This window comes from Thiobacillus denitrificans DSM 12475 (assembly GCF_000376425.1).
Classification (GTDB): domain Bacteria; phylum Pseudomonadota; class Gammaproteobacteria; order Burkholderiales; family Thiobacillaceae; genus Thiobacillus; species Thiobacillus denitrificans.
This window is the reverse complement of the sequence record NZ_AQWL01000007.1, coordinates 56,612-112,152: the sequence shown is the minus strand read 5'-3', so window position 1 is coordinate 112,152 and position 55,541 is coordinate 56,612. Positions and strand designations below refer to the sequence as shown.

Annotated in this window: 59 protein-coding genes and 1 tRNA gene (1 of these 60 cut by a window edge); 31 read left to right on the top strand and 29 right to left on the bottom strand. The window is 64.8% G+C overall.

All coding sequences use genetic code 11. From position 1 onward, the window contains the following. From B059_RS0112470 to B059_RS19935, 6 genes are all read left to right on the top strand, one after another. Window positions 1–1,189, top strand: partial view of an ATP-grasp domain-containing protein gene (locus B059_RS0112470; protein ID WP_018078592.1) — the 3' portion only. The gene continues 14 nt to the left of window position 1, outside the view; only the last 1,189 of its 1,203 coding nucleotides appear in the window; its start codon lies off the left edge, out of view; it ends in the stop codon at window positions 1,187–1,189. Between the two features lie 5 nt (window positions 1,190–1,194). Next, the gene (gene mch, locus B059_RS0112465; RefSeq protein ID WP_018078591.1) at window positions 1,195–2,175 is read left to right on the top strand and encodes a methenyltetrahydromethanopterin cyclohydrolase; all 981 of its coding nucleotides are present in this window, start codon (window positions 1,195–1,197) and stop codon (window positions 2,173–2,175) included. After that, window positions 2,172–3,086: an ATP-grasp domain-containing protein gene (locus B059_RS0112460; RefSeq protein WP_018078590.1), complete on the top strand. Its 915-nt coding sequence runs from the start codon at window positions 2,172–2,174 to the stop codon at window positions 3,084–3,086. Before mch ends, B059_RS0112460 begins: the two co-directional genes overlap by 4 nt. After that, window positions 3,083–3,997 carry a triphosphoribosyl-dephospho-CoA synthase gene (locus tag B059_RS0112455; RefSeq protein ID WP_018078589.1) on the top strand — a complete coding sequence of 305 codons (915 nt, stop codon included), beginning with the start codon at window positions 3,083–3,085 and terminating at the stop codon, window positions 3,995–3,997. Before B059_RS0112460 ends, B059_RS0112455 begins: the two co-directional genes overlap by 4 nt. 111 nt (window positions 3,998–4,108) lie before the next feature. After that, window positions 4,109–4,621: a formaldehyde-activating enzyme gene (gene fae / locus B059_RS0112450; RefSeq protein ID WP_026177503.1), complete on the top strand. Its 513-nt coding sequence runs from the start codon at window positions 4,109–4,111 to the stop codon at window positions 4,619–4,621. Between the two features lie 43 nt (window positions 4,622–4,664). Beyond that, the gene (locus tag B059_RS19935; RefSeq protein ID WP_018078587.1) at window positions 4,665–5,867 is read left to right on the top strand and encodes a 6-pyruvoyl trahydropterin synthase family protein; all 1,203 of its coding nucleotides are present in this window, start codon (window positions 4,665–4,667) and stop codon (window positions 5,865–5,867) included. On the opposite strand, the gene B059_RS19010 is transcribed toward B059_RS19935, so the two are convergent. Further along, a complete protein-coding gene (locus B059_RS19010; RefSeq protein WP_018078586.1) occupies window positions 5,776–6,537 on the bottom strand; it encodes a HisA/HisF-related TIM barrel protein in 762 nt (253 codons plus the stop codon). The genes B059_RS19935 and B059_RS19010 overlap by 92 nt on opposite strands. On the opposite strand from B059_RS19010, the gene B059_RS0112430 reads away from it, so the two are divergent. The 6 genes from B059_RS0112430 (at window position 6,536) to hflX (ending at window position 13,904) form a co-directional block, all read left to right on the top strand. Next, the gene (locus tag B059_RS0112430; protein ID WP_018078585.1) at window positions 6,536–7,501 is read left to right on the top strand and encodes an ATP-grasp domain-containing protein; all 966 of its coding nucleotides are present in this window, start codon (window positions 6,536–6,538) and stop codon (window positions 7,499–7,501) included. The genes B059_RS19010 and B059_RS0112430 overlap by 2 nt on opposite strands. Then, a complete protein-coding gene (locus B059_RS0112425) occupies window positions 7,494–8,558 on the top strand; it encodes a hydantoinase/oxoprolinase family protein (protein WP_018078584.1) in 1,065 nt (354 codons plus the stop codon). Before B059_RS0112430 ends, B059_RS0112425 begins: the two co-directional genes overlap by 8 nt. After that, window positions 8,549–9,973 (top strand): aminodeoxychorismate synthase component I, encoded by a 1,425-nt coding sequence (gene pabB, locus B059_RS0112420; protein WP_018078583.1) that lies wholly within the window; start codon window positions 8,549–8,551, stop codon window positions 9,971–9,973. The genes B059_RS0112425 and pabB overlap by 10 nt, the downstream gene beginning before the upstream one ends. Then, window positions 9,958–10,659, top strand: a complete 702-nt coding sequence (locus B059_RS19005) for an amino acid kinase family protein (protein ID WP_018078582.1) — start codon at window positions 9,958–9,960, stop codon at window positions 10,657–10,659. Before pabB ends, B059_RS19005 begins: the two co-directional genes overlap by 16 nt. 437 nt (window positions 10,660–11,096) lie before the next feature. After that, complete coding sequence (locus tag B059_RS0112405) at window positions 11,097–12,476, top strand: pyridoxal phosphate-dependent decarboxylase family protein (protein WP_018078580.1); 1,380 nt, start codon at window positions 11,097–11,099, stop codon at window positions 12,474–12,476. 36 nt (window positions 12,477–12,512) lie between these two features. Further along, a complete protein-coding gene (gene hflX, locus B059_RS0112400) occupies window positions 12,513–13,904 on the top strand; it encodes a GTPase HflX (RefSeq protein WP_018078579.1) in 1,392 nt (463 codons plus the stop codon). A 72-nt stretch (window positions 13,905–13,976) separates the two neighbouring features. Here the strand turns inward: hflX and B059_RS0112395 are convergent, their stop codons facing one another. Genes B059_RS0112395 through B059_RS0112370 form a run of 6 tightly spaced genes read right to left on the bottom strand, consistent with a single transcriptional unit; the run spans window position 13,977 to window position 19,600 of the window. After that, window positions 13,977–14,672, bottom strand: coding sequence for a (5-formylfuran-3-yl)methyl phosphate synthase (locus B059_RS0112395; RefSeq protein ID WP_018078578.1), 696 nt, complete (start codon window positions 14,670–14,672; stop codon window positions 13,977–13,979). After that, entirely contained in the window at window positions 14,669–15,226 is a 558-nt protein-coding gene (locus tag B059_RS0112390) for a DUF447 domain-containing protein (RefSeq protein WP_026177501.1), read from the bottom strand. Before B059_RS0112390 ends, B059_RS0112395 begins: the two co-directional genes overlap by 4 nt. 2 nt (window positions 15,227–15,228) lie before the next feature. Continuing rightward, window positions 15,229–16,629 (bottom strand): DUF6513 domain-containing protein, encoded by a 1,401-nt coding sequence (locus B059_RS0112385; RefSeq protein WP_018078576.1) that lies wholly within the window; start codon window positions 16,627–16,629, stop codon window positions 15,229–15,231. After that, window positions 16,605–17,162 carry a flavoprotein gene (locus B059_RS0112380; protein WP_018078575.1) on the bottom strand — a complete coding sequence of 186 codons (558 nt, stop codon included), beginning with the start codon at window positions 17,160–17,162 and terminating at the stop codon, window positions 16,605–16,607. The genes B059_RS0112385 and B059_RS0112380 overlap by 25 nt, the downstream gene beginning before the upstream one ends. Beyond that, window positions 17,155–17,655: a 6-pyruvoyl trahydropterin synthase family protein gene (locus B059_RS0112375; RefSeq protein WP_018078574.1), complete on the bottom strand. Its 501-nt coding sequence runs from the start codon at window positions 17,653–17,655 to the stop codon at window positions 17,155–17,157. Before B059_RS0112375 ends, B059_RS0112380 begins: the two co-directional genes overlap by 8 nt. Window position 17,656: 1 nt before the next feature. After that, the gene (locus B059_RS0112370) at window positions 17,657–19,600 is read right to left on the bottom strand and encodes a sigma-54-dependent Fis family transcriptional regulator (protein WP_245538792.1); all 1,944 of its coding nucleotides are present in this window, start codon (window positions 19,598–19,600) and stop codon (window positions 17,657–17,659) included. A gap of 326 nt (window positions 19,601–19,926) precedes the next feature. On the opposite strand from B059_RS0112370, the gene B059_RS0112360 reads away from it, so the two are divergent. Beyond that, a complete protein-coding gene (locus B059_RS0112360; protein WP_018078572.1) occupies window positions 19,927–20,475 on the top strand; it encodes an SCO family protein in 549 nt (182 codons plus the stop codon). 25 nt (window positions 20,476–20,500) lie between these two features. After that, window positions 20,501–21,355, top strand: a complete 855-nt coding sequence (gene folE2, locus B059_RS0112355) for a GTP cyclohydrolase FolE2 (RefSeq protein WP_018078571.1) — start codon at window positions 20,501–20,503, stop codon at window positions 21,353–21,355. Between the two features lie 190 nt (window positions 21,356–21,545). Here folE2 and B059_RS0112350 read toward each other — a convergent pair. Further along, window positions 21,546–21,636 (bottom strand) — tRNA-Ser (locus B059_RS0112350). Between the two features lie 149 nt (window positions 21,637–21,785). Here B059_RS0112350 and grpE point away from each other — a divergent pair. The 3 genes from grpE (at window position 21,786) to dnaJ (ending at window position 25,558) form a co-directional block, all read left to right on the top strand. After that, window positions 21,786–22,307: a nucleotide exchange factor GrpE gene (gene grpE / locus B059_RS0112345; RefSeq protein ID WP_018078570.1), complete on the top strand. Its 522-nt coding sequence runs from the start codon at window positions 21,786–21,788 to the stop codon at window positions 22,305–22,307. 85 nt (window positions 22,308–22,392) lie between these two features. Next, window positions 22,393–24,309, top strand: a complete 1,917-nt coding sequence (gene dnaK / locus B059_RS0112340; protein WP_018078569.1) for a molecular chaperone DnaK — start codon at window positions 22,393–22,395, stop codon at window positions 24,307–24,309. Window positions 24,310–24,433: 124 nt separating this feature from the next. After that, window positions 24,434–25,558, top strand: a complete 1,125-nt coding sequence (dnaJ, locus tag B059_RS0112335; protein WP_018078568.1) for a molecular chaperone DnaJ — start codon at window positions 24,434–24,436, stop codon at window positions 25,556–25,558. Window positions 25,559–25,575: 17 nt separating this feature from the next. On the opposite strand, the gene B059_RS0112330 is transcribed toward dnaJ, so the two are convergent. The 15 genes from B059_RS0112330 to B059_RS0112260 all read right to left on the bottom strand — a co-directional run bounded on the left by B059_RS0112330 (window position 25,576) and on the right by B059_RS0112260 (window position 37,563). Beyond that, window positions 25,576–26,349 (bottom strand): TatD family hydrolase, encoded by a 774-nt coding sequence (locus tag B059_RS0112330; RefSeq protein WP_018078567.1) that lies wholly within the window; start codon window positions 26,347–26,349, stop codon window positions 25,576–25,578. Window positions 26,350–26,460: 111 nt separating this feature from the next. After that, window positions 26,461–26,832 (bottom strand): PilZ domain-containing protein, encoded by a 372-nt coding sequence (locus tag B059_RS0112325; protein WP_018078566.1) that lies wholly within the window; start codon window positions 26,830–26,832, stop codon window positions 26,461–26,463. Window positions 26,833–26,844: 12 nt separating this feature from the next. Continuing rightward, entirely contained in the window at window positions 26,845–27,828 is a 984-nt protein-coding gene (gene holB, locus B059_RS0112320; RefSeq protein WP_018078565.1) for a DNA polymerase III subunit delta', read from the bottom strand. Continuing rightward, complete coding sequence (gene tmk / locus B059_RS0112315) at window positions 27,825–28,439, bottom strand: dTMP kinase (RefSeq protein ID WP_018078564.1); 615 nt, start codon at window positions 28,437–28,439, stop codon at window positions 27,825–27,827. The genes holB and tmk overlap by 4 nt, the downstream gene beginning before the upstream one ends. Then, complete coding sequence (gene mltG / locus B059_RS0112310) at window positions 28,436–29,425, bottom strand: endolytic transglycosylase MltG (RefSeq protein ID WP_026177498.1); 990 nt, start codon at window positions 29,423–29,425, stop codon at window positions 28,436–28,438. Before mltG ends, tmk begins: the two co-directional genes overlap by 4 nt. Next, the gene (gene pabC, locus B059_RS0112305) at window positions 29,409–30,218 is read right to left on the bottom strand and encodes an aminodeoxychorismate lyase (protein ID WP_018078562.1); all 810 of its coding nucleotides are present in this window, start codon (window positions 30,216–30,218) and stop codon (window positions 29,409–29,411) included. Before pabC ends, mltG begins: the two co-directional genes overlap by 17 nt. Then, the gene (locus tag B059_RS0112300; RefSeq protein ID WP_018078561.1) at window positions 30,215–31,552 is read right to left on the bottom strand and encodes an aminodeoxychorismate synthase component I; all 1,338 of its coding nucleotides are present in this window, start codon (window positions 31,550–31,552) and stop codon (window positions 30,215–30,217) included. The genes pabC and B059_RS0112300 overlap by 4 nt, the downstream gene beginning before the upstream one ends. Further along, window positions 31,549–32,781, bottom strand: coding sequence for a beta-ketoacyl-ACP synthase II (gene fabF / locus B059_RS0112295; protein WP_018078560.1), 1,233 nt, complete (start codon window positions 32,779–32,781; stop codon window positions 31,549–31,551). The genes B059_RS0112300 and fabF overlap by 4 nt, the downstream gene beginning before the upstream one ends. A gap of 166 nt (window positions 32,782–32,947) precedes the next feature. Further along, window positions 32,948–33,181 (bottom strand): acyl carrier protein, encoded by a 234-nt coding sequence (gene acpP / locus B059_RS0112290; RefSeq protein ID WP_018078559.1) that lies wholly within the window; start codon window positions 33,179–33,181, stop codon window positions 32,948–32,950. Window positions 33,182–33,268: 87 nt separating this feature from the next. Continuing rightward, the gene (fabG, locus tag B059_RS0112285; RefSeq protein WP_018078558.1) at window positions 33,269–34,009 is read right to left on the bottom strand and encodes a 3-oxoacyl-ACP reductase FabG; all 741 of its coding nucleotides are present in this window, start codon (window positions 34,007–34,009) and stop codon (window positions 33,269–33,271) included. Window positions 34,010–34,018: 9 nt separating this feature from the next. Beyond that, window positions 34,019–34,942 carry an ACP S-malonyltransferase gene (gene fabD / locus B059_RS0112280; protein WP_018078557.1) on the bottom strand — a complete coding sequence of 308 codons (924 nt, stop codon included), beginning with the start codon at window positions 34,940–34,942 and terminating at the stop codon, window positions 34,019–34,021. 14 nt (window positions 34,943–34,956) lie between these two features. Further along, window positions 34,957–35,916 (bottom strand): beta-ketoacyl-ACP synthase III, encoded by a 960-nt coding sequence (locus B059_RS0112275; RefSeq protein WP_018078556.1) that lies wholly within the window; start codon window positions 35,914–35,916, stop codon window positions 34,957–34,959. Next, window positions 35,913–36,932 (bottom strand): phosphate acyltransferase PlsX, encoded by a 1,020-nt coding sequence (gene plsX, locus B059_RS0112270; protein WP_018078555.1) that lies wholly within the window; start codon window positions 36,930–36,932, stop codon window positions 35,913–35,915. The genes B059_RS0112275 and plsX overlap by 4 nt, the downstream gene beginning before the upstream one ends. Window positions 36,933–37,005: 73 nt before the next feature. Next, entirely contained in the window at window positions 37,006–37,185 is a 180-nt protein-coding gene (gene rpmF, locus B059_RS0112265) for a 50S ribosomal protein L32 (RefSeq protein WP_018078554.1), read from the bottom strand. A gap of 30 nt (window positions 37,186–37,215) precedes the next feature. Continuing rightward, window positions 37,216–37,563 carry a YceD family protein gene (locus B059_RS0112260; RefSeq protein WP_245538791.1) on the bottom strand — a complete coding sequence of 116 codons (348 nt, stop codon included), beginning with the start codon at window positions 37,561–37,563 and terminating at the stop codon, window positions 37,216–37,218. A gap of 191 nt (window positions 37,564–37,754) precedes the next feature. On the opposite strand from B059_RS0112260, the gene B059_RS0112255 reads away from it, so the two are divergent. From B059_RS0112255 to B059_RS0112240, 4 genes are read left to right on the top strand one after another with little or no spacing between them, the layout of a single operon-like run. Then, window positions 37,755–39,173, top strand: coding sequence for an acetyl-CoA carboxylase biotin carboxylase subunit (locus B059_RS0112255; RefSeq protein WP_026177496.1), 1,419 nt, complete (start codon window positions 37,755–37,757; stop codon window positions 39,171–39,173). A gap of 2 nt (window positions 39,174–39,175) precedes the next feature. Continuing rightward, window positions 39,176–41,020, top strand: a complete 1,845-nt coding sequence (oadA, locus tag B059_RS0112250) for a sodium-extruding oxaloacetate decarboxylase subunit alpha (protein ID WP_018078551.1) — start codon at window positions 39,176–39,178, stop codon at window positions 41,018–41,020. Then, a complete protein-coding gene (locus B059_RS0112245; RefSeq protein WP_018078550.1) occupies window positions 41,017–41,595 on the top strand; it encodes a Maf family nucleotide pyrophosphatase in 579 nt (192 codons plus the stop codon). The genes oadA and B059_RS0112245 overlap by 4 nt, the downstream gene beginning before the upstream one ends. Beyond that, on the top strand, window positions 41,592–42,299 hold the full coding sequence (locus B059_RS0112240; protein ID WP_018078549.1) for an SAM-dependent methyltransferase: 708 nt from the start codon (window positions 41,592–41,594) through the stop codon (window positions 42,297–42,299). The genes B059_RS0112245 and B059_RS0112240 overlap by 4 nt, the downstream gene beginning before the upstream one ends. A gap of 10 nt (window positions 42,300–42,309) precedes the next feature. Here the strand turns inward: B059_RS0112240 and B059_RS0112235 are convergent, their stop codons facing one another. The 5 genes from B059_RS0112235 to B059_RS0112215 are packed head-to-tail and all read right to left on the bottom strand — an operon-like array spanning window position 42,310 to window position 45,391. After that, window positions 42,310–42,522 (bottom strand): hypothetical protein, encoded by a 213-nt coding sequence (locus B059_RS0112235; protein WP_018078548.1) that lies wholly within the window; start codon window positions 42,520–42,522, stop codon window positions 42,310–42,312. Next, a complete protein-coding gene (locus tag B059_RS0112230; RefSeq protein ID WP_018078547.1) occupies window positions 42,519–43,457 on the bottom strand; it encodes a S49 family peptidase in 939 nt (312 codons plus the stop codon). Before B059_RS0112230 ends, B059_RS0112235 begins: the two co-directional genes overlap by 4 nt. After that, window positions 43,454–43,807, bottom strand: a complete 354-nt coding sequence (locus B059_RS0112225; protein ID WP_018078546.1) for a Rieske (2Fe-2S) protein — start codon at window positions 43,805–43,807, stop codon at window positions 43,454–43,456. The genes B059_RS0112230 and B059_RS0112225 overlap by 4 nt, the downstream gene beginning before the upstream one ends. Next, window positions 43,786–44,442, bottom strand: coding sequence for an HAD-IIIA family hydrolase (locus B059_RS0112220; protein ID WP_018078545.1), 657 nt, complete (start codon window positions 44,440–44,442; stop codon window positions 43,786–43,788). Before B059_RS0112220 ends, B059_RS0112225 begins: the two co-directional genes overlap by 22 nt. Further along, window positions 44,426–45,391, bottom strand: coding sequence for an RluA family pseudouridine synthase (locus B059_RS0112215; RefSeq protein WP_018078544.1), 966 nt, complete (start codon window positions 45,389–45,391; stop codon window positions 44,426–44,428). Before B059_RS0112215 ends, B059_RS0112220 begins: the two co-directional genes overlap by 17 nt. A 420-nt stretch (window positions 45,392–45,811) precedes the next feature. Between B059_RS0112215 and B059_RS0112205 the strand changes: the two genes are divergently transcribed. Then, window positions 45,812–48,376 (top strand): Rne/Rng family ribonuclease, encoded by a 2,565-nt coding sequence (locus B059_RS0112205; RefSeq protein ID WP_018078542.1) that lies wholly within the window; start codon window positions 45,812–45,814, stop codon window positions 48,374–48,376. 72 nt (window positions 48,377–48,448) lie between these two features. Here the strand turns inward: B059_RS0112205 and B059_RS0112200 are convergent, their stop codons facing one another. Further along, on the bottom strand, window positions 48,449–48,946 hold the full coding sequence (locus B059_RS0112200; RefSeq protein ID WP_018078541.1) for a low molecular weight protein-tyrosine-phosphatase: 498 nt from the start codon (window positions 48,944–48,946) through the stop codon (window positions 48,449–48,451). Window positions 48,947–49,043: 97 nt separating this feature from the next. On the opposite strand from B059_RS0112200, the gene B059_RS0112195 reads away from it, so the two are divergent. The 9 genes from B059_RS0112195 to B059_RS0112155 all read left to right on the top strand — a co-directional run bounded on the left by B059_RS0112195 (window position 49,044) and on the right by B059_RS0112155 (window position 55,526). Continuing rightward, entirely contained in the window at window positions 49,044–50,090 is a 1,047-nt protein-coding gene (locus tag B059_RS0112195; RefSeq protein WP_018078540.1) for a tyrosine-type recombinase/integrase, read from the top strand. Continuing rightward, window positions 50,087–50,743 carry a hypothetical protein gene (locus B059_RS0112190; protein ID WP_018078539.1) on the top strand — a complete coding sequence of 219 codons (657 nt, stop codon included), beginning with the start codon at window positions 50,087–50,089 and terminating at the stop codon, window positions 50,741–50,743. Before B059_RS0112195 ends, B059_RS0112190 begins: the two co-directional genes overlap by 4 nt. A gap of 95 nt (window positions 50,744–50,838) precedes the next feature. Further along, entirely contained in the window at window positions 50,839–51,111 is a 273-nt protein-coding gene (locus B059_RS0112185; protein ID WP_018078538.1) for a hypothetical protein, read from the top strand. Between the two features lie 160 nt (window positions 51,112–51,271). After that, window positions 51,272–51,523, top strand: coding sequence for a hypothetical protein (locus B059_RS20805; protein ID WP_157273692.1), 252 nt, complete (start codon window positions 51,272–51,274; stop codon window positions 51,521–51,523). Further along, a complete protein-coding gene (locus B059_RS0112175; protein ID WP_018078536.1) occupies window positions 51,507–51,878 on the top strand; it encodes a hypothetical protein in 372 nt (123 codons plus the stop codon). The genes B059_RS20805 and B059_RS0112175 overlap by 17 nt, the downstream gene beginning before the upstream one ends. After that, on the top strand, window positions 51,868–53,775 hold the full coding sequence (locus tag B059_RS19000) for a DUF927 domain-containing protein (protein WP_018078535.1): 1,908 nt from the start codon (window positions 51,868–51,870) through the stop codon (window positions 53,773–53,775). Before B059_RS0112175 ends, B059_RS19000 begins: the two co-directional genes overlap by 11 nt. Further along, window positions 53,768–54,358, top strand: coding sequence for a hypothetical protein (locus tag B059_RS0112165; protein ID WP_018078534.1), 591 nt, complete (start codon window positions 53,768–53,770; stop codon window positions 54,356–54,358). Before B059_RS19000 ends, B059_RS0112165 begins: the two co-directional genes overlap by 8 nt. A gap of 149 nt (window positions 54,359–54,507) precedes the next feature. Beyond that, on the top strand, window positions 54,508–55,080 hold the full coding sequence (locus tag B059_RS19930) for a hypothetical protein (protein WP_157273691.1): 573 nt from the start codon (window positions 54,508–54,510) through the stop codon (window positions 55,078–55,080). Next, window positions 55,077–55,526: a hypothetical protein gene (locus B059_RS0112155; protein WP_018078532.1), complete on the top strand. Its 450-nt coding sequence runs from the start codon at window positions 55,077–55,079 to the stop codon at window positions 55,524–55,526. The genes B059_RS19930 and B059_RS0112155 overlap by 4 nt, the downstream gene beginning before the upstream one ends. Window positions 55,527–55,541: the final 15 nt, after the last annotated feature.

Here is a 55,541-nt window from a genome sequence, read left to right as displayed (position 1 = left end):
CCGCCCAGAGGCTTTTCTCCTGGTTTCCCTGAGCGGCCGCGGCCTGGCGCAGGCAGCGGCACGCGCCGGCCGGATCGCGGTAGGCATGGACGGCTTCGCCGACCGCGATACCTGCGACCTGGCTCCGCTCTGGCAGCGGCTGCCGCTGGACGAAAACGGGGATCTGGCGCCCCTGGGCCTGGTCGAAGCCGCCGCGCGCCTCAGCCCGGTGGAGCATTGCCTCGGCCTGGTGTACGGCTCCGGCTTCGAGGCTCAGCCAGAGTTGCTGAAGCGGCTGGCCTGCGGTCGCCAGCTCCTGGGCAATCCCGCGGAAGTCCTGGCCGAGAGCGCTAATCCCATACGTTTCGCCAGCCTGGCGCGCCGCCTCGAACTGCCCTTCCCCGAGGTGCAGTCCGCCCCGCCCGCGGACCCTGCCGGCTGGCTGGCCAAACGCGCCGGCGGATGTGGCGGACGCCACGTGCGCGAAGCGGCGGGTATGGCGGCTCGTCCCGGCATCTATTTCCAGCGCCGCGTGGACGGCACGCCCTGCTCCCTGCTGTTTCTCGCCGATGGCCGGGAAATCCGGGCGATCGGTTTCAACCGTCTCCTGCCGGCGCCGGCCGAAGCGCCCGGACGCTGGACCTATGCTGGCGCCGTGGCGCTGGACAATGCGCCTGGCGGTGTCGGCCCGGCCGTGCAGGCAGCGGCCCGCGCGCTCACCGGTGCCCTCGGCCTCAGGGGTTTGAATGGCATCGATTTCGTGGTGAACGGCAGCGACTGGAGCCTGCTGGAACTCAACCCCCGCCCCACCGCCACCCTGGAACTCTGGGATGTGAATCCGATGCCGGCCCTGTTCGACCTGCATGTCCAGTCCTGTCTCGGACACCTGCCGGTCGCGCTGCCCAAACCGGAGGCGAGCCGCGCCGTCGCCGTGGCCTACGCCGGCGAAACCCTGCGCGTGCCCGCCGGTTTTCCCTGGCCGGACTGGAGTGCCGACCTGCCTCGCATGGACACCCTGCTGGAACCGGGCGACCCGGTCTGCACGGTGCATGCGACGGCTGCCGATGCCAACGCGGCGGAACAACAGGCCTTGAGTTTCCGCCAGCGTATTCTCGAACGTCTGTCACGGCATGGCGAGGTCGAAACCGGCCGCGCACGCCCCCCCACCCAACGCGTTTCACCTCTCCTTTCCACCACCGGGCGGAACTGAAGCACATGACCCTTAACGCCACCCCTGCCTTGCCCAGCCTCAACCAACTCGCCGCTCCCCTGGTGGAGCAACTGGTGCGTGAGGCGCAAGCACTGCGTCTGTCCATTTCGCACCAGGCCAACGGCACCCGCATCGTCGACGCAGGAATCCAGGTGCCGGGCGGGATCGAGGCAGGCCGGCGCATCGCCGAGATCTGCCTGGGCGGCCTGGGCCAGGTCACTCTCGGTCCATCAGGCGGCTTTGCCGGATGGCCCTGGGAGCTCGCCGTATCGACCGCGCAACCGGTGCTGGCCTGCCTGGGCAGCCAGTACGCCGGCTGGAGCCTGTCGCATGGCGAAGGCAAGGAAGGATTTTTCGCCCTGGGCTCCGGCCCTGGCCGCGCCCTGGCCGGCAAGGAAACGCTGTTCCAGGAACTGGGCTACCGGGATCAGGCCGAATCCGCTTGCCTGGTGCTGGAAACCGGCAAGGTTCCCCCCATCCCGCTGCTCGACAAGATCGCCGATCAATGCGGCGTGGCGCCGCAGCAGCTGACCCTGATCCTTACCCCGACCACCAGCCTGGCCGGTTCGGTTCAGGTGGTGGCGCGGGTGCTGGAAGTGGCCCTGCACAAGGCGCATTTCCTGGGTTTTCCGGTGGAGCATATCGTCGACGGCATGGGTACGGCACCGGTCTGCCCGCCATCTCCGGATTTCCTCGTCGCCATGGGCCGCACCAACGACGCCATCCTGTTCGGCGGCCGTGTACACCTGTTCGTCTCCGGCGAGGAGGGGGCAGCGGAAGACCTGGCCCAGCGCATGCCCAGCGAGGCATCCAGTGACTATGGCCAGCCCTTCGCCCAGGTCTTCAAGGCGGCCGGCCATGATTTCTACAAGATCGACCCCCTGTTGTTCGCCCCCGCCAGCGTGAGTGTCACTTGCCTGACCACAGGTCGCACTTTCCGGGCCGGACATCTGAACGGGGAACTGCTGGAGCGTTCGTTTTCATGATCGGCCGCATCGCTATCTTCACTGATGACCCGGGCTGGCACGGCAAGAAGCTCAGCCGCGCCTTCGCCGCCCGCGGCTACCAGGCGGTGAACCTGTCGCTGAGCGAATGCCGCGTGGATCTGGAGCGCGGCATCGCCGGCCTGGTACTGCCGGGTTTCGAGGATCGCCTGCCGGACGGCGCTTTCGTGCGCGGCGTGTCCGGCGGCACCCTGGAGCAGGTGATCCTGCGCCTGGATTTCCTGCACGCCCTGCCCGCCGCAGGCGTGCCCGTATACAACCCGGTACGCGCCATCGAAACCAGCGTGGACAAGGCCATGACCAGCCTGCTGCTGCACCGGGCCGGCGTGCCTACCCCGCCCACCTGGGTGATGGAGTCCGAAGCGCAGGCCCGCGCCCTGCTGATACGAGAAGCCGCCAGCGGCCACGAGCTGGTGCTGAAGCCCCTGTTCGGCTCCCAGGGCACCGGCCTGCGCCGCCTGACCACGCCCGCCGACCTGCCGCCGGCAGCCGAATATCGGGACGTCTACTACCTGCAGCGCTTCGTCGGCTCGGCCACCGGCAACTGGGAGGACTACCGGGTCCTGGTCGTCGGCGGCCGCAGCCGCGCCGCCATGATCCGCCGCGGTGCCAGCTGGATCAACAACGTGGCGCAGGGTGCCTGCTGCCTGCCGGCGCCGGCGGATCCGGCACTGTTCCAGATGGCGGAGGCGGCCAGCCAGGCCCTTGGCATGGCGTACACCGGTGTGGACCTGATGCGTGATCGCGACGGCCAGCTCACGGTGATCGAGGTCAACAGCATCCCGGCCTGGCGCGGTCTGCAAACAGTCGTGAAAGACGACGTGGCCACCCTGCTGGTGAACGATTTTCTCGACCAGCACGTGGAAACCGCTTTGCGGGAGCGTTACGCATGAACGCGCGCCTGTCCCCTCTGCCCGGCACCACCGAGCTTGCGGAAGCCTTCCGCACTGCCTGCGAACTCGACGTGCTCGCCTTCAAGCCTGGCAACGTCAGCGTCGAATCACCCGGGCACGGCATGCACGCGCGCGATTTCCAGCTCAGTGCCGAAGCCGCCGCCCCGCACGTGGCCGATCGCACACTGCCGCTCGGCGAACGGATCTATCGCGCAATCGAAGCGACGCGCCAGGCGGTCGGCTGCAACACCAACCTCGGCATCGTGTTGCTGACGGTGCCACTGCTCCATGCCGCACAGCATCGCCTGCCGCACGAGCCCCTGTCGCAGCGCCTGCGCCGCGATCTCGACGAGACGACGTGCGAGGACGCGGAATGGGTCTATCGCGCCATCCGCCTGGCCGCGCCGGGTGGACTCGGCAGCAGCCCGCGCCACGATGTCCACGCCGCCCCCACCGTGAGCCTGCTCGCGGCCATGCGCGAAGCCGCGCAACGCGACCACATCGCCAGCCAGTACGCCAGCGGTTATGCCGACATCTTTAGTCTCGGCATGGACGCACTGAAGCAGGGCCGCACCCGCTGGGGCGAGGAAACACGGGCGCTGACCGATGTCTACCTGACCTATCTGAGCCATTTTCCCGACAGCCACGTGCTGCGTAAATTCGGTGCGCCTACCGCAGCACAGGTGCAGCGCATGGCTCGTGGCTGTATCGCCGACATGGCGCCATGTCTCGGCTGGGAGTGTGCCCGGCGGCATCTCGCGAGCCTCGATCAGATCTTGAAATCGGCCGGCGTCAACCCCGGTACCAGCGCCGATCTGGCCGTCGCCACCTGGCTCGTGGATCGCCTGTCGGCGACGCCAACCGACGCCCATGAGGCGGACCGGCCGGCAGGAGGGCAAACCGATATTTGATGTTTCGAAACGTCTTCTAGACGTTGTAGCAGCGGCCCGTCAGCGGATAACTCGGCGCTGGCGGACCGTCCCAATTCAACCGAGTCAGTGCAATTCAAGGAGAAATTAAAGATGGCTAAAATCGATCGCGTAATGGTAGGCGAGGCCTTGGTTGGCGACGGCAACGAAGTGGCGCATATCGACTTGATCATGGGCCCCCGCGGCAGCGCCGTCGAAACGGCATTCTGCAACGGCCTGGTCAACAACAAAGACGGCTTCACCTCGCTGCTGGCGGTGGTGGCTCCCAACCTGCCTACAAAACCCAACACCATGATGTTCAACAAGGTGACCATCAAGGGCGCCAAGCAGGCAGTGCAGATGTTCGGCCCGGCCCAGCGCGGCGTCGCCATGGCAGTGGCCGACTGCGTCGAAGACGGCACCATCCCCGCCAACGAGGCCGACGACCTCTTTATCTGCGTGGGCGTGTTCATTCACTGGGAAGCCGCTGACGACACCAAGATCCAGGACTACAACTACGAAGCCACCAAGCAGTCCATCAAGAATGCCGTTTCCGGTACGCCCACGGCAGCGGATGTCGTAGCCAAAAAAGGCAAAGCGGGTCACCCGTTCGCCGCCCACAACTGATCGGGAGAGCGTAGTGCGTTGCCTGGAGTGCGGAACCACGGTAATGGAGCTCGACCACGAGCATCTGTTCGCCTGCAGCGGTCTCACCTTGCAGGAGTATGCCCTGCGCCACGCGCTGCCGCTCGACCTGTTGGTGACGCCGGACAGGATCGGGACGGCGGATGCCGCCCCCCTTCCGCCCATGCCCGTCGCTGTGCCGGACGAAACCGCACGCGCGGTTCTCGCCGGCCTGCGCCTGGCCGGCAAGGTCGACGACAACGGCACGCTGTGCCGGATCGAAGGCGAGATCGCCTGGCTGGATCTGCTGTTCTGCGATCTGGCACAGCTCGCGCCTTACGGTTTTCGCTTCCGTCAGGAATATCACTACGCTCCGGGTACCCACCGGGTCGTGGCGAAGAACCGTCTGGTAACGCAAAAACGCAATCTGGTCGGCCCCTGGCTACCCGCCAGGGTGCCCCCACCGGAACGGCGTATGAAATACGCAACCTATCTGGCCCATGCCGGCGAATTGCATGCCGGCTACCTATTTCTCCCCTTCGCTTCGCCTGACGATGCGGAGGATGCAGCCGAGTATCTGGCACGCGAGCTGAGTGTGGCCACCCATGCCCTGACCCACGATCTCGGCGCCGGCGCGCCCCTGCTGCGCACGCTGACGCGCGCCGATACCACGCGCCTGCTCGACAGCCTGCAGGTCGAGCTGGAGGCAATGCCCGGCGTCTGGGCGCGCCTCCACCCGGACACCCCGGAAGTGACGGTAAGCAAGGAAGTGGTGTTTGATTCCGCCCACTTCCTCACCGACCATCCAGCCAAGTGCAGCAACCTGCACGGCGGCCGCTATGTACTACATGTGAAGGTGCGTGGCCGGATCGATCCGATCAGCGGCTGCGTGCTCGATTACGGCTACCTCAAGCGGGTGGTGAACGCCCGCGTGGTCGAGCGCTTCGACCACCACACCCTGAACTACGCAGGTCCGGAGCTGGCCTGGCGCTCCACCACCGAACTTCTCAGCATCTACATCTGGGAGCAGCTGATCGATTTCCTGCCCGAGCTGTGCGAGCTTACCCTCTACGAAACGCCACAGTCATGGTGCCAATACGTCGGCCCTGACCTGGAGACCTGGCAAAGCCAGGGCAGCCAGCCCCTGCTCGGCCGCTTCACCGATCCGGCTCTGGGGCACTCGCCCTGGCGCCAGTGGTTGCGTTCCTGGGACGATCATCATGAAAAGCGGCAAGCTCAGCACGACTGAGTGCCCCATCGTGCAAGGCCGAGGCCAGCAGCACACCGGCCAGCCCGGCTCCGGCCAGCGCGGCGAGATCCGCCGCGTGGCGCACGCCGCCTGCCGCATACAGGCGGCAGGCCGGATTCAGGCGCCGCAATTGCGCCAGGCGCGCCAGGTCGGGGCCGGCGCCGACCCCGACCCGCGCCAGCGTCATGGCGACCACGTCGTCCGGCCAGCGCGCTGCATCGCACAGCAGATCGGCCGGCCCGAGAAAATCCTCGCCACGGTAATCCAGCGACAGCACGCTGCCGCCGGGATAATCGCCGCGTGCGGGCGCTCCAGCCAGACTCTCGCTGCCCAGCACTGGCCGGCCCAAGCCGTCGCGGCGCCAGCTTGCGGCGGCAGCGACATCGGCAAAACCGGCATCGACCCACCACTCCAGGGCCGGATGGGCGCGCTGCAGGTGTTCCAGCGTGGCCCGGTGATCGCCCCGGCCGAGAATCGCATCCAGGTCGGCAATGTAAAACCGGCGGAACGGGTACAGCGCGAGCAATCCCTCCACCACGGCCTCGGGCCGGCTGGAGCCGCACAACACGGAACGCAGCGCCCGGTATTCGTCACGCCGGCCGGCCCGCGCGCGTACCACCTGCCCGCCCATTAGGTCGAGTACGGGAATCAGGCTGAAGAAGGCGGTCATGAAAGTTTTCGTCTTTGAATTCGTCACCGGCGGCGGCTATGCCGGCCAGGCGCTGCCCGGCTTCCTGGGCGACGGTGAGCTGATGTGGCGGGCGCTGGTCGATGATCTCATCGCGCTACCGGGAATGGAAGTCCTGACCCTGCGCGATGCGCGCCTCGCCATACCGGAACAGCCCGGCCTGACGGTCGTCGCCACCGACGCGACGCGCTGCCGCTCCGATTTCATGCGTTGCCTTGACGCCGCCGATGCGGCCTGGATGGTGGCGCCGGAAAGCGGCGGCCTGCTGGAGTCCCTGAATCGGCAGGTCGAGGCCGCCGGCAAATGGCTGTTGGGCTGCCGGCCAGACGCGGTGCACATCGCCGCCAGCAAGTACGCCACCACCGCCCGCCTGGCCGGAGCCGGGGTGACGACGGTGCCCACCTTCGCCACTCCGGACCTGCTGACGGGCGCCGTAGTGGCCAAGCCCGACGACGGTGTCGGCTGCGAGGATACCCTGCTGTTTGCCGATGCCGCCGCCGCCCAGGCCTGGCACGACACCCATCCCCACGCCATGCACGTGTTCCAGCCTTATGTCGCAGGCGAGAGCCTGTCGCTGTCCCTGCTGTGCTGCGACGGCCGGACGCAACTGCTGAGCGTGAACCGCCAGCATGTCGGACTGACTGGCGACCACTTCGAATTCCACGGCGTGACCGTCAATGCGCTGGGCGACGGCGACGGGCGTTACGCCGCACTGGCCGCGCGGGTGGCGGCCGCGATCCCCGGTCTGTGGGGCTATGTCGGCGTCGACCTGATCGCCGGCGCTTTCGGCCCGATGGTGCTGGAGGTGAATCCGCGCGCCACCGTTTCCTACGCCGGCCTGCGCGCGGCGCTCGACTGCAACCCGGCACAACACGTGCTCGAACTGCCGGAGATGCATGCCTGCCGCGGACTGCGCCCCATCACTCTGGAGACAACCCATGTCTGAACCGATGGACATCACGATCGGCTGGGACGTCGGCGGCGCGCACCTGAAGGCCGCGCGCATCGAGGCCGACGGCCGCGTCGCGATGGTCTGGCAGGAGTCTTGTCCGCTCTGGCGCGGCCCGGAGCATCTGCACGCGGCCCTCGACCGGATCCTGGCCGGAAATACCGTGTGGCCAGGTTCTCCGCGCTATCACGCCGTCACCATGAGCGGCGAGATGACCGATCTGTTCGCCACCCGCAAGGATGGCGTGCATGCCCTGGTCGAACTGCTGTGCCGGCGTCTCGGCAGCGGCGACGTCCGCTTCTATGCCGGCGCCGAGGGCTGGCTCGATGGCGCTTCCGCGCGCCTGCACCCCTACCAGGTCGCCTCGGCCAACTGGCGCGCCACCGCCGACCTGGTGGCAGCGCACCTGGGCGAGGCACTGCTGGTGGATATCGGCAGCACCACCACCGACATCGTCCCGCTGCGCGGCCACGGGGTGGCCACTGCCAGTGCCAGCGACAGCGACCGCCTGGCGGCCGGCGAACTGGTCTACACCGGCATCGCGCGCACCCCGCTCATGGCCATGAGCGCAGAAGCGCCGGTGGCGGGACGCTGGGTACCGCTCATGGCAGAACATTTCGCCACCAGCGCGGATGTCCATCGGATACTCGGCGGACTGCCCGACGGCGCCGATCTGCACGACAGCGCCGATGGCGGACCCAAGACCGTCGAGGCCAGCCGTGCCCGGCTGGCGCGCATGGTCGGACGCGATGCCGGCGACCTGTCCGATGCGGCCTGGACGGAACTGGCCGCCTGGTTCGCCGACGCACAACTGGAACGCATCGGCCGCGCCATCCGGCAAGTGCTGTCACGCGTACCGATCGACCCGCATGCACCCCTGGTGATGGCGGGCGCCGGCGCTTTCCTCGGCCCGCGCCTGGCGGCAAGGAGCGGACGCCCGGTGCTGAACTTCTCGCAGCTGCCGATAGCCGGCTCGCTGGTCGAGCACATCGACTGGTGCGCGCCGGCCGTGGCTGCGGGCCTACTGCTGGCTGGAGAAAAATCATGCTGCTGACTGCCCTTCCCTACCGCGCGGACAGCGCCGAGCTGTTCGAAGCCATCGCCGACGAACCGTGGGCGGTGTTTCTCGACAGCGGCCGGCCGCGCAGCACCGCCGGACGCATCGACATCCTCGCCGCCCGTCCGAGCGCCACGCTGGTCACCCGTGGCGGCATGAGCGAGATACGCCGTCACGACGGCACCGGCCCGGCCGTCAGCCTCTCCCCCGACGACCCGTTCGACCTGCTGCGCCAGGCCCTCGCTGCCGACGGCCAGCCAGGCCCGCTGCCGTTCACTGGCGGCGCCATCGGCTACTTCGGCTATGACCTCGCACGCCGCATCGAACGCCTGCCGCGTCTCGCGCACGACGTCGAAGCCATACCCGACATGGCAGTCGGCATCTACGACTGGGCCGTCGTGGTCGATCACGAGCAGCGCGCAAGCTGGCTGGTCGGCGCCGGACGCGACCCCCGCACCGCCGCCACCTGGGATCGGCTGGCCGCCCTGTTCGGCAACGCCCCCGGCGCTGCCGCAGCGGCGCAGCGGCGCCCGTTCCGGGTGGGCACGGTGAGTTGCAATTTCACCCGCGACGCCTACCGCCGGGCCTTCAGCCAGATCCAGCGCTACATCGCCGCCGGCGACTGCTACCAGGTCAACCTCGCGCAACGCTTCGCCGCGCCCGCCACCGGCGATCCATGGCTCGGCTACCAGGCCCTGCGCCGGCTCAACCCGGCACCGTATTCGGCCTACCTCAACCTGCCCGACGTCCGCATCCTGTCATCGTCGCCGGAACGCTTCCTGGAAGTGAGACAGGGACACGTCGAGACCAAACCGATCAAGGGCACGCGCCCGCGCGCCGCTGCGCCCGAGGCGGATTCGGTGCTGGCGCGGGAATTGCGCGACAGCCTGAAGGACCGCGCCGAGAACCTGATGATCGTGGACCTCCTGCGCAACGACCTCGGCAAGGTATGCGCGCCGGGCTCGGTGGCGGTGCCGCGCCTGTTCGAGATCGAGAGCTTCGCGACGGTGCACCATCTGGTGAGCACGGTGACCGGGCGTCTTGCCGGCGACGTGGATGCGGCGGCGCTGTTGCGTGCGTCGTTCCCGGGCGGTTCGATCACCGGGGCGCCGAAGCTGCGCGCCATGCAGATCATCGAGGAACTGGAGCCGAACCGGCGCGGCGTGTATTGCGGAGCAGTGGGCTGGCTGGGGTTCAACGGCAACATGGACAGCAACATCGCGATCCGCACCCTGGTCCTGGCGCGCGACACGCTGCGCTTCTGGGCCGGCGGCGGCATCGTCGCCGACTCGAAGGCCGACGAGGAGTATCAGGAATGCCTCGACAAGGCGGCGGCCATGCTCCGGCTAGTGTGCGAATCAGGAGGTGGAATGGCCGCCACGCAAGCGGAGGAACAATGCTCCGAGTCGTGAAACTGGGCGGCAGTCTGCACGATTCGCCGTGGCTCACCAGCTGGCTCGACGCGCTGGCGCAGGCCGGCGGCCGCGTCGTGCTGGTGCCCGGCGGCGGACCGTTCGCCGACGCGGTGCGTGAGGCGCAGCGGCGCTGCCATTTCAGCGATGCCGCGGCGCATCGCTTGAGCCTGCTCGCGATGGAGCAATACGGTCTGATGCTGTGCGATCTGGAGCCGGACCTGTTCCCCGCCGCCACGCCCCAGATGATCACCGATGCCATCGCGCACGGCCGCACGCCGGTGTGGCTGCCATCGAGCATGTGCCTGGGCGCGTCCGACATCCCGGAATGCTGGTCGGTGACTTCCGACAGCCTGGCGGTCTGGCTCGCGCACCATCTCGGCGCAGAAGCCCTGGCGCTGGTCAAGCACGGCGAGGGCGACGTGGGCGATATTCGGGCGCTGGCCGATGCCGGCCTGGTCGACAGCGCCTTTCCCGGTTTCGCGGCCCGCTACGCCAAACCGATCCACATTCTCAGCCACTGCGCCCCCGCCACCCTGTACGACTGGCTGGCCTGGCCGATGACTGCCCCCGTTTCGCCAGGACAGGCGCACCACGCCTGCGGGCATGGGCAGTTAAAATACATCCGGAAATTACCGCCGGCGGCAGCCCTATCGTCGCCCGATGTCCCGGCAGAAAGCGGATAGCACGGCGCGGCGCCGGAATGCGGAAAACGAGGGACGATCCGATGAGCCACATGAATGAACCAACCCAGCCTGCCCTCATGAAAGCGGCCCTGCCGCTGCGCAATGCCGTCGATGAAACACCGGGTGCAAGAGCTGCGCAGGGGTAGCTGCGCCATGCCGGACATGGGCAAGGGCGGCGACACCATCCATGCCTTCTACCGCCGGATGGAAACGGCCCCCTCCTGCCCGATTCTGCCTGCCCCCCACAGCAGGAGCATGCGCGGAGTGACCGGCTTGCCGGCCGCCCGTCTGATCGGCCGGCGGGGCCGCACGTCGTTGCCGGCGCAATCGGTGGGTGCGAATTCGACCTTGCGGAAATCAGGCCGGCGGTGTGCGGCCTGCTCAAGCACGACTGACCCGGCGTCGGCCACGTCATGCCCGCAGGCACGGCTTCAATCGTGACTTCCGGACGAAAAGCTGAGCTCGAACTGCTCGGCGAGGCCCTGGCCATCCTCGACGCCGGCTTCGCCGGCCTGCCGGACGCCCATCCCGGCGCCCTCCCTGCCGGCCTGCGCGAAGCCCTGCTCGCAGCGGCAGAACGCCTGCGCGATACCGACCCCTACCACCACCCGCTCTACCTGGGGCACATGCAGAAGCCGCCCCATCCTGCCGCCCGGCTGGCCTACTCCCTGAGCCTCGGCCTCAACCCCAACAATCACGCCTACGACGGCGGCCGCGCCAGCTCGCGCATGGAACAGGAAGCGGTGGCCCGGATCGCAGCCATGTTCGGTTGGGACACCCACCTCGGGCATCTGTGCGGCGGCGGCACGCTGGCCAACTTCGAGGCACTCTGGGTGGCACGGGAACTCGGCCACGGCCGGGGCATCGCCGCCTCGGTCCAGGCCCATTACAGCCACGAGCGGCTGGCAGGCGTGCTGGGGGTGCCATTCCACCCGATTCCGGCGGATCACCTGGGGCGCATGGACATCGCAGCCCTGGAGCGCGAGCTGGCCAAGGGTACGGTGGGAACCGTGGTGGCCACCCTGGGCACCACGGCCACCGGCGCCGTGGATCCGCTTCACGCTATCCTGGCCCTGCGCCGGCGCTACGCCTTCCGCCTGCATGTAGACGCCGCCTACGGGGGTTATTTCACCCTCGCTGCCAACCTCGGCGACGATGCCCAACGCGCCTTCGACGCCCTGCCCCAAGCCGACTCCATCGCCGTGGACCCTCACAAGCACGGCCTGCAGCCCTACGGCTGCGGCTGCATCCTGTTCCGCGACACGCACGTCCGGCAGGTCTACCGGCATGACTCGCCGTATACCTATCTGGGCAGCACCGACCCCCACCTGGGGGAAATCTCCCTGGAATGCTCGCGCCCCGGCGCCGCAGCCGTGGCCTTGTGGACCACTCTGCGGCTGCTGCCCCTGGTTCGCGGCGGCGAATTCGCCCACGGGCTGGAAGCCGGCCGCGACGCCGCCGTGGCGCTACACCAGGCGCTGGCGCAGGATGAACGCTTCGTCCCGTTGTCCCCACCACAGCTCGATGTTGTCGTCTGGGCCGTACGCGCCGACAGCGCCAGTCTGGCCTCGGCCAGGACGCGCCAGGTTTTTCAGGCCGCCCGGGAACGCGACCTGCATCTGGCCCTGGTCACCATGCCCAGGGCCATGCTGGAGCCGTTCAAGCCGGTGCGTGTCTGGGATGCGGACGCGATCACCTGCCTGCGCGCCTGCGTGATGAAACCGGAACACGGGGCGTGGTTGAATGAAATCCTCGAACGACTGGATGGGGCAGCCGGGCAATGTCTGGCGTGTAAGGATGATGGCATTGGCGGATAATGCCCGGCTTCCCCATCCGACAGAAGCACACGCCGCATGCAAAAAGAAGTCAAGGAAACCCCCCAATACGCGGTCGTGGCGTCGGTGCAGCTGCCGGGAGTAAGCGACGTTGAATTCGAGGCATCGCTGACCGAGCTGCGCGAGCTGGCAAAGACACTGGGGTTCACGGTCACCCGCACGTTCACGCAAAAACGCTCCGGCTTCGACTCGACGGCGTATCTGGGCGTCGGCAAGCGACAGGAGATTCGCTGCTTCGTGAACGTCGAACCGGGCGGCGCAAGCAAACCCGACCGCGCGCCGAACCCCCTGCATCGCCTTTCCACGTTCGTCGAGGGCCTGGACGACGCGGTCTCGACCGAGCCGATCGACGTCATCTTCGTCGACCACGAAATCTCTCCGTCGCAGGCGCGCAACCTCGAAAACGAGGTCGGCTGCCAGGTGATGGATCGCACCATGGTCATACTCGAAATCTTCCACCGCAACGCGCGCTCACCCGCCGCGCGCGCGCAGGTGGAGATCGCACGCCTGGGCTACCTGGCGCCGCGCCTGCGCGAGGCGGCGAAGCTCGCCGGGCCGCAGGGGCGGCAGCGCAGCGGCGTCGGCGGGCGCGGTGCCGGCGAGTCGCACACCGAACTGGACAAGCGCAAGATCCGCGACCGCATCGCCGAACTGCAGAAGGAGATCGCCGCGATGGATGTCGAACGCAAGACGCAGCGCGCGCGGCGGCAGGCGCACCAGGGGCTCGCCAGCGTGGCGCTGGTGGGCTACACCAACGCGGGAAAATCCACCCTGATGCGCGCCCTCACCGGCAGCGAGGTGCTGGTCGCCAACAAGCTCTTCGCCACGCTCGACACCACCGTGCGCAGCCTTTACCCCGAGAGCGTCCCTCACGTGCTGGTCAGCGACACGGTCGGCTTCATCAAGAACCTGCCGCACGGGCTGGTCGCGTCGTTCAAGTCGACGCTCGAAGAGGCGTTGGATGCGTCGCTGTTGCTGCATGTCGTCGACGCCAGCGATCCCGGCTTCGAGCGGCAGATCGAAACCACCGAACACGTGCTGGACGAGATCGACGCGCAGGACGTGCCGCGCCTGCGCATTTTCAACAAGATCGACCACGTCGGCGACGCCGCGGCGCAGGCCGAACGCGAAGCCGCGCTACGCGCCGCCTACCCCGGTTGCATCGTGATGAGCGCGCGCCGCCCCAGCGATGTCGCGCAACTGCACCAGGCGATCGTTGCGTTTTTTCAGCGGGATCTGGTCGAGGCCGAGCTTTTTCTTCCCTGGTCGGCGCAGCAGCTGCGCGGAGAGATATTCGCGCGCTGTGCGGTGCTGGAGGAGCGCGCCGACGATGCAGGCGCGTTCTTCCGCGTCCGCGGCGAGCAGGCAACCCTGGATAGCCTGCGCGAGCAGTTCGACCAGGGGCGATGAGCCGCTCCATAACCGCGGCCGGACGCCAGCCGAACGCCACGTCCATAAGCCGCCGCCGCTCGCTGCGGGCGGTCAGGCTCCCTGCACCGCGGCCCGCCCCATTGCCTCACTGAGCGCCGCCAGGGCACCTGGGTCCAGCGCCCAGGTGCGGGCGTGATTGCGGCAGAGGGCGCCGCGAAAACCCAGGTAGTCCGCGCCGATCGGCGCGAGGACGGAAATGTCGGCCAGCTTGAGCGAGCCGGCCAGGCCGCTGAGCAGTCCAGCTCCTTTCGCCTGCGCCACGAACTGCGCCAGGCGCGCCACCGGCTGATAGGCCAGCAGGCCGCCGCCGGCCTTGTCCGCCGTGTCGAGCATGACGCCCGTGAAATCCCGTTCGGCGAGCCGCTCGATCAGCTTGAAATCCGGCTCGCGGTCGGCGAACAGCACGGCCACCAGGCGGTGGCGACGGGCGAGCGGCACCAGCGCATCCAGGCAATCGGCCAGAGTCGGCGACGGCAACAGGCCGATCTTGACGAAATCGACGCCGGTGGCGGCCATGGCGGCCACGGCGGCCGCCACCGCTGCGGGGTTCATGTCCGGGAAATCGCCGATGGTGGCGCTGACCGGGACGCGCCCGCCCACCACCGCGACGATGGCGCGCACGGTGTCGTGCGGCAGCGCACCGAGCGCGCCGGCATGCGGGTTCTTGGCATCGACAATGGCGGCGCCGGCGGTCAGCACCTGGCGCGCCTCGGCGACATCGGTAATGCTGGCGAGCCAGGCGGTCACGCCGCTTCCCGGTGCGCCGCGATCTTCTCCCTGAGCCAGCCCCACGCTTCCAGCTCGCGCGGCCCGGCGGTCTTGTCGATGGCGATGGCGAGGTAGTCCATTTCCCGTTGCACCTTGTCGGCAGGCAGCATGCCCAGGCGGCTGACCAGGATGCACGCTTCGATGACGGCGGCCTGGGCGCGATTGTGGCCGGGAAACGGCGCGTGGTTGCGGGTGAGCAGTTCACGGCACAGAAAGCGCGGCCGCAGCGGGTCTTCCTCTATGCGCGCCACTTCCAGCTCGATGTGGCTGAGAGCGCTTTCCAAGCGGCCACAGGCGATGCGTTCGCATGGCATGAGCGGCCAGTCGCGCCGCCCGGTGAGGCAGCCGGCAAACACACGCGTGTCGTCGGTGTGGCTCAGAGCGGCCAGGCCGGTGGCGCGCAGGTTGTCCAGGGTGCGCGAGGGATGAAACGGCGCCAGGACGACGAACTCGCCTTCGCGCCGAAAACCCAGCGGGGCGATGTGGGTGGTGCCGTCGGACGTGGCGCTGGTGAGGATGGCTTCGAAGATCAGGCTCACGATAATTCTCTCGTTGTATCGGCGCGGGTCGGGCCAGGGGCGCACTGCTGGCTCATGTCTTCGGCCGGGCGTGGCTGCATGCAGCCCCAGGCCAGCTGCTCGTCCTGGCTGTAGCGCTTGCCGAGTTGCCAGGCGATCTGGGCACGGGCGAGCTCGACGCCCAGATAGAAGGCGTGGCCGCCGTCGTGTTCAAGCTTGAGATGCGGCCAGAGCTGGAAGGGATCGGTGGCGGTATGCAGGCCGTCGCGGTTGTATATGTGCATGCCCGCCTGGCTGATCTGGATGCGGAAGCTGGGATCCTTCACCGCCCCGGCCATGGCGGCGATCTCGTCCGGACCATAGGGAAACGGCTTGCGGTGGCGCAGCCCCAGGAGGTCGTCGGAAAAGTCGCGTGGCAGGCTTTGCGCCTCCCGGGCGGCGAACATGATGCGCCGGGCAGCATCGATCTCCCGCACCGCGCTCTTGCAATGGGGACTGACCTGGGTGGTGAGCAGGGCCCGGATGTCGAGCTCGGCCATGATCCCCAGCAGCAGGGCATGGATGCCGGCAGTGTCGGCGTCGGTAAGCTCGGAGACGTTGCCTGTGCCCATGAGAATCTCCGCCTGGGGCATGCGCCGGCGTAGTTCGTGGTAGCGCGCCAGCGACGACGCGAAACCGAACGGCAACGGGTCGAGAATGGGGTCGGCAAGATAGGGCTTGCCGCGCGCTTCCAGTTGCTGCATGGCGCCGACCAGGTCGTCGAGATCGCCATGACGGGCAGGGATCAACACCGGGATGGAGGCAACCTCGTCGGCCAGGTGCAAGGTCCCGGAGCTGAGCGACAACAGGTAATCGGCGCCGGCGCGGCCGCCGCGCAGCAGTTCGTCGGTATCCAGCGAATCCACACTGACCCGGTGGCCGGCGGCCTTGAGCGCGCGCACGGTCTCTTCCAGATGCGGGAACGGCGTCTGCGGCAGGCAGCCGATGTCGATCACGTCGGCGCCGTCGGCGACGTAGGCGGCAGCCTGGGCCAGAATAGCCTCGATGCCCATGCGCGGCGCGTCCACCAGCTCGGCGAACAGGACGACGTCGTGACGCGAGAGGTCTGGTGCACGGCGTTTACGGCCAAAAAATTCGGGCAGGTCCATGAGTTCGTCGGGCCCGCGTTCGACGGGGATGCCAAAATGTGCGGACAGTGCGGCCAGGTCGCCGCGGCAGCGGCCGGGCAGCATGATGCGGTCGGCCCGGCCGGTATCGGTGAGGCGGCGATGGATCATGTCGGTGGTCATCAGCGCCGCCACCTGCACGCCCAGCACCTGCACCTCCCAGGTGAAGCCGGCATCGCCCAGGTCGCCGAGCACGCGCTTGAGCTGCGACTCGGCCAGGCGGCCGGTCAGGAAAAGGATATGTTCAGGCATGCCAGGCGCTTCTCGATGGCCGCCTTGAGTGCGGCGACGTCCTCCGCCACGATGGTGTCGGGAAAACGCTTCAGGTTCCGCGTGCTCTCCAGATCAATGGGGCGCGGGTAGACCATCACGGTACGGTCGGGGGCCTCGGTGATCACGGTCGGCTCGGTGTCGCAGGCGAACACGATGCTGGGGATGCGGCACTTGCCGGCCTGCGCGTAGAGGTTGGTGACCAGCGTGTCGGAAATACCGGCAACACACTTGGCCACGGTGTTTGAGGTGGCCGGGCCGATGATCAGCGTATGGTAGTGGCCACTGTAGAGAAAGCCCACTGGCACGCTGCTGGCGGTGTGATCCTGGTAGACGCGGTGCTTCCCGCGCAGCGATTTGAGCGGGATGCCGTACATGCTCAACACCTCGACGGCGGCGCGGGTCACGAAGATATCCACGTCCGGCAGGCGGTCGATCAGCTCCAGGCATTCGCGCAGATAATGGCCGGAGCCGGTCAGCCCCCACGCGATACGGGGTGTTTTCGGTTCAGTCATGACGCGGGCGGTGGCGTGATATCCCCCACTGGCGATCGGCTTCCTCGACACCGATTTCCAGCAGTTGTACGCCGGTCGTCAGATTCTCGCGGTGCAGGGCGTCCACCAGCCGCTCGCCAATGTGGAAAGCGAGCAGTTCCGCCGTGACGTTGGCGATGGGCAGCACGATGCAGCCTTCCTTTTCCACCCAGAAGCGCTTGCCGAAGCTTTCCGCCTTGATCAGGCCGTCCTCCTCGGCCAGCTTCACCACCGGGCTGGTACCGGGCAGGATGACGCGGTCGGAGAGTTCCTGGCAGATGTCGCGGGCCAGACGCGTCAGGGCGACGAAATCCAGCACATAGCCTTCGCCGCCGTCACTGCCGTGGGCGGACACCCGGGCATGGAAGTTATGGCCGTGCAGGTTCTCGCACACGTTGCCATAGGTGATGAAGTGAGCTGAGTTGAAACCCAGGTCGGCAGGCTCGACCCAGGTAACGAAAGGCGAGGACGGCAATTCATTCTTCCTTGTTGATGCGGATATTGAGATTTTTCATCTTGCGGTACAGGGTGTTTCGGCTGATGCCGAGATGGCGGGCAGCCAGGGTGACGTTCCAGCGGAACTTCTCCAGGTTGTGCAGGATGGCATCGCGTTCCGCCGTTTCCAGGGACGACAGCGGCGCTGCCTCCGTGGCGCATTCCGCGGGCTGCGCGCCTGGCGTCAGCCGGCTGATTTCATCGAGCAGGTCGTAAGTCGTGATTTCCCTGCCCTCGCGCATCGCCAGCGCAGTGCGCAAGACGTTGCGCAACTGCCGGATATTGCCCGGCCAGGAATAGGCCTCCAGCTGGCGCAGCGCCCCCTCGCTGAGAACCGCCTCTTCCCGGGTGCCGCATTCCATGGCAAGAACGTGGCGGATCAGATCGCGTTTGTCCTGGCGCTCACGCAGTGGCGGCAGGGTCAGGGCGATGCCTTGCAGGCGGTAATACAAGTCTTCGCGGAAACGTCCCTCGGCAACCAGTTCCTTGAGGTTGCGGTGGGTGGCGCTGATCAGCTTGATATCCACCTTGATCGGGACTTCCCCGCCCAGCGGGATGACCTCACGCTCTTCCAGTACGCGCAGCAGGCGGGCCTGCAACATGATCGGCATATCGCCGATCTCGTCCAGGAACAGCGTGCCGCCATTGGCCTGGAGTATCTTGCCGCGCCGTCCTTCCCGGTTGGCCCCGGTGAAAGCGCCCGACTTGTAACCGAACAATTCGCTTTCGATCAGGGTTTCCGGAATCGACGCGCAGTTCACGGCGACGAAGGGCCGGTTTGCGCCCGCGTGCTCGTAATGGATCGCCTGGGCAAAGATCTCCTTGCCGGTACCGGTTTCGCCGTACAGCAGGATGGGGATGTCGTGGTCCTGCACGCGTTTGGCACAACGCACGTTGTATTCCATGGTCGGATCGCCGAACTGCAACTCCTCCAGACGCATGATCTTGGGGTTGCCCGGAACCGTGATCGCAGGCGCGGCACGGCGCGCGGGCGAAACCGCGGACGGGCCCTGGTGTTCCGGCGGGCGCATCAGGCCGAAGAAACGATTGCCCTGGCGGGCTTCGTAGAGCGGAACCGGATTGAGCCAGCTCAGGTTCTTGTGACCGATCAACGCGGACATGCCGGTATTGAACAGGTCGCGCAACTGCAGACCGATCATGTCGGCCGGCTTTTTGTAGCCGAACTGGAACAGCGCGCTGCGGTTGGCGGCGAGGATGTTGCCCTCCTCGTCCAGCGCCAGGACGCCCTCCCACAACGTACCGATGAGCTCCGGGCGGCTATGGAAACGGAGCGCATACTGGTTGCGGAAACGACACAGGAATGCGCGGTTCTCGATGATCTGCGCCGACATGTTGACCAGCACCAGTGTGTGCTGCTGCGCCATGTGGGAGAAACTGGAGGCATCCAGCACTGCGAGCAGGCCGCCCTCGGAATCGAAAATGGGCGCAGCCGAACAGGTCAGGCCGATATTGCGCGTCAGAAAATGTTCATTGTGGTGGACCAGGATCGGGCGCTGCTCGATGGCGCAGGTGCCCATGCCATTGGTTCCCTGGTGGCGCTCGCCCCACAGCGCGCCTTCCACCATGCCGCACTCGGCGGCGGTCTTGCTGAATGTCGGGTCGCCCAGAAAGTCCAGCACCACGCCTTCACGGTCAGTCAGCAGAACCGAGAAACCGGAGCCTGCCAACTGCTGGTAAAGCGTCGCCATTTCTCCCTTGGCAATGGCACGCAAGGGCTCCAGCGGGCCCTGGCGTTCCTTCAGTTCGTGATTATCGAGAATCACGATTGGCTCATCCTTTACCGGATCGAGGCCGAAATCGTGGGCGCATCGGTTCCATGAGCGCGCAATCGCCGGTCCCACTTCCACCGGTTCTATCGCGCCACCCAATCCCACCACCGCGTTCACCTGACGGGCATGTTCCAAGATTTCTTGCCTCTCCATCGCTTCGGTCCTCATATAAAGCAATATCCACGCCCAGCCATCAAAACGGCTCTGAATGTTTATTGTTTTTTAAGACGCCGCAGGTCAAGGCTTCCCACCTGGATATGTTCAATCATACTCGAGCCGGCGAAAGATGCGAGACAAACTGTCACGGAATCGGTACATCCTGCATGGCAACGCCGGGGATTGCTTGCTTTCGGGTACGGCATACCCCGGCGACAACCCCGGCTGCGGCACCGGCACCCCGATATCATCATGGCATGTCTTCTGCTTGATACCCCCCATCTTCATTCCGCACAAGGAACGACATGTTGGTGGCTCTGCGCATTTCACTGCTCTGGTTTACCTTGTGCCTGGCTGGTCCGTCATGGGCAACAACGACACTGGGGGGCGATTTCACGCTGCACACGACCAAGGGAGAGCCGGTTTCGCTGGCATCCCTGCAGGGCAAAGTCGTGCTGCTGTATTTCGGCTTTACCTACTGTCCGGAAATGTGTCCCGCCGAATTGCTCCAGTTCCAGCAACTGCTCGCCCGGTTGCCGCCCGAGAAACGTCACCGGGTGCAGCCCATTTTCATCAGCGTCGATCCGCAGCGCGACACCCCGGATGTGCTCGATCCCTACATCAAGCACTTCGGCGGGGAAATCCTGGCCCTGACCGGCAGTGAACAGGAACTGCGCAAGGTAGCCGATCAGTACGGCGTCCAGTTCCGCTACGTACCGACCGGATCGAGTTATACCGTCGATCATACGGTCAACACCTACCTGATCGACACCGGCGGCAAGCTGGTGAAAATCATTCCCTACGGCACGCCCGGAACGGAAGTGCTGAAACTGGTTTCCAGATTCCTGCCGTGATGACCCCGTTTACAGAAAGCCACCCATGACCACTTGCGATACCGTCTGCGAAACCGAGCTGCCCTGCCCCGCCACACGCCCGGGCGGCACGGCCGCTTCCATGCCCGATGTCCAGAACACCCCCGACGCGCGCCGGATCGCCATCGACAAGGTCGGCATCAAGGCGGTCCGCCATCCCGTCAAAGTCCTGGACAAGAGTGGCGGCGTGCAGCACACCATTGCCCTGTTCAACATGTACGTGCATCTGCCGCATCACTTCAAGGGCACCCACATGTCCCGCTTCCTCGAGATCCTCAATGGCTACGAGCGGGAAATATCGGTGGAGTCCTTCGAGCATATGCTGCGCCAGATGGTGGAACGGCTGGAAGCCCGTTCCGGCCATGTCGAAATGAATTTTCCCTATTTCATCAACAAGAAAGCGCCGGTATCAGGCGTCGAGAGCCTGCTCGATTACGATGTGACCTTCATTGGCGAAATCCGCGACGGGCGCTACCTTCAGACCATGAAGGTCGTCGTTCCGGTCACCAGCCTGTGTCCATGCTCCAAGCAGATCTCGCGCTACGGCGCGCACAACCAGCGCTCGCACGTGACCCTGACGGTGCGCGCCAACAGTTTCATCTGGATCGAGGATATCGTCCGCGTCGCCGAAGACAACGCGTCGAGCCAGCTCTACGGCCTGCTCAAGCGGCCGGACGAGAAGTACGTCACCGAGCGTGCCTACGACAATCCCAAATTCGTCGAAGACATGGTGCGCGATGTGGCGGCGGCACTGGATGCGGATAGGCGCATCGATTCGTACGTAGTCGAATCGGAGAACTTCGAGTCCATCCACAACCACTCGGCTTATGCCTTGATCGAACGCAACAAGGCTGTAGCCTGAACCCCGCGGCGACCCGAGCGGACAGGCATACGTCCCGATTTGGAAGCTGGGCGCCCGGTCCAGGCCGGGCGGGAAGTCTGGAGAAACGTGCGGGAGCAGAGACAAACAAGGCCGCCAGCACGGCGCCTGGCCTGCCATTCGATGTCGGCATCCGTATTTTGAAAACAGAAATACGCTGGCATCTGGCAAATGGCGGAGAGGGGGGGATTCGAACCCCCGTCAGGATATTATCCTGAACACGCTTTCCAGGCGTGCGACTTAAACCACTCATCCACCTCTCCGGGAGCCGCGCATCATACCGGAAGCCCCCACGCGCAGCAAATCGGCATGCGCCGCACTTCACGCGGGCAGCAGCGATGAAAAAATGCTACCCCCTATTGAATCCGCATTGCTTGGCCCCACTTACCCGGGAGGACAATTGGGAGCCGATATGCAGGACGACATCAAAATCAACACGGAAGCGGCCGAAAGCCATCCCGCCAAGGAAATCATGCCTAGCCTGGAAGAGCTGTTGAAGGCGGCCGAACTGCAGGCAGCCGAACATCATGACGCCTGGCTGCGCGCCAAGGCAGAGACCGAAAACATGCGCCGCCGCGCGGCGGAAGACGTCGACAAGGCACGCAAGTTCGCGGTGGAAAACTTCGCCGGCGAACTGCTGGCGGTGAAGGACAGCCTGGAAGCTGCGCTGGCCGCCGAGTCGCCCAGCATGGAGAACATGAAGGACGGCGTCGAGCTGACCCTGAAGCAGTTGGTTGCGGTATTTGGAAAGTTCAATTTGCACGACATCGATCCGATGGGCGAGAAGTTCGACCCTCATCTGCATCAAGCGATCCAGGTGGTCGAGTCCGAGCAGCCCGCCAACACAGTCGTTACCGTGTTGCAGAAAGGTTACCGCCTGCACGAGCGCACGCTGCGGCCGGCACTGGTGATGGTGGCCAAAGGCCAGGATTGAGGCCGCCCGCCCGGCATCAGCCTTGAAATGGGCGCCCCCTCCCCCACATTCAAACCAATTAAAACTCTTTTAGAAGGAACGCATCATGGGACGCATTATTGGCATTGACCTCGGCACCACCAACTCCTGTGTGGCAGTGATGGAAAACGGCACGCCGAAAGTGATCGAGAACGCCGAAGGCGCGCGCACCACGCCGTCGGTCGTCGCCTACACCGAAGACGGCGAAATCCTGGTCGGCGCGCCGGCCAAGCGCCAGGCGGTCACCAACCCGAAGAACACCCTATTCGCGGTGAAGCGCCTGATCGGCCGCCGCTTCGAAGAGAAGGAAGTGCAGAAGGATGTCGGCCTGATGCCCTACAAAATCGTCAAGGCCGACAATGGCGACGCCTGGGTCGAAGTGCGCGACAAGAAAATGGCCGCGCAGCAGGTGTCGGCCGAGACCCTGCGCAAGATGAAGAAGACCGCCGAGGACTACCTGGGCGAGGAAGTCACCGAAGCCGTCATCACCGTACCGGCCTACTTCAACGACAGCCAGCGCCAGGCCACCAAGGACGCCGGCCGTATCGCAGGCCTCGAAGTCAAGCGCATCATCAACGAACCGACCGCGGCCGCACTGGCCTTCGGCATGGACAAGAAGGAAGGCGACCGCAAGATCGCCGTCTATGACCTCGGCGGCGGCACCTTCGACATTTCCATCATCGAGATTGCCGAGATGGACGGCGAACACCAGTTCGAAGTGCTGTCGACCAACGGCGACACCTTCCTCGGCGGCGAGGACTTCGACCAGCGCCTGATCGACTACATCGCCGAGGAATTCAAGAAGGAACAGGGCGTCGACCTGAAGAAGGACGTGCTCGCGCTGCAGCGCCTGAAGGAAGCCGCGGAAAAGGCCAAGATCGAGCTGTCTTCCGGCCAGCAGACCGAGGTCAACCTGCCCTACATCACGGCCGACGCCTCCGGGCCCAAGCACCTGGCGGTGAAGATCACCCGTGCCAAGTTCGAAGCGCTGGTGGAAGACCTGATCAAGCGCACCATCGAGCCTTGCAAGATGGCGCTGAAGGATGCCGGCCTCACCACCTCGCAGATCGACGACGTCATCCTGGTCGGCGGCCAGACCCGCATGCCCAAGGTGATGGACGCCGTGAAGGATTTCTTCGGCAAGGATGCACGTCGTGACGTCAACCCGGATGAAGCCGTGGCCGTCGGCGCCGCAATCCAGGGCGGCGTGCTGCAGGGCGAGGTGAAGGACGTACTGCTGCTCGACGTCACGCCCCTCTCCCTGGGCATCGAAACCCTGGGCGGCGTGATGACCAAGCTGATCCCGAAAAACACCACGATCCCGACCAAAGCCAGCCAGGTGTTCTCCACCGCCGACGACAACCAGAGCGCGGTGACGGTGCACGTGCTGCAGGGTGAACGCGAAATCGCTTCGGGCAACAAGAGCCTCGGCCAGTTCAACCTGTCCGACATTCCGCCCGCCCCGCGCGGCATGCCGCAGATCGAGGTCACCTTCGACATCGACGCCAACGGCATCCTGCACGTGTCGGCCAAGGACAAGGCCACCGGCAAGGAAAACACCATCCGCATCCAGGCCAGCTCCGGCCTTTCCGAGGAAGAAATCCAGCGCATGGTCAAGGACGCCGAAGCCAATGCTGTCGAGGACCATAAGGCGCTCGAACTGGCCACCGCGCGTAACGCGGCGGACAGCATGATCCACTCGGTGAAGAAATCGCTGGCCGAATACGGCGACAAGGTCACGGCCGACGAAAAGGCCGCGATCGAAGCCGCATTGAAGGAGACGGAGGATGTCGTGCGCGAAAACGACAAGGACGCTATCGAAGCCAAGACCAATGCGCTCGCCACCGCCTCGCACAAGCTTGCCGAGCAGATGTACAAAGCCGAGCAGGCCAAGGAGCAGCCGGGCGAGGCCGCCAGTGGCGCCGCCGGTGCGGCGGACGACAACGTGGTCGACGCCGAGTTCGAAGAGGTGAAGGACAAGTAAGGGGCCGGGAGTCGGGATTCAGTGGTCAGGGAGAGCCGTGCCATGCGCGGCTTTTCCTTTTTCCGCTGAATTCCGTATCCCGCCTCACTCCCTGAATCCTGATCCCTGAATCCTGACCCCTGCCATGAGCAAACGCGACTACTACGAAGTCCTCGGCGTCACCAAGAACGCCTCGGACGAAGATATCAAGAAGGCCTACCGTAAGCTGGCCATGAAGCACCATCCCGACCGCAACCCGGACGACAAGGGAGCGGAGGAGAAATTCAAGGAAGCCAAGCAGGCCTACGAAATCCTGTCCGACTCGGACAAGCGCGCCGCGTACGACCAGTTCGGCCACGCCGGAATCGACCAGCAGGGCGGCATGGGCGGCGGCTTCGGCGGCGGCGGTTTTTCCGATGCCTTCTCGGACATCTTCGGCGATATTTTTGGTGGTGGTGGCGGTGGTGGCGGCAGCCGCCGCGACCGCGTGTATCGCGGCGCCGACCTGCGCTACAACCTGGAAATCGGTCTGGAAGATGCCGCGCACGGCACTGAAACCAAGATACGCATTCCGACCCTGGAAGAATGCGGCGTGTGTCACGGCAGCGGCGCCAAACCCGGCACCCAGCCGACCACCTGCACCACCTGCGGCGGCCACGGTCAGGTACGCATCCAGCAAGGCTTTTTCTCGGTGCAGCAGACCTGTCCACGCTGCGGCGGCACCGGCAAGATGGTGGCCGATCCCTGTACCGCCTGTCATGGCGAAGGCCGCGTCAAGAAACACAAGACGCTGTCGGTCAAGATTCCCGCCGGGGTCGATAGCGGCGACCGCATCCGACTGGCCGGAGAAGGCGAAGCAGGCGTCAACGGCGGTCCGCCGGGCGACCTCTATGTGGTGATCCACCTCAAGGATCACCCCGTATTCAAGCGCGACGGCGACGATCTCCATTGCGAGATGCCGATCAGCTTTGCCACCGCCGCGCTCGGCGGTGAGCTCGAAATCCCCACCCTGGACGGCCACGCCAAGATCAAGATTCCGGCCGAAACGCAGTCGGGCAAGGTGTTCCGCCTGCGCGGCAAGGGTATCAAGGGGGTGCGCAGCCACGCGCCGGGCGATCTCCTGTGCCACATGCTGGTGGAGACGCCAGTGAATCTGTCCGAGCGTCAGCGCGAACTGCTGAGCGAATTCGAGGCGCTAAGCCCCGGACGCAACAACAATCCGCGCGCGCAGTCGTTCATGGACAAGGTGAAGTCCTTCTTCAGTCAGTAGGAGGCGGTCGTGCGGTTTCAGTCCGGGCGCGCAGCGGCAAACAGCCGGAAGAAATTCTGCGTGGTGGCGCCGCCCACCGCTTCGGCACTGATGCCGCGCACTCGCCCGATTTCCTCCGCCACGTGCCTAACGAAGCCCGGCTGATTGGTCTGCCCGCGATGCGGCACCGGCGCCAGGTACGGCGCGTCGGTCTCGATCAGCATGCGTTCCAGCGGGATGGCCGCCGCCACCTCGCGTAGCGCGGCGGCGTTCTTGAAGGTGACGATGCCGGAAAACGAAATGTAAAACCCCAGTTCGATGGCGGCTTCCGCCACCGCCAGGCTTTCGGTGAAGCAGTGCATCACCCCGCCCGCCTCGCCCGCCTGTTCCTCGCGCATGATGCGCAGGGTGTCGTCGGCCGCGGCACGGGTGTGGATCACCAGCGGCTTACGGCAGGCCCGCGCCGCGCGGATATGGGTGCGGAAGCGCTCGCGCTGCCATTCGAGGTCGCCGCTCAACCTGAAATAATCCAGTCCGGTCTCGCCGATCGCCACCACCCTGGGGTGATCGGCCAGCGCAACCAGTTCCTCCACCGTCGGCTCGGCGCAGTCCTCGTGGTCGGGGTGCACGCCGACCGAGGCATACACATTCGGATGCGCCTCGGCGAGCGCGCGGATTTCCGGGAATTTTTCCAGTTCCACGCCGATGCACAGCGCATGGCTCACCCGGTTGGCCGCCATCAGGTCGAACACCTCTGGCAGCTTGCAGGCGAGATCGGGGAAATTGATGTGGCAGTGGGAATCGACGAACATTTCAGGTACAGGATTCAAGGCACAAGGCACAAGGCACAAGGCAAAGGTACAAGGTACAAGTTCTCGAAGGCGCGTGAGCGCCGCTCTTGCCACTTGGATCTTGCACCTGCCCTACATGGTATGCGTGGGACGCGCCGATTTTAACGAACCGCCGAGCAAACCTTCAATCTTGTTTTGCGCCGCCTTGCCGCTTTCGTTGGGCGCAAACTGCACCCCGACCCCCTGGGTGCGGCTGCCATGGGCGCCGGCGGGCGTCACCCATACCACCTTGCCCGATACCGGCAGCTTGGCGGGATCCTCCATCAGGGTCAGCAGCATGAACACTTCCTCGCCCATCCTGTAGCTTTTGTTGGTGGGGATGAACAGCCCGCCGCCCTTGATAAAGGGCATGTATGCCGCAAACAACGCGGATTTTTCCTTGATCGACAGCGAAAGCACGCCGGGGCGTACTTGTCCTGCCAGGTCATTGGCTACTGCTTTCATGGTCGACTCTCTTCAATCAAATAGGTGCCGGTACCGAATCAGCCAGGCTTGCAGCTGCACCGCCCGATTCAGCGGATGGGCGAGTACCCTGCCTTCGTTCGCCTGCATTCTGGCAAGCGCCAGCAGTTTACCCAGATCGGCCTGCGCCCCCAGGCGCGTCAATACATCAGAAAAATCGCGGTTGAACTGCACGCTGCCCTGCAGCTTGACCGCCAGCAAATCGCCCAGCCATTTATACACCACGGCATGCCAGGTCTGCGGCTTGACCGCCTTCCAGCGTTCGCCCAGTGTCACCGGATCGAGTTGTCCGGGGCGTGCCAGGCCTTCCAGCACGCTGCGCCGCTCATCCAGCTCGGCTCCCCCGGCCCAGTTCAAGGCATCCAGCGGCGCCCCGCCGGACAAGGCTAGCAAGGTCGCCGCATCCTCCAGTTGCTGGCCGGCCAGCCACTGCATCGCGATTTCAGTCGCCGGCAGGCCGAGGTCCAGTCGGGTGCAGCGGCTGCGGATGGTCGGCAACAGGCGCCGGGGCTGATCCGACACCAGCACGAATACCGTATTTAACGGCGGCTCCTCGAGCACCTTTAACAGCGCGTTGGCCGCCGCCAGGTTGAGGCTGTCCGCCGGGCTGACCAGCACCACGCGAAAGCCCGCGCGGTAGGTGGAAAGCTGGACGAAATCGACCGCTTCGCGCGCCTGTTCGACCTCGATGGCGACGGCCATTCTGGTTTCGCCATCCTTGCCGGTTTTTTCCTGCAGGGTGAGCAGGCGAAAATCCGGATGCGTACCGCTGTCGAACCAATGGCAGGCCGGACAGCCGCCGCATGCCGCGCCATCCGGCAGCGGCGCTTCGCACAGCAAGGCCCGTGCCCACGCCTGCGCCAGCGCGCCCTTGCCCACTCCGCGCGGGCCGGCCAGCAACAAGGCCTGTGCCGGGCGCCCGCGGGTCGCCAGCAGGCGCTGCCACGCCGCCGCCAGCCAGGGATACGGTGCGCTCACAGCACGTCCTGCAGCAACTGGCCGATTTCGACCTGCAATTCGGCGATACCGTGGCGCGCATCGAGCACGCGGATGCGTGCCGGCTCGGCATGCGCGCGGTCGAGATAGGCATTGCGCACGCGGCTGAAGAAGCGGTCGGCCTCGCGCTCGAAACGGTCGGCGCTGCGCGCGGCCGAGCGGCGCGCTTCCGCCACCTCCGGCGGGACATCGAACAGCAGCGTGAGATCGGGCGCAAAACCGCGCTGCACCCAGGCTTCCAGCGCGGCGATGCGCTCGGCCGCGATGCCGCGCCCGCCGCACTGATAGGCGTAGCTGGCGTCGGTGAAGCGGTCGGACACCACCCACGCGCCGCGCGCCAGTGCCGGCCGGATCAATCCGGCCAGGTGTTCCTGGCGCGCGGCGAACATCAGCAGCAGCTCGGTGTCGGCGTCCATCTCGCGATGCAGCAGCAGTTCGCGCAGTGTTTCGCCCAGCGGCGTGCCGCCTGGCTCGCGGGTGACCACCACTTCCCTGCCCTGCTGGCGCAACCAGTCGGCGACAAATCCCAGGTGGGTGCTTTTGCCGGCGCCGTCGACGCCTTCGAGAGTGATGAATTTGCCGGAGATCGTCATCGCTGGTAGCGGTTCACCGCGCGGTTGTGCGCATCGAGATTGCTGGAAAAAACATGGGTGCCATCGCCGCGCGCCACAAAATACAGCGCATCGGTCTTCGCGGGATTGAGCGCGGCCTGGATCGCCGCCGCACTTGGCATCGCAATCGGCGTCGGCGGCAGCCCGGCACGCGTATAGGTGTTGTACGGCGTGTCACGCTGCAGATCGACCTTGCGCAGGTTACCGTCAAAACGCTCGCCCAGCCCATAGATCACGGCAGGATCGGTCTGCAGGCGCATTCCCAGCCTGAGCCGGTTGAGGAACACGCCGGCAATCTGCGGGCGCTCGTACGCCGCACCGGTTTCCTTTTCCACGATCGACGCCATGATGAGCGCTTCATATGGCGTGCGGTAAGGCAGACCGGGAGCGCGGGTTTCCCAGGCGGTCAGGAGTCTTTCGTGTTGCAAGCGGTAGGCGCGGCGCAGCACACCGAGGTCGGAGGTATGCGGTGCGTAGAAATAGGTATCGGGAAACAGCAGGCCTTCCGGGTAGCGTTCTTCCGCGCCGATTGCCTGCAGAATCTCGGCATCGCTCATGCCTGCGCTGTCGTTCTTCAGTAGCGGTTGCGCGGCAAGCGCGGCGCGCACCTCGCGCCAATTCCAGCCTTCGATGAACTGCACGATCGCTTGCGATACTTCGCCGCGCTGGATCTTGGCATACAGCTCCAGTGGCGTGAGCGGCCGGTCGAGCCTATATACCCCCACCTTGAGCGTTCCGGCCTTGTCCAGCACGCGCCCGAGCAGCCAGAACACCTGCGCATTGCCGATCACGCCTTCGCGTTCGAGCATCGTGCTCAGACTCCGCAAATGGGTGCCGGGTGCCACGTTGATGGTTTTCGGCAACGGCTCGATAGGCAAAGGCTGGTTGGCATACCATGCCAGCCCGCCTGCCCCCGCCAGTGCAGTCAGGCCGGCAAGCAGGGCCAACCGCTTAATCCACGTCTTCATACAAGGCAGTTTTCAAAATACCGGTCCAGCCCGCAGGCGGCCAGACCGAATCTTCCAGCCGGGCCACGCGGCGCACACCGATGACGCTGTTGCAGATCATCACTTCATCGGCAGCGAGTATAGCGGCTGGCATCAAACGGCCGACATGGACAGGAATGCCGCGGCGTGCCAGGACGCGCAGCAGGCGCGTCCTGGCGACGCCGGCCACCCCGCATTCGCTCACATCCGGGGTATACAGCTCGCCGTCCTTCACCGCCAGCAGATTGCTCATTACGCCACCGATCACCACGCCGGTGTCGTCGCACAGCAGTCCCTCCGCAATCGCCGGGTCATCCCACTCGGCCCGCGCCAGCACGTTCTCCAGCCGGTTCAGATGCTTGATTCCGGCCAGCCGCGGCTGGCGCGCCAGACGCAGCATGCACCAGCGCGCAACGATGTCGTCCGGCGCATCGGCCTGCGCATGGGCAGGCAGGGGCGCAGACAGCACGATGCGGGTGACGGCCTGCCCCTGCGGCGGCGCATAACCGCGCGCACCGGCGCCGCGGGTGAGAATGATCTTGACCACGCCCTCCCCGGTCGCGGCCGCCCGGCAAACCTCGGCGCGCAGGCCGGCCTCGTCAGGGCAATCCAGCCTCAACGCCGCACAATCGGCCGCCAGCTTGGCGTAATGATCGCGCCACCATAGCGGTTGAGCGGCGTACGTGCGCAGGGTACGGAATACGCCGTCGCCGTAGGCCAGGCCGCGGTCCCGCGCGTCCACAGCGTCATCCGGATGGCCGTTGACGAGTATCATGCGACCCCCAGCGCGTGCAACAGACCGCATGCCTTGGCGCGCGTTTCATCGAGCTCGCGCGCGGCCATCGAATCGGCCACGATGCCGGCGCCGGCGCGGAAACTCAGTTCGCGTCCGCGCAGCAGGAAGCTGCGGATCAGGATATTGAAATCGAAGCTGCCGTCGCGGTTGATGTAGCCGAGGCTGCCGGTGTAGCTGCGTCGCGGCGTCTGTTCGAGTTCACGGATGATCTGCATGGTGCGTACCTTGGGACAGCCGGTAATGGTGCCGCCGGGAAACATCGCGCGCAAGGCGTCGATCACGCGCGCGCTGCTGCGCAGCCGGCCGCAGACGGTCGATTCGATGTGATGCACGTGGCGGTAGCTGGCGATGTCCATCAGGGCCGGCACCTTCACGCTGCCCGCATCGCACACCCGTCCGAGGTCGTTGCGTTCCAGATCGACCAGCATGACGTGTTCGGCGCGCTCCTTGGGATGTGCCTGCAGGCGTGCGCGCAGCGCCGCATCCTCCGCCGCATCCTCGCTTCTCGGATGCGTGCCGGCAATCGGCCGGGTTTGCAGCATCCCGTCGCGGCCAAGGCGAACCAGCCGTTCGGGCGACGAGCTCACGATCGCCCATTCATCCATCTGCAGCAGCGCCGAAAACGGCGCCGGATTACGCCGCATCAGCCGGGCGAACAGCGAAGCCGCGGAAACCGGCGCGGCGAATTCGGCCTGCCAGCCGCGCGACAGATTGACCTGGAACACGTCGCCCGCGCGAATGTAATCCTGGATGCGCGCAACGCCGGCAACAAACGCATCGGGCGCACTCTCATGCAGGGCGTGCAATTCGGGCAATGCCGCGATGGGCGGCGGCAGCGCTGCCAGATCGCGCTGCATGCCGTCGAGCAGTTCAGTCTGCCCGGCCTCGGCCATCAGGACGCAACGCCGGTTCGCGCGGTCGAACAGGATCGCCGCGGGAATGCGCACCAGCCAGGCAAGGGGGAAATCGGCATCATCCTCGGCCTGCCCGACGCTGGGTTCGAACAGGCCGCCCAGTTCATACGCAAACGCGCACAGCCAGCCGCCGCTGAAAGGCAGGCTGTGGTCTGCCTGCCGGGGGCCGGGCTGCAACTGCATCGCCGGATGCGCCTGCAGCTCGCGCAACCCGTCGGCTGAGGCAATCCGCACGACTTCCTGCGGGAACGCAAACAGCACGTCCCAGCCAGTGCCGCCGCTGCTCAGGAACAGGCCGGGGTAACGCCGAGGATCGGACGCCTGAAGCCCGGCCAGATCAGGCCATTGCGGCCATTCCCGGGTTTCGGGCGTGCTCGGGCGATCCGCAGTGACAGTCAAACGCGCTTGAAAACCAGCGAGCCGTTGGTACCGCCGAACCCGAAGTTGTTCTTGAGCGCGAAGTCGATCTTCATATCACGCGCGGTGTTGGCGCAGTAATCGAGGTCGCATTCCGGGTCTTGCGAAAAGATGTTGATGGTGGGAGGCGACACCTGATGGTGCACCGCCAGCACGCTGAACACCGACTCGACACCGCCGGCGCCGCCCAGCAGGTGGCCGGTCATCGACTTGGTCGAGTTGACCACCAGCTTGTAGGCGGCATCGCCCAGCGCAAGCTTGATCGCATCGGTCTCGTTCTTGTCGCCCAGCGGCGTCGAGGTACCGTGCGCGTTGATGTAATTCAACTGGCCGGGATTCACTCCGGCGTCGCGCATCGCGTTCAGCATCGCACGCCTGGGGCCGTCGGTGCTCGGTGCCGTCATGTGATAGGCGTCGCCGCTCATGCCGAAGCCCACCACTTCGGCGTAGATTCTGGCGCCGCGTGCCCTGGCGTGTTCGTATTCCTCGAGCACCAGCACGCCGGCACCCTCGCCCAAGACGAAGCCGTCGCGATCCTTGTCCCACGGACGGCTGGCGGTGGCCGGATCGTCGTTGCGGGTGGACAGCGCGCGTGCCGACGCGAAACCACCCACGCCCAGCGGCGAAGTCGCGCACTCGGCGCCACCGGCGATCATCACGTCCGCATCGCCATGCTCGATCATGCGGGCGGACAGGCCAATCGCGTGCAGGCCGGTGGTGCAGGCGGTGACGACCGCCAGGTTGGGGCCCTTCACTCCATACAGGATCGAAAGGTTGCCGGAAATCATGTTGATGATGGAGCCCGGAATGAAGAAGGGGGAGATCTTCCGTGGCCCCGATTCCATCAGCAGGCTATGGGTCTCCTCGATCAGCGGCAGACCACCGATGCCGGAGCCGATATTGATGCCGATACGCTCGGCATTGGCTTCGGTGACCTCGATGCCCGAATCACGGATCGCCTGGATCCCGGCGGCCATGCCGAACTGGATGAAGACATCCATGCGGCGCGCCTCTTTCGGGTTGAGGTATTGCTCAACCTCGAAATTCTTGACCTCGCCTGCCATCTGGGAGGCGAAGGGCGAAGGATCGAAACGGGTGATCCGGGCGATTCCGGTACGGCCGGCAACCAGGTTATCCCAGGCTTCCGGTATGGTGTTGCCGACCGGGGATACGATCCCCAGGCCGGTTACGACGACGCGACGTTTGGACAAAAGTCAGTCCTTTTTATCGATCCGGCACGACACGGTGTACGCCGAATCATTGAACATTGAAAGCGCACTATTTGGACGGCCAGCGAACCCAGCCTGGCAAGCGGGAATTGAACGCGCGCACGCAGCTTCGCACATTGCCGGGCCAACTCAATAGCCGGGTGAACGATCAGCTGGAGTGGCTGTTGACGTAATCGATCGCCTGCTGGACGGTGGTGATCTTTTCCGCGTCTTCGTCGGGAATTTCGCAGCCGAACTCTTCTTCCAGCGCCATCACCAGCTCGACCGTATCGAGCGAGTCGGCGCCAAGGTCGCCGACGAAGGAAGACTCGTTCTTGATGTCCGCCTCGTTGACGCCCAGTTGCTCGGCGACGACTTTAATTACACGCTGTACGTTATCCATTACTGATCCTCTCTTGAAATAGGGCCCCAATGAAATTGAAGCCCGGAAAAATGAAACCCGGCGATTTTACCAAACTTTCCGTGACGGTTACGCCATGTACATGCCGCCGTTGACATGCAGGGTGGTGCCCGAGATATAGCCGGCGGCAGGCGAGGCCAGGAAAGCGACGGCCTGCGCAATGTCTTCCGCTGTACCTAGCCGCCCCAGCGGGATGTGCCCGAGCAACGCCTGCCTCTGAGCATCCGGCAGCGCACGCGTCATGTCGGTGTCGATGAAGCCCGGCGCCACGCAGTTGACGGTGATATTGCGGCTGCCGACTTCGCGGGCCAGCGACTTGGTGAAGCCCATGATGCCGGCCTTGGCCGCGCTGTAATTGGTCTGCCCGGCATTACCCATCGCGCCCACCACCGAGGCGATGGAGATAATGCGGCCGCTGCGCGTCTTCATCATCGCGCGCAGCACCGCGCGCGACAGACGGAACACGGAAGTGAGGTTGGTTGCCAGGATGGCGTCCCATTCTTCGTCCTTCATCCGCATCAACAGGTTGTCGCGAGTGATGCCGGCGTTGTTGACCAAGATGCCGATGGCGCCGAAATCCTTTTCGATCGCCGCGATCACGGCATCGACTTCGGCAGCATCGGTGACGTCGAGCTTCATGCCGCCGCCCTTAATGCCGGCGGCGGCGAGGTAATCGCTGATCACCTGCGCACCCGTGTCGCTGGTTGCGGTGCCGATCACGACAGCCTCTGCCTGACCGAGCGCCAGCGCGATCGCCTGGCCGATTCCGCGGCTGGCGCCCGTAACGAGGGCGATTTGTCCTTGCAGCATGGTGTCTCCTTATTGATTGAGCGCAGCCGCGAGGCTGGCTTCATCCACCAGCGCCACGGCCGGCAGGCTGTCGTCGATGCGCTTGTTGAGGCCCGCCAGCACCTTGCCAGGGCCGCATTCGATCACGCGCTCGATGCCGGCGGCTTTCAGTGCCCGCACAGTTTCGACCCAGCGCACCGGGGTGTGCAGCTGCTTCGCCAGTGCGGCGCGGATCGCGTCGGGTGCGGTGTGGCTTTGCACGTCGGTGTTATGCAGCACGGGGATGGTTGGCGCCGCGATCGCCACGCCCTGCAGATGCAGCCGCAGCGTCTCGGCCGCCGGCAGCATCAGTGAGGAATGCGACGGCACGCTGACCGGCAGCGGCAGGGCTCGCTTGGCGCCCTTCTCTTTCGCCAGCGCCATGGCGCGCTCGACCGCGGCCTTGTTGCCCGCGATGACCACCTGTCCGGGGGAATTGAGATTCACCGCCTCGGCCACCTCGCCCGCAGCCGCCTCATTGCAGACCGCGCGCACGACATCGTCGTCCAGTCCCAGAATCGCCGCCATCGCACCGACGCCTTCGGGTACTGCCGCCTGCATCGCTTCAGCGCGGAAGCGCACCAGCCTGATCGCATCGGCTAAGCCCAGCGCGCCTGCCGCCACCAGCGCCGCGTATTCGCCCAGGCTGTGTCCTGCCAGCAAGGCCGGGCTTGCGCCGCCCGCTGTCTGCCACGCGCGCCAGGCAGCGACATCCGCCGCCAGCATCGCCGGCTGGGTATTGACGGTCTGGTTGAGCAGGTCGGCCGGGCCGTCGGCGACCAGCGCCCACAGATCCTGGCCGAGTGCGTCGGACGCCTCGTCAAAGGTGGCGCGCACTTCGGCGCGATCGCCCCAGCCCTGCATCATGCCGACCGACTGCGAGCCCTGCCCGGGGAAAACAAAAGCCAATTTCATAGGGGTCTTTTCTTTTAATACTTGAGGAGCGCCGAGCCCCAGGTGAAGCCGCCGCCGAAGGCTTCCATGAGAACCGTCTGACCGCGCCGGATGCGGCCGTCGCGCACCGCCACGTCGAACGCCAGCGGCACCGAAGCGGCCGAGGTGTTGCCGTGTCCGGCGACGGTGGTGACGACGTTGTCCATACTCATGCCAAGCTTTTTCGCGGTGGCGGAGATGATGCGGATATTGGCCTGGTGCGGCACCAACCAGTCGATGTCGGATTTCGAAAGGCCATTGGCTTCCAGCGTTTCGTCGACGATGCGGTCCAGCGTATTGACCGCCATCTTGAACACGGCATTGCCTTCCATCCGCATCAGCGCCGGCTCGTGCAGGCCGGTCGACGGGCCGTTGGTGGTGCGCAGCAGTTCCTTGTGGCGGCCATCGGCATGGATGTGGGTGGCGACGATGCCGGGTTCGGCGGACGCGCCCAGCACCACCGCGCCGGCGCCGTCACCCCACAGGATGCAGTTGCCGCGGTCGTTCCAGTCGGTGATGCGCGACAGCGTTTCGGCGCCGACCACCAGCACATGCCTGGCCGCGCCGGTCTTGATGAACTGGTCGGCCACGCTCAAGGCATAGACGAAACCGCTGCACACCGCCTGCAGATCGAACGCCGGCTTGCCGTTGGTCATCCCCAGCTTGGACTGCACGATGCAGGCGGTGCTGGGGAAAACCAGGTCGGGCGTGGTGGTAGCGACCAGCAGCAGGTCGATGTCGTCGGGCGCCAACCCGGCCGCATCGAGCGCCGCCCGCGCGGCCTGGGCCGCCAGATCGCTGGTGAATTCGCCCTCGGCGGCGATATGGCGCTCGCGGATGCCGGTGCGGTCGACGATCCACTGGTCGTTGGTCTCGACCAGTTTTTCGAGATCGGCGTTGGTGAGGATGCGCGCAGGCAGATAACTGCCAGTGCCGAGAATGCGGGAATAGGTCAAGCAGCCACCCGTTGCAGAAGTTGAATCTGGTCTGTGATGCGTTTCAGTACATTGTTGCGGACTTCTTCGCTGGCAGTCTCGATCGCATGCTCGAACGCAAGGCGGTCGGCCGAACCATGGCTTTTCACCACCACGCCCTTGAGCCCCAGCAGCGTGGCGCCGTTGTAGCGACGCGGATCGAGACGGCGCTTGAAGGCATTCAGCACCGGCATGGCGAGCAGACCGGTGATGCGGGTCAGCCAGTTGCGCTTGAACTCGGCGCGCAGCGTGGTGGCTATCATCTTGGCGAGTCCTTCGGAGGCTTTCAGAGTCACGTTGCCGACGAAGCCGTCGCACACCACCACGTCGGTGGTGCCCTTGAAGATGTCGTTGCCTTCGACATTGCCGTAGAAATTCAGGTGGCTGTCGCGCAGCAGTTCGGCGGCGCGTTTCACCATTTCGTTGCCCTTGATGTCTTCCTCGCCGATGTTGAGCAGGCCCACGCTCGGATTCGGCTTATGCTCCACCGCCGACACCAGCATCGCGCCCATGATGCCGAACTGCAGCAGATGCTCGGCGCTGCAGTCGACATTGGCTCCCATATCCAGTACCAGCGCGTGGCCGCTGATCGTCGGCATCACGGCGGCGATCGCGGGACGGTCGATGCCGGGCAGGGTTTTCAGGACGAAGCGCGCGGTCGCCATCAGCGCACCGGTGTTGCCCGCCGACACGCAGGCGTCGGCCTCGCCGGATTTGACGAGATCGATGGCCACCCGCATCGAGGAGTCTTTTTTCCCGCGCAGCGCCAGCGCGGGGGCCTCGTCCATCGCCACCACCTGGCTGGCGTGGCGCACGATGAGGCGCGGTCCGGTCTTGACACGGCGTGCCTTGAGTTCAGCGGCGACGATATCCTGCGGCCCGACTAGAATCACGTTCAGGTCAGGATGACGCGCAAGACAGCGGATCGCCGCCGGGACGGTGACATGGGGACCGTGATCGCCCCCCATGACATCAATGGCGACTGTGATATTTCTCATGCAGCCGAAAGCGTGGGCTGATCGGGACGCCCCCGGCCACGGCAATCATGGCCGGGGGCGCGCGAGGGCGGAATTATTCGCCTTTGGCCTTGACGACTTTGCGGCCACGATAAAAGCCGTTGGGGCTGATATGGTGGCGCAGATGCGCTTCGCCCGTGGTCGGCTCGACGGCCAGCGGCGGATTGGTCAGAAAATCGTGCGCACGGTGCATGCCGCGCTTGGACGGGGATTTCTTGTTCTGCTGGACAGCCATTTCTTACTCCTTGAAAATTCATTTCACCCCTCAGGCGGGGCATTCACCTTCTGCGTGCATGGCCGCCAGCGGCAGGCTCAACAACACTTCATCCTCAACCAGATCGACGAGATTGAGCTTCTCGCCGGCCAGGATCGCATCGCCGTCGGGCAGCGCATCCAGCCGCTCCAGCTCGGTTTCGTTGCGCGCCAGATGCAGCGTGCGCTCGATCTGCACCGTATGCCGCATGCCGCCCAGGCAACGCTGACAGGTCAGCTCGACCTCGCCGTGAATCGCCAGCAACAGGGACAAGCCACCGCGCTGATCCGTCTGCCCGGCGACTCGACAGAACAGCGCGCCTTGCGTAAATTCGCGGGCTAGACGCGGAAACGCAGACACCTCCGACTGCGTTTCCCACGACTGTGAATCCCTGCAAAAACGCCGTGGATCGACCTCAACAGGCTGATGCACGGCACACCCGATCAACAGCGTACTGGGTTAACGCGCACAGGCTCGACATGACGCACCCGGTTAAACATTAGCCCGCAATGATATGATTTCGCGTTATTTTTGTCAAAGAAACGGTGGCCATGATTAAGAAAATACTGGTCGCCAACCGCGGCGAGATTGCCGTCCGCATCGTGCGCGCCTGCGCCGAACTGGGCATCAAGTCGGTCGCCATCTATACCGATGCCGACCGCCACGCACTGCACGTCAAGAAAGCCGACGAGGCCTACCACATCGGCAAGGATCCCATTCTCGGCTATCTGAACGCGCACACGCTGGTCAATCTGGCGGCCGCATCGGGCTGCGATGCATTGCATCCCGGCTATGGCTTCCTCTCCGAAAACCCCGATCTGGCCACCATCTGCGCACGTCGCGGCATCCGCTTCATCGGCCCCTCGCCCGACGTGATCCGCCGCATGGGCGACAAGATCCAGGCGCGCAATGCGATGATCGCCGCCGGCATTCCGGTGGTGCCGGGATCGGATCACAACCTGGAGAACGTCGAGGAGGCGCGCGCACTGGCCGGCAGAATCGGCTATCCGGTGATGCTCAAGGCCACCAACGGCGGCGGCGGGCGAGGCATCCGCCGCTGCGACAGCGAAGAGGAACTGCTGAAAAATTACGACCGCGTGGTGTCGGAAGCCAGCAAGGCCTTCGGCAAGCCCGAAGTCTTCGTCGAAAAATGCGTGGTGCGGCCCAAGCACATCGAGGTGCAGATTCTCGGCGACACCCAGGGCAACGTGATTCACCTGTTCGAGCGCGACTGCTCGATCCAGCGGCGCAACCAGAAGCTGATCGAGATCGCGCCGAGCCCGCAGCTCACCGAGGCACAGCGGCAATACATCGGCAAGCTGGCGGTGCGCGCCGCCAAATCGGTCGGCTACGTGAATGCCGGCACGGTGGAATTCCTGCTCGACCAGGACAACCAGTTCTATTTTATGGAAATGAACACCCGGCTGCAGGTCGAACACCCGATCACCGAAACCATTACCGGCGTCGACATCGTGCAGGAGCAGATCCGCATCGCCGACGGCAAGCCGCTGCAATACAGGCAGGAAGACATCGCGCATCGCGGCTACGCGATCGAATTCCGCATCAACGCCGAAGATCCGAAAAACGAATTCCTGCCCAGCCTCGGCCGCATCACGCGCTACTATTCGCCGGGCGGCCCCGGCGTGCGCGTCGACGCGGCGATTTACACCGACTACGTGATTCCGCCCTACTTCGATTCCATGTGCGCCAAGCTCACGGTGTGGAACCTGAACTGGGAAGCGACCGTCGAACGCGGCCGCCGGGCGCTCGCCGATATGCTGGTGTACGGCGTGAAGACGACGATTCCCTACTACCAGGAAATTTTGAAAAACCCCGAGTTCCGCAGCGGGCGCTTCAATACCGGCTTTGTGGATGAACATCCGGAACTCACCCAGTACACTGAAAAGAAACCGCCGGAAGTGATCGCCGCCGCCATCGCCGCCGCCATCGCCGCTCATCAAGGGTTGTAAAAATGACCAAAGTATTCGTTACCGATCTCGTCCTGCGCGACGGCCACCAGTCGCTCATCGCCACCCGCATGCAGACCGCCGACATGCTGCCGATCTGCAGCAAGCTGGATCAAGTGGGCTTCTGGTCGCTGGAAGCCTGGGGCGGCGCCACCTTCGACGCCTGCGTGCGCTTTCTGCGTGAAGACCCGTGGGAGCGCCTGCGCAAGCTCAGGAAGGCACTGCCCAACACCCGCATCCAGATGCTGCTGCGCGGGCAGAACCTGCTGGGCTACCGCAATTACTCCGACGACGTGGTGCGCGCCTTCGTGCAGAAATCCGCCGACAACGGCGTCGACGTGTTCCGCGTGTTCGACGCGATGAACGACCTGCGCAACCTGCGCGTGTCGATCGAAACGGTCAAGGCGGCCGGCAAGCACGCCGAAGGCGCGATCTGCTACACCACCAGCCCGGTACACAACATCCCGCACTTCGTCGAACTGGCCAAGGGCCTGGCGGAGATGGGCTGCGACACCATCGCGATCAAGGACATGGCGGGCCTGCTCACGCCCTATTCCGCGTTCGAGCTGGTGCAGGCAATCCGCGCCGCAACCCAGCTGCCCATCCACACGCACAGCCACGCGACCTCGGGCCTGGCGCACATGACGCACCTGAAGGCGGTGGAAGCCGGCGCCAGCATCATCGACACCTGCGTCGGCGCATTTGCCGAGGGTGCCAGCCATCCCACCACGCAAAGCCTGGTCGCCGCATTGGCGGGCACCGAATACGACACTGGCCTGTCGCTGCCGCTGATCGAGGAAATCTCGGCCTACTTCAAGGACGTGCGCAAGAAATACTGGCAGTTCGAGTCGGCCTTCACCGGCACCGACACCCGCGTGCTGATCAACCAGGTGCCGGGCGGGATGATCTCCAATCTCGCCAACCAACTGAAGGAGCAGGGCGCGATCGACAGGATGGACGCCGTGCTCGAAGAAATCCCACACGTGCGCGAAGATCTCGGCTACCCGCCGCTGGTCACGCCCACCTCGCAGATCGTCGGCACCCAGGCAGCGTTGAACGTGCTCACCGGCGCACGCTACAAATCGGTCACCAACGAAGTGAAGCTCTACCTGCAGGGCCGCTATGGCAAGGCACCCGGGCATATCAACGAAGAAGTGCGCAAAATCGCCATTGGCAATCTCGACGTCACCACCTGCCGGCCCGCCGACCTGATGGCCGACGAGCTCGACAAGCTGCGCGGCGAAATCGAGGGACTGGCCAAGTCGGACGAGGACGTGCTGACCTACGCCATGTTCCCCGAAATCGGCAAGACCTGGTTGCAGGAACGCGCGGCGGGCACCCTCAGGCCCGAAGCGCTGCCGCCGCCGGGCGCCGCGCAACAGGACAGCGCGCCGCGTTATGCAGCCGACGAATTCAAGATTACGCTGCATGGCGAGACCTACCACATCAAGTTGTCGGGCAGCGGCCGCAGCGACGCCTCGCAACGGCCCTACTTCGTGTCGGTGGACGGCATCTCGGAAGAAGTGCTGGTCGAGCCGCTGAACGAAGTCGCCGTGACCGGCAACGACAGCGCCCAGCGAAAAACCGCGGCCGCGCCCGGCGCATCCGGGCAGAAACCGCGCCCCAGCCACCCCGGCCACGTCACCGCAGCCATGCCCGGCACCATCGTCGACGTGCTGGTGAGCATCGGCCAGCTGGTCAAGGCCGGTGACGGCGTACTGGTGATCGAGGCGATGAAGATGGAAAACGAAGTGCAGGCACCGATCACCGGCATCGTCCTCAGCGTTTTCGCAAAAAAAGGCGATGCGGTGACGCCCGACATGGCGCTGGTCGAGATCCAGCCGGAATGACGCTGGTCCTCGCTTCCACCTCGCGCTACCGGCGCGAACTGCTGTCGCGCCTGGGGGTCCCGTTCGAAATACTGTCGCCCGACATCGACGAAACGCCGCTGCCCGGCGAGACGCCCTCGGCTACCGCGCTACGGCTGTCGGTGTGGAAGGCGCAGGCCGCGGCAGCAAGCTACCCCGACGCGCTGATCATCGGCTCCGACCAGGTGCTGATGCTGGACGGCGAACAACTCGGCAAGCCCGGCAACTTTGACAACGCCTTCGCCCAACTGCAGAAAATGCAGGGCAAGGCAATGGTGTTCCACACCGCGCTGACCTTGCTCAACAGCCGCACCGGCCACGCGCAGACGCGCGACGTGCCGACCGTGGTGCACATCCGGCCGCTCACCGACGCGCAGATCGCCAGCTATCTGAAGAAGGAGCAGCCCTACGACTGCGCCGGCTCGGCGAAGAGCGAATCGCTCGGCATCGCGCTGATGCAGCGCATGGACAGTCCCGACCCCACCGCCCTGATCGGCCTGCCGCTGATGACTCTGACCGGAATGCTCGCCAACGAGGGGATGGACGTTCTTGCATGAGCGCCGGCACCCTCTACCTCATCCCGGTGCCGCTGGGGCCGGTCAGCCCGGACGCCTGTCTGCCCCCTGAGACCCTCGCCGCCGCGCGCCGCCTCGATCACTTCATCGTCGAGCGCGCCAAGACGGCGCGCGCGCATCTGAAGGCGATGGGACACCCACAGCCGCTGCAGTCGCTGCATCTCGAAGAACTCAACGAACACACCCCGGCCGCCGCCATCCCGCCGCTGCTGGCGCCGCTCAAGGCCGGCCACGACGTCGGCCTGCTGTCGGAAGCGGGCTGTCCGGCCGTCGCCGACCCTGGCGCCGCGCTGGTCATGGCCGCGCATTGCGCGAATATCCGGGTGGTTCCGCTGATCGGCCCATCGTCGATTCTGCTGGCGCTGATGGCCTCGGGCCTGGGCGGGCAGCGCTTCGCCTTCCACGGCTACCTGCCCGCCAAGGAAGCCGAGCGGTGCCAGGCCATCCGCGAACTGGAAAAAACCGCGCGTCGCGATCACGCCACCCAGCTCTTCATCGAGACGCCCTACCGCAGTGCCGCGCTGCTGGATGCGCTGGCCACGACCCTCGCGTCCAATACGCTTATCAGCGTCGGCGCGGATCTCAGCCTGCCCAGCCAGTTGATCCAGACCCGCAGCGCCAGGAACTGGCGCGGCCAGACCGATGCGGTCAAGGATCGTCTGGTGGTATTCGGCATCGCCGCGTAGAACGCGGGAATCAGAATTTCAGCGTATCGAGCCTGAGCGTGACAACGTCGCCCGCTGCGGTTTGCGCCTGCAGCCATTCGGCGCCGTCGCGGGTATACACATCGAGCGGCAGCAGGCGCTGCGCCATGCCGCCCTCCAGCGTCAACTCCAGCCACTGCTGCGTGAGCGCGGCGAACTCCAGCCGCTCGTGATCGGCACAGGCGATCGGACGGTAGTCGTTCAACGCAGGGTAACGCCTGCTTTTTCGAACGGCGTCAGCGCCTTGGCCATCGATGCGCCCAGGCGGCCGGCGAGGCGTTCCGCCAGGCCTTCGCGCTGGGTGTAGTCGACGATGTCTTCCGCCTTGATCACGTCGCGCGCGACCGACTCGACATTGCCCAGCGCGTCGGCAAGGCCGAGCTGGATGCTTTTTTCGCCGCTCCACACCAGGCCGCTGAACATCTCGGGGGTTTCCTGCAGGCGTTTGCCGCGGCCTTCCCGCACCACGCCGATGAACTGGGCGTGGATTTCCTCGAGCATCTGCTTGGCGAACGCCGCTTGCCTGGGGTCTACCGGCGAGAACGGATCGAGAAAACCCTTGTTTTCGCCCGCGGTGAGCAGACGGCGTTCGACACCGAGCTTTTGCATGGTCTGGGTGAAGCCGAAACCGTCCATCAAGACGCCGATGGAGCCGACGATGCTGGCCTTGTCGACGAAGATCTTGTCGGCGCCGGCGGCGACGTAATAGCCCCCCGAGGCGCAGATGTCGTCGACCACGGCGTACAGCGGGGTTTTCGGATACAGTGCGCGCAGGCGCCTGATCTCGTCATAGATCTGCCCTGCCTGCACCGGGCTGCCGCCGGGGCTGTTGATGCGCAGGATCACGCCCTTGGTTTTCTTGTCCTCGAATGCGCCCTGCAGGCTGCTGATCACCGAATCGGCGCTGGCCTGATCGGAGGCGATCACACCCTGCAGATCGACCAGCGCGGTGTGCTCCGTGATCGACACCCGGTCCGAACCGAACCACCCGGCCGCCAGGAACAATACGATGAAGAGATACAGGAAGCCGAGCGTCTTGAACAGAATGCTCCAGTGGCGGCTGCGGCGCTGTTCCTGAATTGCCGACAGCGCCAGCTTTTGCAGGACTTCGCGTTCCCAATTGGGGGTCGGTTCACTCATTGTTGTTCTTCCATCAGATAAACATGGCCGTCGCGTTCGACGACCGGCACGGGAATCAGGCCGCGTCCGGCGCAGCGCCCGCCCACGCAGCGTCCGTCTGCGGGGTGGTAGAGCGCGCCGTGGGTGGAACAGATCAAGTATAGCCGCGAGTGGTCGAAGAACTCACCTTCCTGCCAGTCGAGTTCCACCGGCACGTGGCCGCACTGGTTGAGGAAGGCGCGCGGCTGGCCGGCGAAACGCACCACGAAGGCAGGCTGGGGCCTGCCGGCACGCGTCACCTCGAAGCGCACCCCTTTTCCCGGTTCGGCCAGATCGGCGGCGGCGCAGATCAGGCGTTCGCGGCAAGCCATGCGTGCACTCCGGTAAAACTGTCGATCAGCGCCAGCGGTGCATGCGGCCGCAGATCGCCCACTTCGTGTGCGCCGTAGGTCACCCCCAGGCTGGCGACGCCGGCATTTGCCGCCATCAGGAGGTCGTGGCTGGTATCGCCGATCACCAGGGTGCGCGCGGGGTCGGCATCCAGTTCGGCCATCAGTTCCAGCACCATCGCCGGATGCGGCTTGGAATGCGTCTGGTCGGCGCAGCGGGTGGCAATGAAGCGAGCCCCCAGCCCGCTGGCTTCGAGCGCACGGGACAGGCCGACGCGGCTTTTTCCGGTGGCTACCGCCAACTGAAACCCGCTCTCGTGCAGATCGCGAATGCCTTGGGGCACACCGGCAAATAGCGGAATCTGGGCGTCGCGTCCGAGGTAATGGTGGCGGTAGCGCTCGACCAGCCGCGGGTAGTCGTCGGCTGGCAAGTCCGGCAGCAGGGTTTGCAGTGCCTGAATCAGGCCGAGGCCGATGATCTGGCGCGACGCGCGCTCACCCGGCGTCGGCAGGCCGATATCCTTGCAGGCACGCTGGATCGAATCGACGATCACCCCGGCGGAATCCATCAGGGTGCCGTCCCAGTCGAAAATCAGCAGATCAAATTGTTTGGGCATTCAGGCTTTCCAGAAATCTGGCCAAATCATCGGGCAGCGGCGCTTCGATCAACATGCGCTCACCAGAAACGGGATGCGCGAACACCAGTTTGGCGGCATGCAGGAACATGCGCTTCAATCCCTGCCTGGCCAGCCGCCGGTTGAGTTCGAAGTCGCCGTACTTGTCGTCCCCCGCGATCGGGAAGCCCAGATGCGAAGTGTGCACGCGTATCTGATGGGTGCGCCCGGTCTTCAGTTCCGCTTCCAGTAGGGTGAAATCCTGGAATACCTGCAGACGGCGGAAGACGGTGTGCGCAGACTGTCCTTCGTCGCGCACCGTGACGCGTTTTTCACCTTCCTCGGTGACGCGCTTGTGCAGCGGCAGTTTCACATGCTGCAGCGGGTTCGGCCAGCGCCCCGCCACCAGCGTCAGGTAGCGCTTCTCGATCTTGCCGTCGCGCATCGCCGCGTGCAGCCCGACCAGGGCACGCCGCTTCAACGCAATCAGCAGCACCCCCGAGGTTTCGCGGTCGAGCCGGTGCACCAGTTCCATGGTGCGGCATTCCGGCAGTTCCAGCCGCATCTGCTCGATCACTCCGCGCGAAATGCCGCTGCCGCCGTGCACCGCCATGCCGGCCGGCTTGTTCAGCGCAATCAGGGCGTCGTCGCGGTACAGGATATGCGGCAGCAGGCGGATGCCGCCCTGCGGCAAATGGGTGACGGGGGTGATCACCGGTACGGCCAGACGCACCGGCGGGATGCGGACCTCGTCGTCCAGTCGCAACCGATAGCTGACCTCGGCCCGGCCGCCGTTGATACGTACCTCGCCGCCGCGCACCAGCTTGTAGATGCGGCTTTTCGGCACGCCTTTCAGCCGCGCCATCAGGAAATTGTCCAGACGCTGGCCGTCGGCACTGTCGTCGATCTTCAGCCGCCGGACCGAATCTTTCTCTAAGTCATTCTTTTTCATATACACTATTGTCGGTTAAGGCAGGATTTTGCCTGACCTTGTTGCCCGGCATGAGTGCCGGGCATTATAGAGATCACGCCGGTTACCACGCTCACCGGCCGCCGCCAGCCCGGCCCGTCTGGATTCCTGCCGCCCAGCTAACTCAAGTCAGGCGCGGTCAGTCGAACCACCCACCCCGCGCAATCGGCAAAGCAGCGATGTTATCAATGACGCGACGACAAGCATACGAAATCAGTATTCACGCTCGGCCCAAGCCAGCGGGAATCGGGAAGGCGATCGCCGGCCTGGCCGGCGACACCCTCCAGGAACAGGACACCTTTTATTCCATGCCTTTTCACCTCATTAACAACGTGATCGCATGAGCCGCCCACTGTAAGCGGCAGTCTGGCCTGTCCCGTATGCACGCGCGCGGGAGTAAATATGAAGCGCATGCTATTCAACGCAACCCAGGCGGAAGAACTCCGGGTTGCCATCGTCGACGGACAGAAGCTCGTCGACCTTGACATCGAGTCCGCCAGCAAGGAACAGCGCAAAGGCAACATCTACAAGGGTGTCGTCACCCGCGTCGAGCCCAGTCTGGAAGCCGCATTCGTCGATTATGGCTGCGAACGCCACGGTTTCCTGCCGTTCAAGGAAATCGCCCGTTCCTGCCTGCCCGGCGGCGGCAAGGTTCCGGAAAACCTGAAAGAAGGCCAGGAACTGCTGGTCCAGGTGGAAAAGGACGAACGCGGCAACAAGGGCGCCGCGCTGACCACCTACGTCTCGCTGGCCGGGCGCTATGTCGTGCTGATGCCGACCAACCCGCGTGGCGGCGGCGTGTCGCGCCGCATCGAAGGCGAGGAACGCAACGAGTTGCGCGACACCCTGGCCCAGCTCGACATTCCCGAAGGCATGAGCCTGATCGCCCGCACCGCCGGCATCGGCCGCAGCGCCGAGGAATTCCAGTGGGACCTCAACTATCTGCTGAGCCTGTGGAAAGCCATCGACGGCGCCGCGCAGCCGCAATCCGGCGCTTTCCTGATCTATCAGGAAGGTAGCCTGGTGATCCGCGCCATCCGCGATTATTTCTCGGCGGACATCGGCGAAATCCTGATCGACACCGAAGACATCTTCGAACAGGCGCAACAGTTCATGGCGCACGTGATGCCGGCCAACGTCAACAAGGTGAAGCTCTACCGCGACGACGTACCGCTGTTCTCGCGCTTCCAGATCGAGCACCAGATCGAATCGGCGTTCTCGCGTCAGGTCAACCTGCCGTCGGGCGGCGCCATCGTGATCGACCATACCGAAGCGCTGGTGTCGGTCGACGTCAACTCGGCACGCGCCACCAAGGGCAGCGACGTCGAGCAGACCGCCTACAACACCAACCTCGAAGCGGCCGACGAAGTCGCCCGCCAGATGCGGCTGCGCGACCTCGGCGGGCTGATCGTGATCGATTTCATCGACATGGAAAACCCCAAGCATCAGCGCGAGGTCGAAAACCGCCTGCGCGATGCCCTGCACCACGACCGCGCCCGCGTGCAGACCGGCAAGATCTCGCGCTTCGGCCTCCTCGAAATGTCGCGCCAGCGGCTGCAGCCTTCGCTCGGCGAGACCAGCTACAACCCCTGCCCGCGCTGCCACGGCACCGGCCACATCCGCGGCACCGAATCGTCGGCGTTGCACATCCTGCGCATCCTGCAGGAAGATGCGATGAAGGAAAACACCGGCGCGGTGCATATCCAGCTGCCGGTCGACGTCGCCACCTTCCTGCTGAACGAGAAACGCGTCGACATCCACACCATCGAATCGCGACTCAAGGTCAATGTGGTGCTGATTCCCAACATCCACATGGAAACCCCGCACTACACCATCACCCGGCTACGCCACGACGAACTGAACCAGCGCGACGCCAGTGAGCCAAGCTACAAGATGGCAACCATGCCAGAATCCGAAGCCGTCTACCAATCCTCCCAGGACGCCACGCCGGCGCGCCAGGAAGCCGCGGTCAAATCGATTGCGCCGCCGCAGCCGGTACCGGCCGCGCGTCCGGCAGTGCCGGACGCCGCGCAAGGCCAGGGCGGTTTGTTCGAGCGCATCTTCGGCTGGTTCAAGAAACTCGGCGAAGAAACGCCCGTCGCCGAAGCCGCTCCGGCGGTTGCCGAACCGGTTGCCGCCATCGCACGCAACGAACGCCCGAGCGAGCGCCGTGAGCGCAAGCCCGGCCAGCGTCGCAGCCGCGGCGAAGGGCGGAGCGAGACCCGCAACGGCGAAGCACGCCCGTCGGAGCCGCGCCAGAGCGAGGGCCGGGCCGAGCCGCGCAACGGCGAATCGGCAAAACCCGCCCGCCCGCCGCGCCAACCCAAACCGCGTCCCGAGGCGGAAACCGCACCGCGCGTGGCAGAACCCGCTGAAACCCCGCGCGAGGCCGCAAACGAGGAAAAACGCGAGCCGCGCAGCCGTCGCGGCCGCGGCAATCGCCGTCCGCGTGAAACCCATCCGGAAAGCGCGGCAGGCAATGGCACAAGCACGCCGCAGGCCATCATCGAAATTGCCGGTTTCCGGGCAATCATCGAAATCGCAAGCAAGCCCAGGGTGGCGGCCCCTGCCCCGGCCGCACCCGCGCAACAGGCCTTGCAACTGGAAACAGCAGCCCCGCCCAATGTCTCGCTACCCGACAGCAGCGCCACTGCATCTCCCCGCGCCATTGTGGTGGATCTTGCGGCCAGCACCGCCAGTCTGCAGCAGGTGGAAACCCAGGCCGCAGCGGCCAGCACGAGTGAAGCCGGCGAGCCGGGACGTCCGCGTCGCCGCCGCCGTCCCGCCGCCCAACCGGCGGATGGCGGCGCCGTCAGCCTGATGCAGGTCGAGACCAGCACGTCTGCCGTCGACGTTGCCGAGGCACCCACGCCGGTCGCGGTCCCCCACCCCACGCGCCGGCGCGCACGCCCGCAGGCGAGCGCAGCACAGGAGCCGCTGGTTCAGGTGGAAACCCAGGCGGAATAAAATAATCTGCACCACAAAAACAGGGGCCGCTTCAAGCGGCCCCTGTTTTTGGCTGCAGACGGCAGGAAGCGATCAGCGGCCTGAACGCATCTTAACCTGGCTGTCGCCGGTGATTTCCCGGATCAGACCTTGTACCGCGTCTTCGATCATGTCGAGGTTTTCCTCAAAGCCCTGTACGCCGCCGTAATACGGATCGACCACGTCGAGATTGGGATACTTGCGGCTGAACGACAGCAGCAACCGGATCTTGCCGTGATATTGCGCCGGTGCACGCTGGATCATCCTGCTGTAATTGTCGCCGTCCATGACCAGGATGTAGTCGAAGCGTTCGAAATCATCGTCCGCCACCTTGCGCCCACGCAGTCCACTGATGTCCACCCCGCGTTGCCGCACCGCCTGCCGCGCGCGCGGATCGGGCGCCGAACCGATATGGTAGGCGTGGGTGCCGGCGGAATCCGCCTCTACATCCCGGTTCAGTCCGGCGTCCTGGATGGCCTTGCGGAACATGCCTTCCGCCATCGGTGACCGGCAGATATTACCCATGCAGACAAATAAAACCTTGGTAGCCATACAAACCCTTATTATTCATTGAATTAACACCAGTTGAGTTTAGGCAAATATCAGTTAAACTGTCGTTATCGATAACGGAGTGATAACGGATAACGCCATGGCACTCACTGAAACCACCATCCGCAAACTCAAAGATCCGGCCAAGGAAAAACTCATTGGCGACGAACGCGGCTTGTACCTGCGATGCTACCCCAGCGGGCGCCGAAGCTGGCTATACCGAAGCCGCAAGGGTGGATCATGGAAAACCCGCAACCTGGGGGAATGGCCTGCCGTCAGCCTTGCCGAGGCACGCAACAAGTCCGCTGCACTGTCAAAAACCGTCCTGCCTGAATCCGTCACCTTTGGCGCGCTGCTGGACGAATGGTTCCAGCGCCGAATCGAGCCGCGTTACAAGGTGACAAAAAACATCGAAGTCTACGTCACCAGGGGAAAGGCCGAGGCTGGCAGCACCCCGCTCTCCCAACTCACCACCAAACGACTGACCGACATTCTGGTCGAGTATGCCGCCGCCGCGCCCGTTGCTGCGAATCGCTGCCTGTCCAACTGGAAGCTGGCACTAAGGTATGCAGTCGAGCGCGGTTACATCGAGCGCAGCCCACTGGAAAACTCAACGTCCGCCGTTGCTGGTGGCGATGAAAAAACACGCGACCGCGTACTGACCGACGACGAAATCAAGGCGCTTTGGAATGACCCGCACGGCCATGCGCCCCTGCTGAAATTCCTGCTACTGACCGGCCTGAGAATATCCGAAGCGCAGTCTGCAACTCACGAAAACATTAACGGCGACATTCTGCATATTCCTGAGAACAAAAGCAGCCGGCCACATTGGGTTTACCTGCCACCCCTGGCGCGTGCACTCACTGGCGACCACGACGGCTACCTGTTCGCACAGCGCAGCAACACATCCGTACAACACAGGCTGAAGCACACCGCAAAATTGACGTGGACACCGCACGACCTACGCCGCACCTTTGCCACCCGTCTGGCCGGCCTGGGCATCGCTACCCACGTTATCGAGAAGTGCCTGAATCATTCGCTCGGTGGAGTGCTGGCGATATACAACCGACACGCCTACGAAGCCGAGCGCCAGGAGGCCGCTATCCGCTGGGCGAGTGAAGTGCTGCATATCCTGGAGGCGCGATGAAAAAGCCAGCACAAATTTACAAGCTTGGCGGCCTCAAGCTTTTACGGCTATACGACACGGCAATGGCCGACGATATCTGCAACTTCCTGGAAGGCGTTGGCGGCCCTTACCCGAGATGTGAACACGAAGCGAGGACCAAACCCGTGTCCGATGCTTTGCGCGACGTGTTGGAGTTGATCGCAAAGGAAGAGACACGGCTTTCTCAAAACCAGTTTGAAAAAATGTCTAGAAGTGAGCGCGCCAGAAGAACCAGGGGGCAAGACACGGAGATTAGGGCGCTTGATCGTTTCAAGGATGCGGTGGAATGCGCCGTACAACGGCTTGCCGAGTCCACCCCAATGGATATGGCCGAGGCCGCCCTGATTGCGGGGGGCGTGCATCACCGATGGTTTGAATTCATAGCACGCGCTTGCTCCCCACTCATGTATGACGATCAACTGGCCGACATCGACAAAAAGAAGAACCAAACCTGGGCCATGAGAGACACGCGTGACGCCTTGGCCTATGCGGCGCGAGTCGACCACGAAAGGGTTATCGAGCGCTACGCGGAACTGGCGGCAGGAAAAGTGCGGGGGATAAGGAAAATCGTGGCTTCCGAGTTCGATATGCCCGAGACCACGGTCAGAAACATATGGAACAGCCGCGAAAAATGAAACGTACCGGCACGTAACGTTAAGGTACTTTATCCTTAAATACCAATAACTTACAGGTGATATTGTTTGGTCAGCTTTTGAAAGGAGCCTGACCGATGAACACCGAAACCACCGAAGCAAACTTGCCTGCGCAGCTCATGGCGAAACCCGTCCTAAGTTGGGACGAGTTCTGGGATGGCATTCTTGGCCTGCCAAAGTCCACCGCCGAACAGGTTGCCCGAGATGCCCCGGCGCCGAAGTTCTTTATGCTGGGGCGCCGCCGCTACATCCGCACAGCGGATGCCGTGGAATGGCTGAATCAAGCCGCAAGCGCAGCGCCATACTTTCCTCGACGCAACAAGCGCTCGACCGCTAAGGGGCCGCTATGACCCCGAAACGAGAAAAAGCCCGCTGGCAGGCGGGCTTGGTAAAACACTTCGATTCACATATTACACGTCTTGCCGGATATCTGGTAGCGGCCAGCATCACGTCTGGCGCCGGCGTTGCTATGGTCTTTCTGTTGGCCTTGCGGCTGGCTGGGGGCGCATCGTGAGCCGCCCAAACGAAGCACCTCAGAAAACCCGCGTGGCGATGGTCTGCCCGTGTTGCGGAGGCGAAGTCACCCACCAGCGGTATGGGTTTGACATGATCGCCGTTACACCGCACCTGACCTGGACAAAGTGGTATGTCTGCGACCAGTGCGAGGCCGCGCTGACCGGCACCGACCCCGCCGCGCGGGACGCCGCCGAGCAAGCGTTTGCAGCCTACCTTGAGGCCAGCGACCATGCGCCTGCCGCCTAACGCCCGCGCGCTGTTCGACCTGAGGCGACGCGGCCGCATTCCCGTGCCGGGGCCGTTCGGGCATGTATCGGTTCTCCCCGACTGGGGGTTGACCGTGGCGGGCGCCTACGTCATTGCGCCGCCTTCAATCGAGCCGGCAGACCTGGACTTTTGTTTTGTCGCGGGCCTGTCTGTCGCCATATTCTGCCGCCTGGCTGAACTGAGTCCGGTCGATACCTGGCTGTACGAAATCATTCTCGCCGTGATGGACTCCGACCCGACCAGCATCGCCGTGATTGACCTCGACCAGGCGGCCGCCGGTCTCGACCATGGCCTTGTCGCCATGTACGTGCGGAGGGCCAGCAATGACCGATGAAATCGAATCGACCCCGGCCGCCATGCCAGAACACAAGGCTTTCGAGAAAGGCCGCCAGCGCGGTAAAAAAGCCAAGCCCAAGCCTACCCCCGCACCCGCAGAAAAAAACACGCCAGAGGCCGCACCAGCGACGGCCAAGGCTGACCCAACGAAGGAAGCCGGATTCATTCACGATAAGCAAGGCCTTTGGTACATCGCCAGCCGTTCAACCAAGGAGGGCACGGTCTATCTGCCGGCTGTGTGGGTCTGCGCGCCAATTCTGGTGAAGTGGCGGATACGTGGATTCGACGGGCTGGGCTGGCGGTTCATCGTCGAGATTAGCGACCGGGACGGCAATGTTCGGGAAGTCACGCTGCTGGATTCTGCAATCGGCGCGCAGGACGGCGCTTGGCACAAAGCCATGGCCGATGCAGGCCTGCGCATTCACCCCAAGCGGCGCGGCGAGTTGGCGCAATTTCTGCTGATGAACAGCGACGATGCCGCACGCGCCCGTGGCGTTGAAACGACCGGATGGTTCGGTAACGTCTTTGTGATGCCGCACAGCACCATCGGCACGGCGCCCGAGCCTGTCATTTATCAAGGGCAGGATCGAACCGCGGCGAGCGGCGAATCTGGAACGGCGGATGAATGGCGTGAGTACGTCGGGCGTTTGTGTGCTGGCAATTCCAGGCTGACCCTGAGCGTGTGTGCGGCACTGGCGGCTTCAATCCTGCCCTTTTCCGGCATCGGTGAATCGGGCGGGTTCCACCTGTTCGGGGCATCGAGCCTGGGCAAAACCACGGCGCTTCGCGTCGCCAGTTCGCTCAACGGTTTGCCCGCGTCGTACATGCAGACCTGGCGCAACACGGGCAATGCACTCGAAGGCACGGCGGCCAAACACAACCATCGGCTGCTGTGCCTCGACGAAATACGCGAGGCCATTGAAAAGGAAATCGGCCTGATCGTCATGATGCTGTCAGGCGGCAGCGGCAAGGGCCGGATGAAAGACACCGCCGTTCTGCGTGAGCGCCTGGCCTGGCTGCTGCTTTGGCTGTCTACCGGCGAGCATGGGCTGACGCATTACATGGAGGCGGCCGGTCTCAAGCCGGATCCTGGAATGGAAGTCCGTCAACTGGACATCCCGGCCGATGCCGGCGCCGGGCGCGGGCTGTTTGAAAAGCTGCACGACCACAAGGATGCCCGCGCCTTTGCGGAAAACCTGCGCACCGCCTGCGACCAGTACCACGGCGCCGTCGGCATCGCCTGGCTGGAACACGTCTCGCAACACCTGGACGAAATCCGCCGCGATCTGCCCGGCGAGGTGGCCAGCGTGGCGCTCAAACTGATGCCGGACGATTCAGAGAGTCAGGTCAAGCGCGCCGTGCGCCGCTTCGCCCTGCTGGCTGTGGCCGGCGAATATGCGACCAAGTGGGGCCTGACCGGATGGGAACCCGGCGAGTCTACCGCCGGTATCCTGAAATGCGTGCAAGCGTGGATCAACCATCGGGGCGGTTCTGAAAACCTCGAAGAGCGGCGAATTTATGAACGCTTCCGCGACTTCATCGGGAAGGGCTGGTCAGGCCGATTCATACACACGAGCCGCGCCGACGACACCCATGCGCCGGGCAAGGATCAAACAGTTGGCTTCCGCGACGACCAGCGGTTCTACATCACCCCGGAGGGCTGGAAGGAAATATTCAGGGGCATGGATCCAGCGCGCGCCGGGCAAGTGCTGCTCGACAAGAAGATGCTTCAGCCGGGTAATTGGGTGCGCGCCGGCAAGACGGAAGTGCGCCCGTACCGCCGTGAAAAGCTGCCAGGCGGCATGGGGCGCCGTCAGTGCTATGTGACTGAGATAGGCGTGTTCGACCTGCTCGACGTGGCGCAATGCGCCGGAGAGGCGGCCACCGATGCTTGACCTCGACGCCATCCTGACCGCTGCCGACACCATCGCCGGGAAACATGGGAAACCCTCAAAACCCCTTCGGGAAACACCCATGTTTCCCGCTGAAACCCTTTATCCATGCGGGATTCCTGGCGATTTTACCCACCGGGAAACACGGGAAACAGGTTTTGGAGGGGGGGGCGGGTGCGCGTGTGATTTACACCTGAATTTTTCCACCGATGACACCCCGACCCCCGCGCCCCCGGCTTCCGGTATAAACCGCGCCGAACCCGGAAAGAGGGTTAATGCTGTTTCCTTTGTTTCCCAAGAGAGAGAGAGTGAGTATCCATGCGGGTTTGCGGGCGATTTTCTCGGGAAACACCCCTGTTTCCCGCTGTTTCCCGTGTTTCCCGCCGACAAGCTGGAAGCCATGGTCGAACGCGCCGCCATCATGGAGTACGACGGCGGCCTGACCCGCGCCGCCGCTGAGGCAGCGGCCGGCATGGTCTACCTCACGTGTAGTATCGATCCGACACCAAAAAGGTTCTCCCTATCCTCAACTCAGGCGGGTCTGTTCGGGCTCGCGGTTGCGCTAGGGTGTGCACCGTGCGCATAGGGAACAATGCACCTGACCACGTTACACCGGCCCCGAATCCGGACGCGCCGCCGCCTGGTGCCGGCCAGCAGTCACTCTCCGGCCTGCCGGATGCGCCTGAATTGCTGAAGGTTCGGATTCTCCCGGCGCAGTTCGCACGCGCTCTCGGGGTGTCGAAACAATCTGTGTCGAGGTGGCTGAAGGACGGCTGGGTATGCCTGGGCGCCGATGGCCGGCTCGACCCCACCGTCGCCATCGGCCAGTTGCTGCGCCGCTGCGACCCTGGCCGCCTGCGCGCCCGCTGGCTACGGCAAGCCGTCGGTGAAGTTCAGGACTTGCGCGACAACCTGGCTATCGCTGAAGACCGCGCCACCGCAGCCGAGGCCGCGTTGCGTGATGCGCTGGCTAGCGTCGCGGGCCGGGACGAATGGATCGCTTCCGCCGAGCGTGCCGCAGCAATCTGGAAGACCCTGCTTGTCGACGCCGCCGACGAACTGCGCGCCGCCCCGACCGCCGACTGGCCGGCAATCCTGACCCGCCTTGAGCTGGACGCGGACGATGCCGCCGACGCGCAGCTCTATCCCGAAGTCGCCCCTGATGGCTGGTTGGCCGATCTGAAACTGGATCCCGCAGTCGCCGCTGAAATGGCCGCGCTGGATGCCGAACTGGATGCCGCGCTGGATGCAGAGGCGGCATCGGCCTGGCGCGAATTATCGGACACGGCCGGGGAGCGGGGCGAATGACCCGCAATGCTTTCGAGAAGGCCGATGCGCTCGCTGACGGCTGCCAACCCGATGCGGAACTCTGGGCGTGGGTATGCCAGGCTTTCCGTGGACATCGTCGGCACGGTCGAGACCTGGAAGCTGCGTTTGACCTGGACCACGCCGGGCGGATGCGCCAGCGCAATGTCGAGTTGCGGGCCGCTGCCGAAGCCCTGCGTGCCGGGCGGGTGATGTCAGACAACGATCTGGCTGGCGAACTGGCCGCGCGTTTGCAGCGGTTCACCGTCGGCAAGCTGACACGGTACTGGCGCACCGGCGACGTGAGCGGGTTCGATGACGTCGAGCATCGGTTGCTGGCCGCCGCGCTGACGGGCGCCCCCACCACCAGCTCCAAAAAGAATCTGTACCGCATCATCGAGCGCGACCCTGGACAAGAAGCTGCTTTGTTTGTCCAGGCGGACAGTTGACGATGGCGCTACCAA

What these genes read in the sequence shown, in the direction of transcription:
- mch (WP_018078591.1), top strand. Translation starts at nt 1,195, where the DNA reads ATGACCCTTAACGCCACCCCTGCCTTGCCCAGCCTCAACCAACTCGCC.
- B059_RS0112460 (WP_018078590.1), top strand. Translation starts at nt 2,172, where the DNA reads ATGATCGGCCGCATCGCTATCTTCACTGATGACCCGGGCTGGCACGGC.
- B059_RS0112455 (WP_018078589.1), top strand. Translation starts at nt 3,083, where the DNA reads ATGAACGCGCGCCTGTCCCCTCTGCCCGGCACCACCGAGCTTGCGGAA.
- fae (WP_026177503.1), top strand. Translation starts at nt 4,109, where the DNA reads ATGGCTAAAATCGATCGCGTAATGGTAGGCGAGGCCTTGGTTGGCGAC.
- B059_RS19935 (WP_018078587.1), top strand. Translation starts at nt 4,665, where the DNA reads ATGGAGCTCGACCACGAGCATCTGTTCGCCTGCAGCGGTCTCACCTTG.
- B059_RS0112430 (WP_018078585.1), top strand. Translation starts at nt 6,536, where the DNA reads ATGAAAGTTTTCGTCTTTGAATTCGTCACCGGCGGCGGCTATGCCGGC.
- B059_RS19010 (WP_018078586.1), bottom strand. Translation starts at nt 6,537, where the DNA reads ATGACCGCCTTCTTCAGCCTGATTCCCGTACTCGACCTAATGGGCGGG.
- B059_RS0112425 (WP_018078584.1), top strand. Translation starts at nt 7,494, where the DNA reads ATGTCTGAACCGATGGACATCACGATCGGCTGGGACGTCGGCGGCGCG.
- pabB (WP_018078583.1), top strand. Translation starts at nt 8,549, where the DNA reads ATGCTGCTGACTGCCCTTCCCTACCGCGCGGACAGCGCCGAGCTGTTC.
- B059_RS19005 (WP_018078582.1), top strand. Translation starts at nt 9,958, where the DNA reads ATGCTCCGAGTCGTGAAACTGGGCGGCAGTCTGCACGATTCGCCGTGG.
- hflX (WP_018078579.1), top strand. Translation starts at nt 12,513, where the DNA reads ATGCAAAAAGAAGTCAAGGAAACCCCCCAATACGCGGTCGTGGCGTCG.
- B059_RS0112385 (WP_018078576.1), bottom strand. Translation starts at nt 16,629, where the DNA reads ATGCCTGAACATATCCTTTTCCTGACCGGCCGCCTGGCCGAGTCGCAG.
- B059_RS0112380 (WP_018078575.1), bottom strand. Translation starts at nt 17,162, where the DNA reads ATGACTGAACCGAAAACACCCCGTATCGCGTGGGGGCTGACCGGCTCC.
- B059_RS0112360 (WP_018078572.1), top strand. Translation starts at nt 19,927, where the DNA reads ATGTTGGTGGCTCTGCGCATTTCACTGCTCTGGTTTACCTTGTGCCTG.
- folE2 (WP_018078571.1), top strand. Translation starts at nt 20,501, where the DNA reads ATGACCACTTGCGATACCGTCTGCGAAACCGAGCTGCCCTGCCCCGCC.
- grpE (WP_018078570.1), top strand. Translation starts at nt 21,786, where the DNA reads ATGCAGGACGACATCAAAATCAACACGGAAGCGGCCGAAAGCCATCCC.
- dnaK (WP_018078569.1), top strand. Translation starts at nt 22,393, where the DNA reads ATGGGACGCATTATTGGCATTGACCTCGGCACCACCAACTCCTGTGTG.
- dnaJ (WP_018078568.1), top strand. Translation starts at nt 24,434, where the DNA reads ATGAGCAAACGCGACTACTACGAAGTCCTCGGCGTCACCAAGAACGCC.
- B059_RS0112330 (WP_018078567.1), bottom strand. Translation starts at nt 26,349, where the DNA reads ATGTTCGTCGATTCCCACTGCCACATCAATTTCCCCGATCTCGCCTGC.
- B059_RS0112325 (WP_018078566.1), bottom strand. Translation starts at nt 26,832, where the DNA reads ATGAAAGCAGTAGCCAATGACCTGGCAGGACAAGTACGCCCCGGCGTG.
- tmk (WP_018078564.1), bottom strand. Translation starts at nt 28,439, where the DNA reads ATGACGATCTCCGGCAAATTCATCACTCTCGAAGGCGTCGACGGCGCC.
- mltG (WP_026177498.1), bottom strand. Translation starts at nt 29,425, where the DNA reads ATGAAGACGTGGATTAAGCGGTTGGCCCTGCTTGCCGGCCTGACTGCA.
- pabC (WP_018078562.1), bottom strand. Translation starts at nt 30,218, where the DNA reads ATGATACTCGTCAACGGCCATCCGGATGACGCTGTGGACGCGCGGGAC.
- acpP (WP_018078559.1), bottom strand. Translation starts at nt 33,181, where the DNA reads ATGGATAACGTACAGCGTGTAATTAAAGTCGTCGCCGAGCAACTGGGC.
- fabG (WP_018078558.1), bottom strand. Translation starts at nt 34,009, where the DNA reads ATGCTGCAAGGACAAATCGCCCTCGTTACGGGCGCCAGCCGCGGAATC.
- fabD (WP_018078557.1), bottom strand. Translation starts at nt 34,942, where the DNA reads ATGAAATTGGCTTTTGTTTTCCCCGGGCAGGGCTCGCAGTCGGTCGGC.
- plsX (WP_018078555.1), bottom strand. Translation starts at nt 36,932, where the DNA reads ATGAGAAATATCACAGTCGCCATTGATGTCATGGGGGGCGATCACGGT.
- rpmF (WP_018078554.1), bottom strand. Translation starts at nt 37,185, where the DNA reads ATGGCTGTCCAGCAGAACAAGAAATCCCCGTCCAAGCGCGGCATGCAC.
- B059_RS0112255 (WP_026177496.1), top strand. Translation starts at nt 37,755, where the DNA reads ATGATTAAGAAAATACTGGTCGCCAACCGCGGCGAGATTGCCGTCCGC.
- oadA (WP_018078551.1), top strand. Translation starts at nt 39,176, where the DNA reads ATGACCAAAGTATTCGTTACCGATCTCGTCCTGCGCGACGGCCACCAG.
- B059_RS0112245 (WP_018078550.1), top strand. Translation starts at nt 41,017, where the DNA reads ATGACGCTGGTCCTCGCTTCCACCTCGCGCTACCGGCGCGAACTGCTG.
- B059_RS0112240 (WP_018078549.1), top strand. Translation starts at nt 41,592, where the DNA reads ATGAGCGCCGGCACCCTCTACCTCATCCCGGTGCCGCTGGGGCCGGTC.
- B059_RS0112230 (WP_018078547.1), bottom strand. Translation starts at nt 43,457, where the DNA reads ATGAGTGAACCGACCCCCAATTGGGAACGCGAAGTCCTGCAAAAGCTG.
- B059_RS0112225 (WP_018078546.1), bottom strand. Translation starts at nt 43,807, where the DNA reads ATGGCTTGCCGCGAACGCCTGATCTGCGCCGCCGCCGATCTGGCCGAA.
- B059_RS0112220 (WP_018078545.1), bottom strand. Translation starts at nt 44,442, where the DNA reads ATGCCCAAACAATTTGATCTGCTGATTTTCGACTGGGACGGCACCCTG.
- B059_RS0112215 (WP_018078544.1), bottom strand. Translation starts at nt 45,391, where the DNA reads ATGAAAAAGAATGACTTAGAGAAAGATTCGGTCCGGCGGCTGAAGATC.
- B059_RS0112205 (WP_018078542.1), top strand. Translation starts at nt 45,812, where the DNA reads ATGAAGCGCATGCTATTCAACGCAACCCAGGCGGAAGAACTCCGGGTT.
- B059_RS0112200 (WP_018078541.1), bottom strand. Translation starts at nt 48,946, where the DNA reads ATGGCTACCAAGGTTTTATTTGTCTGCATGGGTAATATCTGCCGGTCA.
- B059_RS0112195 (WP_018078540.1), top strand. Translation starts at nt 49,044, where the DNA reads ATGGCACTCACTGAAACCACCATCCGCAAACTCAAAGATCCGGCCAAG.
- B059_RS0112190 (WP_018078539.1), top strand. Translation starts at nt 50,087, where the DNA reads ATGAAAAAGCCAGCACAAATTTACAAGCTTGGCGGCCTCAAGCTTTTA.
- B059_RS0112185 (WP_018078538.1), top strand. Translation starts at nt 50,839, where the DNA reads ATGAACACCGAAACCACCGAAGCAAACTTGCCTGCGCAGCTCATGGCG.
- B059_RS0112175 (WP_018078536.1), top strand. Translation starts at nt 51,507, where the DNA reads ATGCGCCTGCCGCCTAACGCCCGCGCGCTGTTCGACCTGAGGCGACGC.
- B059_RS19000 (WP_018078535.1), top strand. Translation starts at nt 51,868, where the DNA reads ATGACCGATGAAATCGAATCGACCCCGGCCGCCATGCCAGAACACAAG.
- B059_RS0112165 (WP_018078534.1), top strand. Translation starts at nt 53,768, where the DNA reads ATGCTTGACCTCGACGCCATCCTGACCGCTGCCGACACCATCGCCGGG.
- B059_RS0112155 (WP_018078532.1), top strand. Translation starts at nt 55,077, where the DNA reads ATGACCCGCAATGCTTTCGAGAAGGCCGATGCGCTCGCTGACGGCTGC.